The 57,671-nt window shown below is 42.0% G+C and carries 48 protein-coding genes, 1 pseudogene and 1 riboswitch (2 of these 50 only partly in view); of the genes and pseudogenes, 34 read left to right on the plus strand and 15 right to left on the minus strand.

From position 1 onward, the window contains the following. The 5 genes from miaB to VHE99_05095 form a co-directional block, all read left to right on the plus strand. A protein-coding gene (gene miaB, locus VHE99_05075) for a tRNA (N6-isopentenyl adenosine(37)-C2)-methylthiotransferase MiaB (GenBank protein ID HVV68390.1) crosses the window boundary here: on the plus strand, positions 1 to 884 show its 3' portion. It extends 454 nt beyond the left edge of the window; 884 of the gene's 1,338 nt are visible here — the last part of the coding sequence; the start codon falls outside the window, past its left edge; it ends in the stop codon at positions 882 to 884. Then, on the plus strand, positions 881 to 1,849 hold the full coding sequence (locus VHE99_05080; GenBank protein ID HVV68391.1) for a PhoH family protein: 969 nt from the start codon (positions 881 to 883) through the stop codon (positions 1,847 to 1,849). The genes miaB and VHE99_05080 overlap by 4 nt, the downstream gene beginning before the upstream one ends. Then, on the plus strand, positions 1,846 to 2,313 hold the full coding sequence (gene ybeY, locus VHE99_05085; GenBank protein ID HVV68392.1) for an rRNA maturation RNase YbeY: 468 nt from the start codon (positions 1,846 to 1,848) through the stop codon (positions 2,311 to 2,313). Before VHE99_05080 ends, ybeY begins: the two co-directional genes overlap by 4 nt. A gap of 98 nt (positions 2,314 to 2,411) precedes the next feature. After that, positions 2,412 to 3,980, plus strand: coding sequence for a class I SAM-dependent methyltransferase (locus VHE99_05090; protein ID HVV68393.1), 1,569 nt, complete (start codon positions 2,412 to 2,414; stop codon positions 3,978 to 3,980). A 176-nt stretch (positions 3,981 to 4,156) separates the two neighbouring features. Next, positions 4,157 to 6,556, plus strand: a complete 2,400-nt coding sequence (locus VHE99_05095; protein ID HVV68394.1) for a DNA translocase FtsK 4TM domain-containing protein — start codon at positions 4,157 to 4,159, stop codon at positions 6,554 to 6,556. A 239-nt stretch (positions 6,557 to 6,795) separates the two neighbouring features. Here the strand turns inward: VHE99_05095 and VHE99_05100 are convergent, their stop codons facing one another. Then, positions 6,796 to 7,722, minus strand: coding sequence for a recombination-associated protein RdgC (locus tag VHE99_05100; GenBank protein ID HVV68395.1), 927 nt, complete (start codon positions 7,720 to 7,722; stop codon positions 6,796 to 6,798). Between the two features lie 217 nt (positions 7,723 to 7,939). Between VHE99_05100 and VHE99_05105 the strand changes: the two genes are divergently transcribed. Then, positions 7,940 to 9,508 carry a hypothetical protein gene (locus VHE99_05105; protein HVV68396.1) on the plus strand — a complete coding sequence of 523 codons (1,569 nt, stop codon included), beginning with the start codon at positions 7,940 to 7,942 and terminating at the stop codon, positions 9,506 to 9,508. A gap of 46 nt (positions 9,509 to 9,554) precedes the next feature. Here the strand turns inward: VHE99_05105 and VHE99_05110 are convergent, their stop codons facing one another. Further along, the gene (locus VHE99_05110) at positions 9,555 to 12,062 is read right to left on the minus strand and encodes an Rne/Rng family ribonuclease (GenBank protein HVV68397.1); all 2,508 of its coding nucleotides are present in this window, start codon (positions 12,060 to 12,062) and stop codon (positions 9,555 to 9,557) included. Positions 12,063 to 12,403: 341 nt separating this feature from the next. Between VHE99_05110 and VHE99_05115 the strand changes: the two genes are divergently transcribed. The 7 genes and pseudogenes from VHE99_05115 to VHE99_05145 all read left to right on the plus strand — a co-directional run bounded on the left by VHE99_05115 (position 12,404) and on the right by VHE99_05145 (position 19,503). Further along, positions 12,404 to 13,351, plus strand: coding sequence for an RluA family pseudouridine synthase (locus tag VHE99_05115; protein ID HVV68398.1), 948 nt, complete (start codon positions 12,404 to 12,406; stop codon positions 13,349 to 13,351). 158 nt (positions 13,352 to 13,509) lie between these two features. After that, positions 13,510 to 13,616, plus strand: a riboswitch (TPP riboswitch). An 81-nt stretch (positions 13,617 to 13,697) separates the two neighbouring features. Then, positions 13,698 to 15,431 (plus strand): annotated as a pseudogene (gene thiC / locus VHE99_05120) (phosphomethylpyrimidine synthase ThiC). 19 nt (positions 15,432 to 15,450) lie between these two features. After that, on the plus strand, positions 15,451 to 16,530 hold the full coding sequence (locus VHE99_05125; protein HVV68399.1) for an FAD-dependent oxidoreductase: 1,080 nt from the start codon (positions 15,451 to 15,453) through the stop codon (positions 16,528 to 16,530). Then, the gene (gene thiS / locus VHE99_05130; protein ID HVV68400.1) at positions 16,511 to 16,714 is read left to right on the plus strand and encodes a sulfur carrier protein ThiS; all 204 of its coding nucleotides are present in this window, start codon (positions 16,511 to 16,513) and stop codon (positions 16,712 to 16,714) included. The genes VHE99_05125 and thiS overlap by 20 nt, the downstream gene beginning before the upstream one ends. A 5-nt stretch (positions 16,715 to 16,719) precedes the next feature. Then, positions 16,720 to 17,511 carry a thiazole synthase gene (locus tag VHE99_05135; protein ID HVV68401.1) on the plus strand — a complete coding sequence of 264 codons (792 nt, stop codon included), beginning with the start codon at positions 16,720 to 16,722 and terminating at the stop codon, positions 17,509 to 17,511. Between the two features lie 28 nt (positions 17,512 to 17,539). After that, the gene (gene thiE / locus VHE99_05140; protein ID HVV68402.1) at positions 17,540 to 19,078 is read left to right on the plus strand and encodes a thiamine phosphate synthase; all 1,539 of its coding nucleotides are present in this window, start codon (positions 17,540 to 17,542) and stop codon (positions 19,076 to 19,078) included. Continuing rightward, on the plus strand, positions 19,075 to 19,503 hold the full coding sequence (locus VHE99_05145; protein HVV68403.1) for a hypothetical protein: 429 nt from the start codon (positions 19,075 to 19,077) through the stop codon (positions 19,501 to 19,503). Before thiE ends, VHE99_05145 begins: the two co-directional genes overlap by 4 nt. Positions 19,504 to 19,508: 5 nt before the next feature. Here VHE99_05145 and nudC read toward each other — a convergent pair whose 3' ends face one another. The 3 genes from nudC to trpS are packed head-to-tail and all read right to left on the minus strand — an operon-like array spanning position 19,509 to position 22,882. Next, positions 19,509 to 20,336, minus strand: coding sequence for an NAD(+) diphosphatase (gene nudC / locus VHE99_05150; GenBank protein HVV68404.1), 828 nt, complete (start codon positions 20,334 to 20,336; stop codon positions 19,509 to 19,511). Positions 20,337 to 20,387: 51 nt separating this feature from the next. Beyond that, positions 20,388 to 21,842 carry an exonuclease domain-containing protein gene (locus VHE99_05155; GenBank protein HVV68405.1) on the minus strand — a complete coding sequence of 485 codons (1,455 nt, stop codon included), beginning with the start codon at positions 21,840 to 21,842 and terminating at the stop codon, positions 20,388 to 20,390. Between the two features lie 32 nt (positions 21,843 to 21,874). Then, complete coding sequence (gene trpS, locus VHE99_05160) at positions 21,875 to 22,882, minus strand: tryptophan--tRNA ligase (GenBank protein ID HVV68406.1); 1,008 nt, start codon at positions 22,880 to 22,882, stop codon at positions 21,875 to 21,877. Positions 22,883 to 23,347: 465 nt separating this feature from the next. Between trpS and VHE99_05165 the strand changes: the two genes are divergently transcribed. From VHE99_05165 to VHE99_05180, 4 genes are all read left to right on the plus strand, one after another. Further along, on the plus strand, positions 23,348 to 24,784 hold the full coding sequence (locus tag VHE99_05165) for a hypothetical protein (protein ID HVV68407.1): 1,437 nt from the start codon (positions 23,348 to 23,350) through the stop codon (positions 24,782 to 24,784). A gap of 236 nt (positions 24,785 to 25,020) precedes the next feature. Further along, a complete protein-coding gene (gene msbA, locus VHE99_05170; GenBank protein ID HVV68408.1) occupies positions 25,021 to 26,820 on the plus strand; it encodes a lipid A export permease/ATP-binding protein MsbA in 1,800 nt (599 codons plus the stop codon). After that, positions 26,817 to 27,800 (plus strand): tetraacyldisaccharide 4'-kinase, encoded by a 984-nt coding sequence (gene lpxK, locus VHE99_05175; protein ID HVV68409.1) that lies wholly within the window; start codon positions 26,817 to 26,819, stop codon positions 27,798 to 27,800. Before msbA ends, lpxK begins: the two co-directional genes overlap by 4 nt. Positions 27,801 to 27,822: 22 nt before the next feature. Continuing rightward, complete coding sequence (locus VHE99_05180; protein ID HVV68410.1) at positions 27,823 to 29,034, plus strand: multidrug effflux MFS transporter; 1,212 nt, start codon at positions 27,823 to 27,825, stop codon at positions 29,032 to 29,034. 40 nt (positions 29,035 to 29,074) lie between these two features. Here the strand turns inward: VHE99_05180 and VHE99_05185 are convergent, their stop codons facing one another. Further along, the gene (locus VHE99_05185) at positions 29,075 to 29,830 is read right to left on the minus strand and encodes a 4'-phosphopantetheinyl transferase superfamily protein (GenBank protein HVV68411.1); all 756 of its coding nucleotides are present in this window, start codon (positions 29,828 to 29,830) and stop codon (positions 29,075 to 29,077) included. Positions 29,831 to 29,963: 133 nt separating this feature from the next. Between VHE99_05185 and VHE99_05190 the strand changes: the two genes are divergently transcribed. Beyond that, complete coding sequence (locus VHE99_05190) at positions 29,964 to 30,299, plus strand: helix-hairpin-helix domain-containing protein (GenBank protein ID HVV68412.1); 336 nt, start codon at positions 29,964 to 29,966, stop codon at positions 30,297 to 30,299. A gap of 237 nt (positions 30,300 to 30,536) precedes the next feature. Here the strand turns inward: VHE99_05190 and lnt are convergent, their stop codons facing one another. The 7 genes from lnt to VHE99_05225 form a co-directional block, all read right to left on the minus strand. Continuing rightward, the gene (gene lnt / locus VHE99_05195) at positions 30,537 to 32,099 is read right to left on the minus strand and encodes an apolipoprotein N-acyltransferase (GenBank protein HVV68413.1); all 1,563 of its coding nucleotides are present in this window, start codon (positions 32,097 to 32,099) and stop codon (positions 30,537 to 30,539) included. A gap of 12 nt (positions 32,100 to 32,111) precedes the next feature. Continuing rightward, complete coding sequence (locus tag VHE99_05200; GenBank protein HVV68414.1) at positions 32,112 to 32,978, minus strand: transporter associated domain-containing protein; 867 nt, start codon at positions 32,976 to 32,978, stop codon at positions 32,112 to 32,114. Positions 32,979 to 33,018: 40 nt separating this feature from the next. Beyond that, entirely contained in the window at positions 33,019 to 33,534 is a 516-nt protein-coding gene (locus tag VHE99_05205) for an N-acetyltransferase (GenBank protein HVV68415.1), read from the minus strand. Between the two features lie 269 nt (positions 33,535 to 33,803). Next, positions 33,804 to 34,112: a LapA family protein gene (locus VHE99_05210; GenBank protein ID HVV68416.1), complete on the minus strand. Its 309-nt coding sequence runs from the start codon at positions 34,110 to 34,112 to the stop codon at positions 33,804 to 33,806. A gap of 207 nt (positions 34,113 to 34,319) precedes the next feature. Continuing rightward, positions 34,320 to 35,996, minus strand: coding sequence for a 30S ribosomal protein S1 (gene rpsA, locus VHE99_05215; GenBank protein ID HVV68417.1), 1,677 nt, complete (start codon positions 35,994 to 35,996; stop codon positions 34,320 to 34,322). Between the two features lie 235 nt (positions 35,997 to 36,231). Further along, positions 36,232 to 36,936: a (d)CMP kinase gene (cmk, locus tag VHE99_05220; protein ID HVV68418.1), complete on the minus strand. Its 705-nt coding sequence runs from the start codon at positions 36,934 to 36,936 to the stop codon at positions 36,232 to 36,234. 49 nt (positions 36,937 to 36,985) lie between these two features. Beyond that, positions 36,986 to 37,468: a nicotinamide-nucleotide amidohydrolase family protein gene (locus tag VHE99_05225; GenBank protein HVV68419.1), complete on the minus strand. Its 483-nt coding sequence runs from the start codon at positions 37,466 to 37,468 to the stop codon at positions 36,986 to 36,988. Positions 37,469 to 37,700: 232 nt separating this feature from the next. On the opposite strand from VHE99_05225, the gene mutS reads away from it, so the two are divergent. The 13 genes from mutS (at position 37,701) to VHE99_05290 (ending at position 51,203) form a co-directional block, all read left to right on the plus strand. After that, on the plus strand, positions 37,701 to 40,295 hold the full coding sequence (gene mutS / locus VHE99_05230) for a DNA mismatch repair protein MutS (protein HVV68420.1): 2,595 nt from the start codon (positions 37,701 to 37,703) through the stop codon (positions 40,293 to 40,295). 34 nt (positions 40,296 to 40,329) lie between these two features. After that, positions 40,330 to 42,288, plus strand: a complete 1,959-nt coding sequence (locus VHE99_05235) for an APC family permease (protein HVV68421.1) — start codon at positions 40,330 to 40,332, stop codon at positions 42,286 to 42,288. 31 nt (positions 42,289 to 42,319) lie between these two features. Next, positions 42,320 to 42,802: a YajQ family cyclic di-GMP-binding protein gene (locus tag VHE99_05240; protein ID HVV68422.1), complete on the plus strand. Its 483-nt coding sequence runs from the start codon at positions 42,320 to 42,322 to the stop codon at positions 42,800 to 42,802. 23 nt (positions 42,803 to 42,825) lie between these two features. Beyond that, entirely contained in the window at positions 42,826 to 43,302 is a 477-nt protein-coding gene (gene msrA, locus VHE99_05245) for a peptide-methionine (S)-S-oxide reductase MsrA (GenBank protein ID HVV68423.1), read from the plus strand. 138 nt (positions 43,303 to 43,440) lie between these two features. After that, a complete protein-coding gene (gene hisG / locus VHE99_05250; GenBank protein HVV68424.1) occupies positions 43,441 to 44,337 on the plus strand; it encodes an ATP phosphoribosyltransferase in 897 nt (298 codons plus the stop codon). Positions 44,338 to 44,345: 8 nt separating this feature from the next. Continuing rightward, on the plus strand, positions 44,346 to 45,656 hold the full coding sequence (hisD, locus tag VHE99_05255) for a histidinol dehydrogenase (protein ID HVV68425.1): 1,311 nt from the start codon (positions 44,346 to 44,348) through the stop codon (positions 45,654 to 45,656). Positions 45,657 to 45,797: 141 nt separating this feature from the next. After that, entirely contained in the window at positions 45,798 to 46,856 is a 1,059-nt protein-coding gene (hisC, locus tag VHE99_05260) for a histidinol-phosphate transaminase (GenBank protein ID HVV68426.1), read from the plus strand. A gap of 15 nt (positions 46,857 to 46,871) precedes the next feature. Beyond that, on the plus strand, positions 46,872 to 47,942 hold the full coding sequence (gene hisB, locus VHE99_05265; protein ID HVV68427.1) for a bifunctional histidinol-phosphatase/imidazoleglycerol-phosphate dehydratase HisB: 1,071 nt from the start codon (positions 46,872 to 46,874) through the stop codon (positions 47,940 to 47,942). After that, positions 47,939 to 48,550: an imidazole glycerol phosphate synthase subunit HisH gene (gene hisH / locus VHE99_05270; protein ID HVV68428.1), complete on the plus strand. Its 612-nt coding sequence runs from the start codon at positions 47,939 to 47,941 to the stop codon at positions 48,548 to 48,550. The genes hisB and hisH overlap by 4 nt, the downstream gene beginning before the upstream one ends. Positions 48,551 to 48,632: 82 nt before the next feature. Further along, on the plus strand, positions 48,633 to 49,376 hold the full coding sequence (gene hisA, locus VHE99_05275) for a 1-(5-phosphoribosyl)-5-[(5-phosphoribosylamino)methylideneamino]imidazole-4-carboxamide isomerase (protein ID HVV68429.1): 744 nt from the start codon (positions 48,633 to 48,635) through the stop codon (positions 49,374 to 49,376). Beyond that, positions 49,366 to 50,133, plus strand: coding sequence for an imidazole glycerol phosphate synthase subunit HisF (gene hisF, locus VHE99_05280; protein ID HVV68430.1), 768 nt, complete (start codon positions 49,366 to 49,368; stop codon positions 50,131 to 50,133). The genes hisA and hisF overlap by 11 nt, the downstream gene beginning before the upstream one ends. Further along, positions 50,130 to 50,732, plus strand: coding sequence for a bifunctional phosphoribosyl-AMP cyclohydrolase/phosphoribosyl-ATP diphosphatase HisIE (gene hisIE, locus VHE99_05285; protein HVV68431.1), 603 nt, complete (start codon positions 50,130 to 50,132; stop codon positions 50,730 to 50,732). The genes hisF and hisIE overlap by 4 nt, the downstream gene beginning before the upstream one ends. 99 nt (positions 50,733 to 50,831) lie before the next feature. Continuing rightward, positions 50,832 to 51,203 (plus strand): rhodanese-like domain-containing protein, encoded by a 372-nt coding sequence (locus tag VHE99_05290; protein ID HVV68432.1) that lies wholly within the window; start codon positions 50,832 to 50,834, stop codon positions 51,201 to 51,203. A 17-nt stretch (positions 51,204 to 51,220) separates the two neighbouring features. Here the strand turns inward: VHE99_05290 and VHE99_05295 are convergent, their stop codons facing one another. After that, positions 51,221 to 51,565 carry a helix-turn-helix transcriptional regulator gene (locus VHE99_05295; GenBank protein HVV68433.1) on the minus strand — a complete coding sequence of 115 codons (345 nt, stop codon included), beginning with the start codon at positions 51,563 to 51,565 and terminating at the stop codon, positions 51,221 to 51,223. Positions 51,566 to 51,778: 213 nt separating this feature from the next. On the opposite strand from VHE99_05295, the gene VHE99_05300 reads away from it, so the two are divergent. Together VHE99_05300 and VHE99_05305 are read left to right on the plus strand one after the other, a co-directional pair. Then, the gene (locus VHE99_05300; protein ID HVV68434.1) at positions 51,779 to 52,951 is read left to right on the plus strand and encodes a DUF1343 domain-containing protein; all 1,173 of its coding nucleotides are present in this window, start codon (positions 51,779 to 51,781) and stop codon (positions 52,949 to 52,951) included. Positions 52,952 to 52,965: 14 nt separating this feature from the next. Then, the gene (locus VHE99_05305) at positions 52,966 to 53,901 is read left to right on the plus strand and encodes a sugar phosphate nucleotidyltransferase (protein ID HVV68435.1); all 936 of its coding nucleotides are present in this window, start codon (positions 52,966 to 52,968) and stop codon (positions 53,899 to 53,901) included. Here VHE99_05305 and VHE99_05310 read toward each other — a convergent pair. Then, positions 53,898 to 55,475, minus strand: coding sequence for a methyltransferase domain-containing protein (locus VHE99_05310; protein HVV68436.1), 1,578 nt, complete (start codon positions 55,473 to 55,475; stop codon positions 53,898 to 53,900). The two genes, VHE99_05305 and VHE99_05310, sit on opposite strands and share 4 nt — an antisense overlap. 509 nt (positions 55,476 to 55,984) lie before the next feature. On the opposite strand from VHE99_05310, the gene VHE99_05315 reads away from it, so the two are divergent. Then, positions 55,985 to 57,671: the 5' portion of an ABC transporter ATP-binding protein gene (locus VHE99_05315; GenBank protein ID HVV68437.1), read on the plus strand. The gene runs 77 nt beyond the window's last position; the window shows 1,687 of its 1,764 coding nt (coding positions 1-1,687); the start codon lies at positions 55,985 to 55,987; its stop codon lies beyond the right edge, outside the window.

Here is a 57,671-nt window from a genome sequence, read left to right on the forward strand (position 1 = left end):
CCATTATGGAAGGCTGCAGCAAATATTGCAGCTTTTGTGTAGTGCCTTACACCCGGGGCGAAGAAATCAGTCGCCCATTTGATGATGTGATCTATGAAATTGTCAAATTGGCAGAACAAGGGGTACGAGAAGTTACGTTGCTGGGACAGAATGTCAATGATTACCGCGGCCTCATGCATACTGACGGTAAAGCGTCTTTAGCATTACTCATTCATTATGTGGCTGCTATTCCTAGCATAGAGCGCATCCGCTTTACTACTTCGCATCCATTGGCTTTTTCAGATGACTTGATTGAAGCCTATGCGACAGAACCGAAATTAGCTAATCACCTGCACTTACCGGTACAAAGTGGCTCAGACCGCATATTAGCTGCTATGAAACGTGGTTACACCACTTTAGAATACAAAGCCAAAATTCGAAAACTACGCAAAGTCAGGCCGGATATCAGCATCACCTCAGACTTCATTGTCGGCTTTCCAGGCGAGACCGAAGCCGATTTTATGGCCACTATGAATTTGATTGCTGAAGTCGGGTTTGATGATTCCTTCAGCTTTGTCTATAGCAAACGCCCAGGTACTCCAGCGGCACAACTATCGGATGATGTGTCACTTGCGTTGAAGAAACAGCGTTTAAAACTATTACAAGAACGACTACGCCTACAGGGTAGTCACATCAGTGATGCCATGGTTGGCACCGAACAAAAAGTGTTAGTCGATATTCCGGCTGAACCCGATAAAGTGCTGCAGTTATCCGGCCGCACTGAAAACAATCGCACAGTTAAGTTTGCGGCCAATTCTGAACAAATCAAGACGTTACCCGGTCAAATCATTGATATCAGAATCACTGCAGCTTCAAGACATATTCTAAATGGAACAATAGAATGAAAAAACCCAGGCACACCCTAGAAATGACTTTAACACCTTTTGATAACAAAAGACTCGCTGATCTTTGCGGACAATTTGATGAACACTTGCATCAAATTGAGCGTTACTGGGGTGTAGAAATCAATAATCGCGGCAATGTGTTTCAAATTATTGGCACTAAACGCTCTGTTAACAAAACCGAAGCCATATTGACGCGACTATTTGAGGAAACCGCTCATCCAAATCAGGTCAATCTCGCCAAAATCCACGTATTACTACAAGCCATAGACCAGCAAAGCGAACATAAAAAACCCCCACCAGATTACAATGAATTTGTCATTAAAACGCGTTTGGTTAAAATTCGTCCGCGCAATCCTAATCAATTTCATTATATTAAAAATATTCAGAGCCATGATATCAGTTTTGGGGTGGGGCCTTCAGGCACAGGTAAAACTTATTTGGCTGTCGCTGAAGCGGTAACTTCTCTAGAAAATGATAAGGTCCAGCGCATTATTTTGGTGCGTCCGGCTGTAGAAGCTGGAGAGCGTTTAGGATTTTTACCAGGAGATATGGCGCAAAAAGTCGATCCCTATCTTCGTCCTTTATACGATGCTTTATATGAAATGCTAGGTATAGAGCAGGTGGATAAGCTGATAGAGCGGAATATTATCGAGGTTGCACCGCTGGCCTATATGCGGGGTAGAACCTTGAATGAAGCATTTATTATTCTGGATGAGGCGCAAAATACCACACGTGAACAAATGAAAATGTTCTTAACCCGTATTGGTTTTGGTTCTAAAGCCGTCATTACCGGCGATATTACGCAGATTGATTTGCCTAAAAATGAATTTTCCGGTCTGCGCCATGCCATTGCTGTATTAAATGAGATCAAAGATATACACTTTACGTTTTTTCAGGCGCGCGATGTAGTGCGCCATCCTATTGTTCAATTAATTATTCAAGCTTACGAAAAAGCCGAGAAATGACGTTACGCCTACACTTGCAACATGCTACCTCGTTAAAACCACTGCCTAGCAGGCCGCAATTCCGACGTTGGATATTGGCAGCTTTGGCTGGGGCTAAAAAATTTCCTCTTGAATCACCGAGAGAACTCACGATTCGCTTGGTAGATGAAGCGGAAAGCGCTGAATTGAATAGTACTTACCGACACAAAAAAGGACCTACAAATGTGCTTTCTTTTGTGTTTGATTCTCCGTCTGAAGTAAATATCCCAATATATTTGGGAGACCTAGTCATCTGCGCACCTTTGGTGTTAACAGAGGCAGAACAACAGCAAAAGCCTATACTTGCCCACTTTGCTCACCTGACTATTCATGGAGTCTTGCATTTATTGGGTTATGACCATGAAACGGAACAAGATGCTAATGTAATGGAAAATCTGGAGACGACTATTTTAGGGCAATTGAAGATTGCAGATCCATATGCCTAACCTAGCTGTCATCCTCTGAATATAAAAAAGATGCAGAACATCGCACTCACTGCTACAATCCGTAAAAAATAGAATCAATCTACAGGGAGTATCGCGGTATGGAAACGGAAGCCTCATCTTCATCCTTTAAATCATCTTTACAGCTTGTCCAACCTCAAGATACCATTGCAGCCGAATCGACTACAGCGGCTCAACACCAACTACTTGAAATCACTACCCACGTTGCGGCTCAGCTTCGCCAATTGCTAGGTCGACCTTTACGCGTAGTGGATTTAGGATGTGATGATGGTTTATTCAGCCTGCAACTTGCCTGCGAGGGCGATGAAGTCATAGGTGCTGACTCAAATCAAGCACACATCTTAACCTGCCAAGCACGGGCCAAAGAACTTGGCCTCACCACAACTTTTGTGACAGCCGACATCAGTAATTGGCAGAATTGTGGGAAATCATTTGACCTGGCGCTGGCATTTAATTTGACGCAGTTATCTGATTTGACGAAGATAGAGAAAACTGTACAAGCTTTATCACAGCGGGCAACCATCGCACTGATTACATCGTCTTGGCAGAATACACAAGAGAATACTTCTAATCCATTACCAGCTAACCCCTTTCAATTACTTCGACCCTATGCCTATCTTGAAAAATTAACAGAATACCCATCTAGCGTCACTGACATTAAAAACCCTGTTTTTTTCTGCAGCAATGCCTATTGGTACGCCAAGGGGGCTATGCAACGTTTTGATTATTGGACAGAACAATCACGCCAACGCTTTGAAAAAGAAGTGCATAATAATATTTATCCGCATCGGCAGACACGTCGTTACTATTTTAATGATACCCGGATGTTGAAGCATTATCGCTTAACTGGGGATAAAATTAAAAGCAACCGCAATGAAATTCAAGCTGAAATTAATTTTATTAACAATAATATGGATAAAATTAACACACTACCACGTATGCAAGCTTACAATATAAGCGAAGATGATGCCTGGATGTTGCGAGAAAAATTTTCTGGTATTAGATTAAGTTGTGCCATTTCTGACGGCATGGATTATGACCCTAAAAAAATTCTGGTCAGCATTTTACAGCAGTTGGCCTTATTTGAGCGTCATGGTTTTTATCAGAATGATCTTAGGCCGTGGAATTTTATTTTATCTGAGAATGATACGATATTTTTAATCGATTATGGCACTGTCAGCCAAACACCCCGCGATTCATTATCCAGAAAAAAAAGTGTATTCATGAGCTTTTTAGTGTTGGCTCATGAAATTATTTATAGAAAAGTGCTACTTGTCAGGCAATTCAGCCCAGTTTTTATAAGCCCAAGATATTTTCCTGACAATTATGCCACGTGGTTATACCATCTACTTAGTACTGATTTTAGTCAGTGGAGTTTTGCATTATTTTTAGAATTGCTTGACCGCAAAGAATTACCCGATAGACATTCTAGAACAGCAGCTAATAATATGCTGTTGTGGCTTGACGAAATAGATCAGCACTTGGGCAATCCTAAATTTAAAATGCAGCATTTTCAAAAGTATTTTATTAAAAAATTACATCTGGAAGTTACTAAAGCTGGTTGGAAAAGCAAGCTTACTACCTTTGTAAATAAGTTTTTACTATTATTGCCGCGCTTTAACCAAAAACCTAATCCTGAGCTTGAGTAGAAGGTTTCTCTTCGCAAAACACTTAACCTCTCCCATCCCACAAGGGGATTCCCTTCGGTCATAGACGGGAGAGGTTAAAGTTCTTAAGAAGGAAATACAATTACAATCTTCATATTAACCATCCGACATGGTAAGCTGCGCGCAATTCCTAAGTCACCAAGAAAACGGGCTAAACTTTGAAATCCAAATTAAAAGCCACAATCCCATCAAAATTTGCCGACCATTTTAAACGTCGTCTCAGTGAAGGCGTGCTGCTTGTCGTTGGCATGGTTGCTTTATATTTATTATTAGCGCTATTTACGCATATCCCATCCGACCCCACCTGGTCACATATCACTAAACCCATGAGTGTGGTCAATGGCGGCGGCCGAGTTGGCGCATTCCTATCGGATTTTCTACTGTATCTGTTTGGTCGTTTTGCCTATCTATTCCCACTGATGTTGTTTTACAGCGCATGGTTATATTTCCGCCATCGTGATGAATTAGACACAGATTTCCTCTCTTATTTTCTAATGCTACGTGGTGCAGGATTTCTCTTTATTTTAGTGCCTGGATGCGCCTTAGCCAGCATTCACTGGGGAATAGCTTCTTTGGCTGATGGAGGAGGTCTGCTTGGCAAGTGGATTTCCTTCAGCATGATCCGGTTTTTTAACTATTCTGGGGCAAGTTTGATTCTATTAGGGTTGTTTTTAACTGGCCTCACCCTGTTCACCGGATTATCTTGGTTAAAATTAGCTGATTATCTCGGTGAGCGCGCCTTTCGCGTAAGTGGCTATTTTCAAGCAATGGCGCATCGTATCGATCAATGGGCTACCAATTCCAGTATAGAACCAGAACCGGAGTCAGAAGAAGAAACTCCAGCAACACCCTCGCAATCGCTGCCGAAATCCAAACCACAGATTATGCGAGTCGAGCCCAAAGTTGCGGCACTCAAAGAAATTGAAATTGCCGATCCTGATGAGCCCTATATTTCTTCATTGCAATCAGTTGCTCCTCCGGTGATATCTCCCAAAAGAGTTGCCACGCCTAAACCATCACCCCGAGCCACGCCGGAACCTTCAGGCTTATTTGAACCGCCGCTGGCAGGTACTTTACCTCCCTTAACCTTACTTGATCCGCCAGATCACAGCAACGTCAAGGGTTACACTAATCAACAACTGGAAGCCATATCACGAGACGTTGAGTTACGGTTGGAGGATTTTGGCATCCAGGTCAAAGTCGTCGCCGTGCACCCAGGACCCGTAGTCACTCGTTTTGAGTTGCAATTGGCAGCAGGCACTAAAGTCAGTCGTATTACCGCACTCGCTAAAGATTTGGCACGCTCCCTATCAGTTCTGAGTGTGCGCGTGGTAGAAATCATCCCTGGCAAATCCGTCATCGGTCTGGAATTACCCAATATCGATCGCGAAATAGTACGCCTGCGTGAAATCCTCTCTTCGGAACTGTATCAAAATGCGCATTCACCACTAGCTTTAGCGATGGGTAAAGATATTGCCGGCAGCCCAGTGATTGTCGACCTTGCGAAAATGCCGCATCTACTCGTCGCTGGAACCACAGGTTCAGGTAAATCGGTTGGCTTGAATGCGATGTTGCTGAGTATGCTATTTAAAGCGACACCTGCCCAATTGCGTATGATTTTGATTGATCCCAAGATGTTGGAGTTATCTATTTATGAAGGCATTCCGCATTTATTAACTCCTGTAGTGACAGATATGAAAGATGCAGCCAATGCCTTACGTTGGGCTGTGGCTGAGATGGACAGACGTTATCGTCTCATGGCAGCGCTTGGCGTGCGTAATTTGGCAGGTTATAACGCCAAAATTAAAGCGGCTAGTACTGCAGGTGCTCCAATCCTCGATCCCTTATGGCCAGCTGATTTTGCTGAGGAAGCTCCGCCATTGGAGGAATTAGCTTATATCGTGATATTGGTGGATGAATTTGCCGATATGATGATGTTGGTAGGCAAAAAAGTAGAAGAATTAATTGCGCGCATCGCCCAAAAAGCCCGCGCTGCAGGCATCCATCTGATTCTTGCCACCCAAAGACCGTCGGTCGATGTCATCACAGGGCTGATTAAGGCGAATATTCCGACGCGCATTGCATTTCAAGTATCTTCTAAAATTGACTCTCGCACCATTTTAGATCAGCAGGGCGCTGAACAGTTGTTGGGTCATGGCGATATGCTGTATCTCGCGCCCGGCACGGGCGTGCCCATACGTATTCATGGTGCATTTGTGGCTGATGAAGAAGTGCACCGTGCCGTTCAAGATCTTAAGCGTCGAGGCGAGCCACAATATCTCAATGAAATTTTATCAGGAGATAATGAATCCGCAGAGGGCGCTGCTGGCGGAGAAGGTGGTGATTTTGCGGGCGAACAGGATCCCTTATACGATCAAGCGGTGCAAATTGTCATCGAAACACGCCGCGCTTCAATTTCTAATATCCAGCGCCGTTTGAAGATTGGTTATAACCGCGCTGCGAATATTGTCGAATCCATGGAGGCAGCAGGCGTAGTAAGCCGAATGGATCATACAGGGAGCAGGGAAGTGTTGGTGCAGAATGCGATGGCGGATTGAGAAAGCACAACTCCCTTTCCCCATAAGCACTGTAATCCCCTCTCTCCTCGTGGGAGAGGGTGAGATTAGGCCATTGCATTAAAAAATGAAAAAACTATATTCTTTATGATAAATTTATCTTTTTTTTGAGCGAAACGGCCTTAGTTACCCCTCCGTAACCCTCTCCCACAAGGGGATAGGGGATTACAGTGCTTAACCTAACTCCTATACCCATAAGAGGAGAGGGAATAAAGTAGTGTTCATGCTACTGCTGTAGCCACCTCTTTTTCCGTGATCTGAATAAACGATTCCGCCAAATCCTTAAGCAACGCCGATAATACTTCAGTCATAATAAAAAAATCCGCCGCAAACTGCTGCTGCTTAGTTTCCGGTTCTAACTCTTTGGCTTGCGCAATGACCTCATCCTGAAACTTAATAGAACGTAAGGAAAAATCATCTGCCAGCACAAATTGCACATGTTCTCGCCAGGAAAGCGCTAATTGTGTCACTTCACAGCCATCTTTTAAAATCCATTGTATACCATTAGCTGATAAATCCTGCTGCTGACAACGAATCACACGACTTTGCTTACGTGGATCACTTAAGACACAGGATTTTTCTATAGTAAAGGTCTCTGGGTAATTTTCATGTGATAACCAGCGGGTCAGCGCGGTAGTTAGCTTGGTTGCTATCAGCGGCTGCATACTGGTTGCTGGTAAGGACTTTTTGAGTAGCTCCAGAAATTTCTCAGCTCTGGGCTTGGACACAGTATCCAACACTAACCAATTGTTCTTAGTATCCACATAAGCATAAATTCGCGACATCTTACTAAAAGCTCGCGGCAGCAAGGTCTGAATAATTTCATCTTTTAAAGCATATTTCTCTTTTTGCGAAACTTTGCGATCTCGAAGAGCAGAAATTTCTTTGGCTTTTTCTTCTACCGCCTGACGCACCACCGTCGCCGGCAATATTTTTTCCTCTAGTTGTAAACACAGCAACATATAACCATTCACGCCATGTGCTAGCGGTGCATCCTCTTGTTCCAACGGTGGCACAAAGCCGCAGCTAAAGGGCAAGCTGGGCAAGCAAGGTGTAAACGTCAACGGCTGCAAATGATCGCATAAAGCCTCTGTATCGAAGCGCAGAGCCGGAGAGAGTTGAAGAATTTGGGTTTGTTTGAACCACATAGAATTTCACCATATTTAATTTTCAAATGTGCTTCGAGTATATCAAGTCTATAAACCTATCTGAAACCCTTATGCCTAGTTAATTTAAATTTTTATGCGCTAATTAATAACACTCTAGGTAAACACAAATTTAATAATCTATTAAGAAACACTTGTTAGTATTGAAAAAATATTAATTATATATAAACCAATTTAAAATAAATTAGGTACAAAAGCTATGTCAGAACTTAAAAGATCATTCAGCGCCAAGACTATGATTCAAAAACACAAAGTAGAAATTTATCAGCAATTGGTGGAAGCTTTAAAGGTTGTTTCTAAAGAACAGAGTGAAATAAATTATGAAGAGATATTCTCAATATTAGAACAACGATTATCTAAGCCCTTTATGGAAAATCCTTCAAGCGCAGGACAAGATATTGATGGGCTAACGCTGTTTCAGGCTGGGCTAGAAGTTGCGGATGAAGAATATAAAAACCTACTAGAAAGATTCCAGCAACTGAATCCTCATTCTGAAACAATCAATCTTATTAATAAAAGATTAGAAACTATTGACATTTTAAAACAAGAAATAATTCAGAAAATTCAAGATCTAACCGATGGCTTAGAGCTTAAACATTCATCGTTAACCCAACCTGCATTATTTACACGAACTCCGAACTTCTCCCCCATAACGAGTAGTACTCACTCATCACAATCAAGTTCATCCTCTAGCTTGATATCCTCTTCATCCTCTTCGAGTTCATCTTTCTCAACTTCGAGTACTTCAACAACCAGCTCGGACATATTCGAATCTAAATTTTCCTATAAACAAGTCGCTGCTTTTAGGGCGCTTTTGGGTACTGAAACAGACCAAGGCATCGCATCGCAAGAAAAATTATTTGCTATTTTTCCCACAACTAAAAAAAGCAAAGGCGGCGAAACAACACGAGTTTTGCCCCATCATCCCTACGCGCTAGAAATGTATAAAATCGCTTTAGATAAAGGTTACATAAAAACTATCCAACAATTACTCGAAGCCTATGTCAATTATTTGGCAATTAAGGCAAATAGCATGGGTATGCCTTTCTCAAAAGAAATACTCGAAGAATACTTGGAGCCATTTTTTTCCTTAAAAAACGTAGAAGGTCGGACTTTAAGTGAAATTAATTCTAAAGAAAAAGTAAAAATCCAGAACTATTTAAACTCAGTAGTTGAATGTGAGTATGGAAGCAAAGTTGCAGATGATCCTGATAAAGAAGGCTACGCTAGTTTAAAAAGTCATGCAGCAACTATGGCGGTATTACCAAGTACACTAGCTAAAAATGCACAAATAATTTATTCGATAATTAGTCAGCTTGAAATACTGATGAAAGAAAAATCGATTAGTCAGAAATCTTATGAAAGATATGAAGCTTTACTTCAAGGTTGGCAGGAAACATTTTTCGCTAAGTTAGTAGCATATGCGGGGAATAAAAAGAATAAATATCCCGACATACCCTATGCTTATGTCAAACAGATCTATGCGGATATTATCCAAGATATTATTAAATGGAAAGAATTGCTTGGAAATATGCCTCGGCAGCAACAACCGGATAAAAAAACCAGTTTCAAAAAATCTCACCTTAGAGCATTGACTAACCTCACTTTAAGATTTACTCCTAAAAATGTGGTAGTGGATCATGAGTTAACACCGCTTCAAACCACTCGAGAACGTAGACTGGCCATCGTGAACAGCAACCCAGAAAGAACTGCCGCTGCAAGCTTACCAAATTATAGGCCGGGTGGTAGGAGACCAGGTGAAGATTAATGGTCTTCTAGTCCTTGTCCTTCTTCCCTTGTGTGCATATGAGCCACTATTTTTTCTCATCAGAATCTTCAGGCCATTTAACTTTTACAGAATCAGATTCTTGTGGCTTTGGTTCAGTCGGTTCGTGCTTTTCCTTTTCTGCAACCAAAGGCTCTTTAGCCGCTTGAGGCCGAATAATGACTGGCTCACTACTTTGTTCCGCTGAAGTCACAGGCAGCGACGGCGATGTGGTTTCAGGCAATACTGGCACGGGTGGTTTTTCAACAGGAGCTTCAGTCGCAACTGGGGGTGCTGCGACGGGCTGGTCTGATTTTTGTGGTGGCTTTACCGGTGGCTGAGCTTGAGAGGATTTACCGCCTTTGAAGCGCTGGCTGTCACGATAATAGTCTTCAAGATCACTAGGGAAAGGTGGCAAATAATCAGGTAACTGCTCATCAGCCAACAATTTATGAGGGGTCGTTGTTGGCACTGCAGGCACATTTTCGGTAACAGGTGGGACGCCACTGGTTGTAACACTAGGTGTAGTATCTAGGTGAGTAGAGCCAGAAGTTGAACTAGATGCCGGTGATCCACTAGAGCGGCGGCGTCCGCCTCTTGTACCACGGCGGGAACGACCTTTAAATTCACCTTGGGGCGCTCCTGTTGGTGTTGTTGCTGTCGTTTCTTCTTTAGGTGTGGCAGGTATAGGCCTAGCTGTTTTTTTAGGTTCTCTACTACCAGCAGGTGGTCTATTCCCAGATGAAAATTTCTCATCACGCCTATGGGGTTTCCCTTGAGGAGGTCTAGCAGCTGGTCGTGGTTCTGGAGCAGAAGGAGTCGCAGGGATATTTGGTTTACCCACTTCTTCACCCTCTGCGCCAAATAAACTAGATATTAAACGCTTAATAATACCTGAAGGCGGTTTTTTGCTGGAAGGAGCAGGCTCTTCGGGTAAAATATGTTTTACTGCAGGTTTTTCCTCTATTTTGCCTGCCCCCGCTTGTGCTTGCGCTTTTTTCCCAGGATGTTGTTCTATTTCTGGTGTTTCCAGCAAATGGTAACTGGGTTTGAATTTACCGCTGCCAGAAGTTTCCTCTTCCGTCACGCGTTTAATGCGGTATTTGGGTGACTCTAATTGCGGATTGGGAATAATGGTAATATTGATATTGCGTTGTCTTTCAATTGAAGTAAGGCTTTCGCGCTTTTCATTAATAAGATAAGTGGCCACATCAATAGGCAGCTGTACTTGTAACTGTGCCGTATGGGGTTTCACTGCATCTTCTTCTATCATACGCAGTATAGACAGTCCCAATGATTCTATGCCGCGGATAGTGCCCCAGCCGCTGCAGCGTGGGCATATCACTTGGGTTGCTTCACCGAGTGAATGGCGTAAACGTTGTCTTGACATCTCCAATAAACCGAAACGCTGCGAAATGCTGCCGATCTGGGTGCGTGCTTTATCCAGTTTCAGTGCATTGCGCAAACAATTTTCCACTTCCCGTCGATGACGCACTGAGGCCATATCGATAAAATCAATGACCACTAAACCGCCAATATCACGCAGCCGTAGCTGACATGCAATCTTTTCAGCTGCTTCCATATTGGTTCTAAGCGCAGTTTCTTCAATATCACCCCCTTTAGTGGAGCGTGCCGAATTGACATCAATTGCGACTAAAGCTTCAGTATGGTCGATGACAACAGAGCCACCCGATGGCAAACGGAGTTCACGTTGATGCGCTAATTCAATTTGATGCTCAATCTGATAGCGATTAAATAGAGGTACGTCGTGGGTATATAATTTAAGACAATGTAAGAAATCAGGACGAATTTGCTGTAGATAGTTTTTAATCTTTTCATGTAAGGTTGGATCATCAACGATGATGTCGAGTATATCCTGGCGCAGATAATCACGCATCGTGCGGGGTACAATATCGCTTTCCTGATGAATCAAAAATGGTGGCGAACCTTCGGCGGCTGCTTTAGTAATCGCTTCCCATTGTTTCAGTAAGGTATTGAGATCCCATTGCAGCTCAAGAGAAGTTTTACCAACTCCGGCAGTGCGGATAATGACACCCATGTCTTCAGGTAAGGGTAGGGCGCTTAATATTTCGCGTAACTCATCACGCTCCTCACCTTCTACCCGCCGGGAAATACCGCCCGCGCGTGGATTGTTGGGCATTAGTACTAAGTAGGAGCCGGCTAAGCTGATAAAAGTCGTTAAAGCAGCACCTTTATTGCCGCGCTCTTCTTTTTCTACTTGCACCATAATGGTGCTGCCTTCTTTGATAAGCTCCTTTATATTGAGCCGTTCGAGCTTTTTCGTATCAGTGGTGGTGAAATTTTCGCGGGCAATTTCTTTTAAGGGTAAAAAACCGTGGCGTTCGCTGCCAAAGTTGACAAATGCGGCGTCAAGACTAGGCTCTACGCTACTAATCTTGCCAAGGTATATATTTCCGGTTTTGGTTTTGTAACTTTGACGCTCTACAATGAGGTCTATGAGGTTTTGAGTATCTACATCTACGATAGCAACGCGCAATTCTTCTGATTGCGTTGCGTTAATCAGCATTCTTTTCATGTTAATCCATATTGTTGGTTTAGCGCGCTCAACCTTAAATATCCAGTAACCATTCATGGATATTTGATAAGGGATCGCCCTATGGTTTTAATTTCTTAACCTCCAAACCAGAAAAAAAGCGTGCTATATTTTTTAAATTATGCTGCTCTTTAACAGGGTTGGAGCCTAAAGTATTCTTTGGGTAACTGCTAAAACGCAGATTTACCTTGTTGGCTAAATGGTTTTGACCATATTCCCTTTCTTTACTGGCAAACCATGCACTAACGGTTTACTATAACAAGCTTCTGTATAAATATCAAACTACCTGATTTATATCTAAAAAATATGTGTCAATACATCCTATGACAGACATCACACCCAATGTTCACTGGTTAATTGTTGAAAGCCACTCTGAAGGCCAGCGTATCGATAATTTTTTGTTTTCTCGGCTAAAGGGAGTCCCTAAGAGTCGTATTTATCGGGCGCTGCGTAATGGTGAATTCCGTGCCAATAAAAAAAGAATTACTGCGGATTACCGCCTGCATGCAGGCGACTCTATCCGTATACCACCCTTACGCGTCGCTACCCGTGAAACACCAGCCAAACCAGCGGCAAACTTGATTAAATTACTGGCAGAAGCAGTCATTTATGAAGATAAAGACATCATTATAGTGAATAAACCCTCCGGTATTGCTGCGCATGGCGGCAGTGGCATTCATTTTGGTGTCATTGAATTGTTGCGACACCTACACCCCAAGTTAAAATTTTTGGAATTGGTGCATCGCTTAGACCGTGACACCACCGGCTGTTTGATGTTGGCGAAAAAACCTTCTATATTGAAAGAGTTGCATCAATTATTGGCTCATGGTCAAGTTGAAAAAACCTATTTGGCGTTAGTTGCGCACCCTTTTAACGGTAAAGAGCGCAGAATTAAGGCGGCTTTACAGAAAAATTTATTGCGCTCGGGTGAGCGGGTGGTTACGGTGAATGCTGAAGGCAAGCCAGCTGAAACCATTATTACGCCTCTTGAGGTTTTCACACATACGTCCCTGATTGCAGCGAAGCCTCTGACTGGACGCACTCACCAGATTCGCGTACATGCTGCGCATATTGGTCATAGTATTTTAGGCGATGAGAAGTACGGTGATCGCAAAATGGATAAGGCTTTGGGGGTTAAACATTTATTGTTGCATGCAGCAGCATTGAAATTTGTGATGCCTACCTCTGGTAAAGCAATTGCTGTGTGTGCTTGTTTGGATCAGCATTTTCAGGAGGTTCTAAAAAAAATGCGCGGCTTCTTACAGCCTTGACTTTTTTCCTTCTCCCCTTGTGGGAGAAGGAAAAAAGCTAGGGCTGTAAGAGGAAAAAGTTAAGGCTGTAAGAGGCTATAAGAGATTGATGCCTACCCTAAAACATGGTTTAATGCCCTCCCTCAGCCTGGCTTTTGCCAGCATAATATTATTTTAATTTTACTCACTAGGGGTGCCGCCTATAAAGCGGCTGAGAGAGCCAAAGCTCAACCCTTTGAACCTGAACAGGTCAGTACCTGCGTAGGGAATGTGACAAATTCTGCTTGCAACTTCTTGGTATATTTTTCCCGAGATAATTCAGAGTCTCTGTTACGCTCCTGTCCCGCCTGTTTTAAAAGGAGCGTTTATGAACATTGACTCAAAGCTGTTGCAATCCTTTTCGGGGTCCCAAAAAACTTATCTTAGCGGAAAGCTATATCCTGAAATCCGCGTTCCTATTCGGGAAATTCTGCTATCTGATGGCGGTATCGTTCCTGTTTATGATACCTCTGGTACTTACACCGACCCAGAAGCAAACATTGATATCAGCCGAGGTTTATTTCCCATTCGCTCACAATGGCTAATCGAAAGAAACGATACGCAAAGCTATCCCGGGCGGATTGCAACACCAAGAGATAATGGCTATCAAGATTTAGATAAAACCGCCCATGCTGCAGCAAAAAATTTACAACGCCAACCACGGCGCGCGATAAATAGTCAAGCAGTCACACAGTTACACTATGCCCGTCGGGGAATGATTACCCCAGAAATGGAATTTGTCGCGATAAGAGAAAATCTTAAACGCCAAGCAGCCCAAGGCCAGATTAACTATATTGCCCGTGATAATCGCTTGCAAGGTCATGCGTTAGGCGCGCAAATACCCTATGAAATCACTCCTGAATTCGTCCGTAGTGAAATCGCAGCCGGACGCGCCATCATTCCTGCTAACATTAATCATCCTGAGTTGGAGCCAATGATTATTGGTCGTAACTTTCTAGTGAAAATAAACGCTAACATTGGCACCTCTGCAGTTACATCCTCAATCCCAGAAGAAGTTGAGAAATTAATTTATGCCATTCGTTGGGGTGCAGATAATGTGATGGATTTGTCAACCGGCAAAAATATTCATACCACGCGTGATTTCGTGTTGCGCAATTCTCCAGTACCAATTGGCACAGTACCGATTTATCAAGCATTGGAAAAAGTAGGCGGGGTGGTTGAAGATTTAAACTGGGAGATTTATCGCGACACTTTAATAGAACAAGCAGAGCAGGGCGTGGATTACTTTACTATTCATGCAGGTGTTTTGTTGGGCTATATTCCTCATGCGCTCTCGCGCTTAACTGGCATTGTATCCAGAGGTGGGTCAATTATGGCCAAATGGTGTCTTGCCCACCAAAAGGAAAATTTTCTTTATACGAATTTTGAAGAAATCTGCGCCATTATGCGCGCCTTTGATGTCAGTTTTTCTTTAGGAGATGGATTAAGACCCGGCTCAATTGCTGATGCAAATGATGAGGCGCAATTTTCCGAGCTTAAGACGCTGGGTGAATTAACGCAAAAGGCATGGCAACACGATGTGCAGGTCATGATAGAAGGGCCAGGCCATATACCCATGCATTTAATTAAAGCCAATATGGACAAGCAATTGGTTGATTGTTTTGAGGCTCCATTTTATACCTTGGGACCTCTGACCACTGATATTGCACCGGGTTACGATCACATTACCAGCGCCATTGGTGCAGCGATAATAGGCTGGTATGGCTGCGCCATGTTGTGTTATGTCACACCCAAAGAGCATTTAGGGCTTCCAGATAAAGAGGATGTCAAGCAAGGAATTATTGCCTATAAAATCGCTGCGCATGCTGCTGATGTTGCTAAAGGCCACCCAGGTGCGCGTTATCGTGATGATGCTTTATCCAGCGCGCGTTTTGATTTTCGTTGGCAGGATCAGTTTAATTTATCGCTAGATCCTGATACGGCTCGCGCCTTTCATGATGAAGCATTACCACAGGAATCTGCGAAAACTGCGCATTTTTGCGCTATGTGTGGACCAAAATTCTGCTCAATGCAAATTACGCAAGAATTGCGGCAGTATAGTGATACGAGATAAAACTACAATGAAAGCAGGCATCATCGGCGCGGGTATCATGGGGCAGCTACTGGCACTAAACCTTTTAAACGCCGGTTGGGAAGTCACAGTATTCGATCGTAATGATGATATTAACTGTAGCATGGCCGCTGCTGGATTACTCACACCCGTTAGCGAATTAGTAAAAAATGATTTAATTATCTTTGAGTTAGGAATAGAGGCCATTTCTCAGCATTGGCCATGGATTATTAATCAATTACAGCAGCCTATCTATTTTCAAAATCAAGGCAGCTTGTTGCTAGCGCATCCGCGGGATCAGGCTGAATTATCCTCTTTTATAAATATTATAAAAGATAAATTGCAGAATGTTCCTGATGCGCTGCAGCAACATATTAAAACGATCAAGCCATCAGAACTAGAACCTGATTTAACCAAAATTAATCATGGGTATTATTTTGCTACAGAAGGTTGTATAGATAATCAGGTTTTCTTAAAAACATTGCAGCAGTATTTACTTAATCAGGTGATATGGCATAAAAATATCGAAGTAGAGAAAATAATTGCCGGAAGCATTATCGCAAAAAATATCAGCCAGTCTTTTGACATGGTATTCGATTGTCGCGGTCTTGCCGCCAAAAATCGTTTTGAGAATTTGCGTGGCGTAAGAGGTGAGTTGGCCTGGCTATGGGCGCCGGAAGTCAATATTCAACGTCCTATACGTTTATTACATCCACGCTATAGCTTATATATTGTACCGCGAGCCGATGCGACTTATATTTTAGGGGCAAGTGAGATTGAAGCAGAAGATCACAGCGCCATTTCAGTCAAAACGCTATTAGAATTATTAACTTCTGCTTACTGGTTACATTCGGGATTTTCCGAAGCGCGTTTAATTAAAACCGTAACCCATTGTCGTCCGACCTTGCCTGACCAATTGCCCAAAATAAAATACGGCAAGCAAATGATTGCAATCAATGGTCTTTACCGACATGGATTTTTAATAGCGCCAACATTAGCTGCTGACATCCTGTTATTTTTAAAATCAGGTTTATCTAAAGTCAATTATCCAAACTTATGGGAGCAGGCACATGATACAAGTGCTGTTTAATAACACACCACTACAAATCGAGGAAAATATTACATTAAGCACGATTCTAAAACAGCATGATTATCCAACTAACGGTATTGCCGTTATTCGCAATCAAAATTTAATTCCTTATTCACAATATGCGCAAACTGTGTTGCATGCGGATGATGTCATTGAAATTATATTACCGATGCAGGGGGGATAAATTTGATGTGGAAGCTTGGCGGAAAAGAATTTAACAGTCGATTGATCTTAGGCACGGCCCAATATCCATCCCTGTCGATTATGCAACAGGCTATAACCTATGCGCAGACGCAAATTATCACCGTCTCTTTACGCAGACAAGTCGCTAATGGTAGACCGAGTGATAATACTTTTTGGGAGCATATCAAAGATTTAAACTGCGAAATTTTACCCAATACCGCGGGTTGTCGCACTGTGAAAGAAGCGGTGATGATGGCAGAAATCTCCCGTGAATTATTTAATACACGTTGGATCAAACTAGAAGTGATTGGTGATGATTTTAGTTTACAACCCGACCCATTTGCATTGTTGGAAGCTGCTAAAGTTTTATTGAAAAATAATTTTGAGGTATTTCCTTATTGCACTGAAGATTTGGTGCTGTGCCAACGCTTGTTTGATGCGGGCTGCCAGGTTTTAATGCCGTGGGCTGCCCCTATAGGTTCTGCTAAGGGTTTATTAAATCCTTTTGCCTTGGAGGTATTACGCACCCGTATGCCTGATGCGACTTTGATTATTGATGCCGGAATCGGTAAACCTTCTCATGCTGTGCAGGCGATGGAGTTAGGATTTGATGGCGTATTGCTGGATACAGCGGTTGCTCATGCTAAAAATCCAGTGCAAATGGCGACAGCGTTTAAAGATGCAATCATCGCCGGCCGAACTGCTTATGAAGCAGGAATGGTCGTCGAAAGAAATTGTGCTCACCCCAGCACGCCGTTACTGGATACGCCATTTTGGCATAGTGCCGTGGCTGGATAGAGGGCTGTAAGAAAAATGGAGAAACCCTATGCAAAAACCCATCGCATGGACAATCGCCGGCTCCGATTCCGGTGGCGGTGCCGGCATTCAAGCTGACTTACATACCTTCCAAGCACTTGGTACTTATGGTTGTTCAGTGATTACTGCTGTGACAGCGCAAAATACCTTCTCTGTAACTGCTATTCATAATGTGCCTGCTGAAAATGTTGCAGCGCAAATTGCCGCTTTAGCAGAGGATTTAAAGCCTAAAACGATCAAATTAGGCATGTTGGGTGAGTCTGCAGAACCTATTGTGCACTTTTTAAAAGAATATTCTGGATCAGTCGTTTTAGACCCGGTGTTGATTTCCACTTCGGCGCACAACTTATTTAGCGATGACATTAACCAGCGCATTGGCATGATATTGCAAATGCTGCCCTTGGTGACTCTAGTTACTCCTAATATACCTGAAGCTGAAACAATATTAGGCCTGACAATTAATACCCATGCCGATATCATTAAAGCGGCACAAAAATTTTTATCGCTAGGTGTTCAAAGCGTCATTATCAAAGGCGGTCATATTAAACAAGATCTGTTTGCTCAGGATTATTTTACCGATGGTAAAGAAGCTTTCTGGCTAGCTTGTTACCGAGACTTGAATGGAAATTATCATGGTACCGGTTGTACTTTTGCATCAGCCATTACCGCAGCACTTGCGACAGATTATAATTTATATGATGCTTTAGTCATTGCCAAAATGTATGTGACAGAAGGTATTTATAGTGCAAAAAAATATGGCGCAGGCGCTGAGCCCGTAATGCATAGTGCATGGTCTAATGAACAGCAGCAATTACCTTTTTTATCTCAAAAACCCCTAACAGAGACAGTTAAGCCATTTCCCGATTGTGGCGTTAATAAATTGGGACTCTATCCTATTGTTGATGCAGCTTCTTGGCTGACAAAACTTTTACCTTGTGGGGTAACAACCATTCAGCTGCGTGTCAAAAATAAAACGGGTACTGAATTAGAAAATGAAATTAAAGCTGCAATTGAAATCGCTAAGAAATACAGCGCCCGTTTGTTTATTAATGATTATTGGGAATTGGCAATCGCTCATGGCGCTTATGGCGTACACTTGGGTCAGGAAGATCTAAGAACTGCGGATATTCCGCGAATTAAAAACGCAGGTTTACGTTTAGGTATCAGCACACATAATTATTATGAACTGGCTATAGCGCATGCGCTTAGACCTTCTTACATTGCTCTAGGACCTATATATCCCACGACCTCCAAAGTGATGCCACACGCACCTCAAGGAATTGCACGGCTTAAGCATTGGCGCAATATGCTAAACTATCCACTGGTAGCCATTGGCGGTATTGGTTTGCCACAATTTTCGGAAGTGTCAGCAGCCGGCGTTGATGGGATTGCTATGATATCAGCCATTACTCAAGCCGAAGAGCCTATAAAAACTACTCAACAAATGTTAGACTTGATTGCAGACCAACAGCGCTTTTTTCTTCTCCCTCAATGGGATAATGAAAAATATGCCATTAATTCCAATCATAACATGGAATCTAACCCATGAAACAACTCCTATTTAAATCATTATTTTTATTATGCCTAATATTTTCACTGACATCATATGCCTATATCAGATTAGAAAATATCAGCCATACAGAGTTTGAACCTTATACCCATGCAGAGGATTTTCGTTGGATCACTGGGAAACTAAAATACCTTGGCGTAGAAGGTCCAACCTGGAGCATCATCTACGATCCTGAGCACAATAATAAATTTTTATTGCTGCGTGGAGAATATATTTTTCAGCCGCCGGAGAATTTTAAAGACGATGAAATGGTCGTTCTTCAGGGAAGAGTCAAGCATATGGAAATGAGTTCATTTATGAGTGGCGATTATTATGAGGTACTTAATATAGAATCACTGGATGAACATAACGCCAAAGCAAAACAAGAACTTGAAGAAATAAATAAAGGAAAAAAGAAGAAATAGAAGTTTTATCTTAACGAAAATATAAAGTCATCGATTAACTTGCGGGACAAACTGAGTTTTTTGGGCAATTCCGGTAGTTGGTCAACGGAAAACCAGCCGGCATCTTCTATTTCAATATTATCAATAACAATTTCCCCACTTTCATATTCCGCAGTAAACGCCAGCATCAGATTGCTGGGAAATGGCCAGGGCTGTGAACCAAAGTACTGAATATTTTTAATTTTTATGCCTACTTCCTCAAATACTTCTCTGACGACAGTCTGTTCGGCACTTTCACCAGGCTCCACAAAACCCGCAAGCACACTGTATATTCCTTTGGTAAAATGCGGAGAACGCGCCAAAAGTAATTGCTTTTGTCTATGGATACGTACCAAGATGACAGGGGCAACATGCGGATAAAACACTGCATTGCAGTGTGAGCAAGTTTTAGCGCGTTCGGTAGTGCTCAATGTGGTTTCTTGACCACAATAACCGCAAAAGCGCGTACTTTTATCCCATAATAGAATTTGTTTGGCACGAGAAGCTAATAAAAACAAATCCTCATTATCACTCAGCGCCTCATAAGATTGGCGAAGATGTTGGAATGCCATACTTTCTGGGGAAATACTATTTTCTGCAACTTCTGCCACAAAACAGTGGGTATTATCATAAACTCCTAGATAATGTTGGTGTAATATCTGTAAATCAAAAGCCGTGATATCTATCAATTCGGGAATGGACATTTGGTTTTGTATTTTCTGGATGAGTATCTCTTCACCCTTAAACACAAACCATAAGGCAGGTGCTGCCAGCGTGGCGGGAGAATGTATGTGTGAGGTAAAAGGTTTTTTCATAGGTTAAACTCGGTGTCTCACCCCCTTTGAAAAAGAAGGTGAAAACAGTATTTATTCAACAACATTGCTTAAAAAAGCATCTTTCATTGTGATAGCTAAATTTCGAATATAAGCTTCTAAGCCAGATAACAACTTTTGCTGGCAATTATTCAGCTCTCTTTCTTGGTATAAATTATGGATAATCTCTAATGCCCCATGAGGTGTCAAACACTTTTCCCCGCGATAATCAACTCGCGCTGCTGCATTAGACGAATAATTCGATATTAGATACGCTTTAAATTGTTGCGCTAACTCCGGTGTCAAAAGTTCTGAATAATGCCGGCCTAATATACGCAACATGAGTTGAGATAGGGTAGGGTTAGAAAATTGCGCAGCAAACTGTATCTTCTTTTCCGGGATAGCATGGTGAAAAAACTGGCATAATTGCTCTTCTTGCTGAGTCAAAAAGCCATTATCATAGAGTGCTGCATTGGCATCAATACTAGGGATTTTAGGATAAGTATATTCTTTATGATAGTGCATGATATCTTGCAACGCTTGTGGGTTGTTATGCAACCACTGCAAATTATCCTGCATAGTTTTCAGGCGTTCAGCTGTGAGGTGTTGGGTAAAACGTGAAGATAGTGGCAATAACAAACCCGGTTCAGCGATTTTTTTGCGCGCAACCCAACTGTTTTGGGCAACGGTATCGGAAGTGACATTAATTAATTCTGATTTATCTAGTCGCAACCATAAGCTCTGATTTTTATAATGATTATGCTGACCCAATGATAACACCGGAAATTGATACAAATCTTTAGCGCCGCATTCACCAACCATTAAACCCAGATAATGTTGTTGACCATTACCACTAGTCCAAGCAGGTAATTGCTTAACGCGATGACTATCAATTTTTTTATCATAATAACCCATTGCGTAATGCCACATTTCTGCATCGCGAGCAAATAGGCGTGCAAGTCCCAAAGTAGCTTCTACATCCACCATGGCATTATGTGCTGCACCTTTTGCCAGTTGATTGGCTGAATTGAGATACTCCAATTTCAGCGTGGGTTTATCATCCAGCATTGGCCAATTTAATGCGGTGTTTTTAAATAAATAATAAAGTGTAGCTAAGGGGTAGAGATCAAAGCGACCACATTCATTAGCCCATTGATGGGTATAAGCAGGTAATAAATTACGATAAAAGGAAAAGCGCAGAAATTCATCATCAAATCCTAAGGTGTTGTATCCGCCGCTTTGAGTTCCTGGCGTATTGAATAGGGTATAGATTTTTTCCATTGCAGCAATTTCGGAGCTGCCCTGTAACATAGTTTCGATGGGAATATTATGGATGAGTATCGCTTCTGGGTCAGGAATGACATCGCAATTGAGTTTTACTGGTATTTCATAGCGTTCCAATTCGTTTAAATCTAAATCTGTGCGAATGGCTGCAAATTGTAGGACTTGGTCAAAACATTTATTTCGACCTGTGGTTTCTAGGTCGTAAAATAGATAGGTTTTGGGCATGTGTAGGGAATCCTTTGGTATGCTATGTGTTTTCAAAAAGGAGCAGGTATCAGCCCCACTGCATCATGCACGCGCTGTAGAATTCTTTGCGCACGTGCTTGCGCTGTTTCTGCGCCACTTCGCAATATATCCTGTAATTTATCAATATCTGCGCGTAATTCGTAATAACGTTCGCGCATTGGTCGCAAGTGTTCAATAATTGCCTCAGCCAGATCATTTTTAAATTTACCATAACCGCTGCCCTGATAAGCTTGTTCTAATTGCGCAATGCTTTGGTGAGTGGTCAATGCAAACAAAGTCAATAAATTGGCAACGCCCGGTTTAGCATCTACATCGTAACGTATCTCATTGCCGGAATCGGTTACCGCGCGTTTTAATTTAGTCCGAATCATATCTTCTGAATCTAATAGCGCAATATAATTATGCTGATTGGCATCTGATTTAGACATTTTTTTGGTCGGTTCTTGCAAACTCATAATGCGTGCACCCTGAGGTGGAATATAGGGTTCAGGAATAGTAAAAATTTCACCATAAAGACTATTGAAACGTAAAGCTACATCTCGAGTTAATTCCAAATGCTGCTTCTGATCTTCTCCAACGGGAACTCGATGCGCACCATATACTAAAATATCAGCCGCCATTAACACTGGATAATCAAATAGCCCGACATTAATATTGCTTTCATGCTGCTTAGATTTATCTTTAAACTGCGTCATACGGTTGAGTTCACCCAGATAAGTAAAGCAGTTTAAGATCCAAGCTAGGCGGGTATGTGCCGGCACATGCGATTGTGCAAACAACACATTCTTTTCAGGATCTATGCCACAGGCAATATATAAAGCCAACACATCATAGCAACGCTCCAATAATTGTTCAGGATCTTGGCGGACGGTTAAGGTGTGCAGGTCAGCCAGCATAAACAGGCAATCATATTCCTCCTGCATCTTGACCCAATTAGAGATGGCGCCTGTGTAATGGCCGATAGTGAGCTGACCTGAAGGTTGAATTCCACTTAGCAAAACTGGCTTTGATAGAGTCATAAAGTTATCCATATAGATTGATTGTTAGTAATTTACATATAATTTTGAATAAATTTAAATATTTGCAGAATTTTATTTAATGTATGAGCTTCAAGGTACTGAAATCTGTACTATATTTTAACGAAGACTAATGGATATTTCCTATAAGTGAGGATAGAAAAAATGACCAGGATATTCTGCATCTTATGTATAACAGGGTTGCTCTATGGATGCACCTACTCACCACCACCACCTTATCTCATGGATTATAATAACTATTATTATACGAGCTCTTATGGGGCCTATGAATACACCTATCCTATAGGTTATGATGATAGTTATTACGTTAAAAATAGTGGAGTAATTCCTTATTAAAAAGGGTAGGGTAAGCGAAAAACATAATTTTTTCTGAACCGAAAATTTTTAACTAATTTTAAACAATAATATAATCTCGGTCTTCAATAAACTTTGGTGAAGAAAAAATATATGCTTATTACCCCCTCTCGAAAAAATTGGTATCGACTTTTATTAATCATGGTATTTTTTGCGTTTCTTAGCGCATTCTTCATGATTTTCCTTCCGCATATTAAAGAGGAAGGTCGGTATACCATTGCCTCCATGGAAATGTTTTACAATCATTACTATTGGCAACCGACCACGTATGGCGCACATTATCGAAGACCGCCCTTTTTCAATTGGCTAACACTGCCTATTATGCACTGGATAGGTGCCCAAAATGTACTGGTTGCTTCGCGTATTGTGGCGGCTAGCGGCACTGTGCTTTTAGCCTTGATGTTGTGGTTCTTCAGTCTCCACTTATTTAAAAACAAAGTCTTCGCGATTTTTAGTGTTGCCGTATTATTTTCTGGAGATTTTCTATTAGGCAAGGCCTGGGTGGCTTACCCTGATACTTGGTTTGCGTTTTTCACGTTTACTGCCATTAGCTGCATGTGGATAAGCATTAAAGAACAACGTCCTTTATTTTGGATTCCTATCCCTTTTGTATTATTCGCAGCGCTACTCACCAAAGCGTTCACCTGTTATATATTTTATGCTACCGCATTATTGGTAGTAACCATAGGGTTAGGATGGTCTAAAAACTGGCGTTATCTACTTAAACCGGCCAGCATTTTAGCCCATGCATTAGTGATTATATTACCCCTCACATGGTTTTTGCTGCCTGAATCGACTGGTTTAGCCGGTATGTTAGGAGATGTTTCGGGTTCAATGGCACAACCTGAGCAATTCACCTGGTTAGGTTATTTTCTAAAAATTCTGTCAACGCCGTTTAGTTTCATTTATTTGCTGCTCCCCATTGATATACTGGTGCTTTATTGTTTATATCGCTATAAAAAATATCCTACTATCCAGCCGGTCACCCGTTTGGATGGACAATCCATTAAATTATTAATCTGGATTATAGTCTTAAGCATATTACCTTATTGGTTTTCGACAGCGCATCTGTTAAATCCACGTTATTTATTTCCCTTATTACCCATGATAGCGATAGTGCTAGCCTATTGTGTTTGGCGGGCTGGGGAAAAAATGGTGGGTTTTGCCATTTTAATATTAATATTTGAGTTGTTCTTGAAGTGTATTTTGGTCATTTTAATTAGCCACCCTGGGAAGTTTACCTCTGTAGATTTTTCGCTTGACCAAATTGCAAATGATGCCCTCAAGCAAAGTCAGTCATATGCTAATTTAATCTATGTTAGCGATTTCGATGATGGGGGATATGGGGTGAATATTGCCTCTAAAATTAATATAATCCGTTGGCCTCAACCACCTTTAACGACTGCGCCTGAGCCACTGACCAAAGGTTGTGTGCTTAGCCAGGTGAATAGTACTAAGTGGGGGGTAGTGCCCAAGGTATATCATGTAAATAACGGGCGGGGTAAGCCTATTTATGTTTATTGCAAATAGAGGGGGTATGTGAATACCCTATCATTAAGCAGGCACTTCCCTTCTCCCATCCCGCAAGGGGATTCCCTTCGGTCACAGACGGGAGAAGGGAAGTGCCTGCTTATGGAATGATATGATGAATACTTGACCCCTCAGCCCACCTAGACTTGAAAGTGCTCCTTATGCTAAACTCCCGTTTTTATATGATCTGCTTTTCTTTACCCAGTATGCGGCAATTGCGGCGAGCTTAATCACTTATGTCGATTCCCTTTTTTGCACTGTTTTCGTCTAATCCCTCAAGCCTACTCAACCTATACAAAAGACTATTAACTTCAGTCAAACCCTACCGCTTGATCTTTTTACTGGGCATTCTAGGTACGGCTGCATCTTCTGGCATTGACGCTGGTCTGGCTTGGTTGATTAAGCCCATCATTAATCACGGCCTAGTGGATAAAAACTTCCATTTTATCCGCATACTGCCGTTTGTGGTTATCCTGATCTTCATTCTGCGTGGTTTTGCCGTATTTATGTCCACTTATTACATCGCCAAGGTCGGTAAAAGTGTCGTTATGGACTTCCGCCAGCAAATGTTTGCCCATATGCTCAGGTTACCAGCCAGTTTTTATGATACCCAATCCTCGGGGCAATTGCTTTCTCGCTTAATCTTTAATGTAGAACAGGTCACGGAAGCGACCACCAATGCCTTGATGATTATGGTGCAAGATGGGGTATTAGCGATAGGTCTCATTGTCGTCATGATTTCCTTAAGTTGGCAGATGACCTTGATGTTTATGGTGATTCTACCGATGTTGAGTATCATGATTCGCTATACCAGCAAAAGAATGCGTCGGCTGAGTTTTAGCGTGCAAAAAGCGATGGGGGAAATTAGCCATATTGCCGAAGAGAGCTTTGAAGGTTACCGCGTGATTCGTACCTTTGGCGGTGAGGATTATGAAAATAACAAATTTGTCAAAGCTACTAAAGATAATCGTAGACGTGAAATGAAGATTGTCGCCACTAATGCCATCGGCACGGCTACCACCCAAATTATTGTCTCGTTTGCAATTGCGCTCATTTTATTTCTAGCTACTTTGCCTCAAGTAGACATTTCACCTGGCACCTTTGCGGCATTAATAGCCTCCATGTTCGCATTATTACGACCCATACGGCGCATCACGCAAATCAATAACTCCATACAAAAGGGTGTTGCCGGCGCACAAAGTATTTTTGAAATACTCGATATTGAACCCGAAAAAGATACAGGGACTTTGACCGTACAGCGGGTTAAAGGAGCGATTGAATACCGCGACTTGCGCTTTACTTATCCTCATACTAAAAAGCAGGTACTGTCAGAAATAAATTTTCATATTAAACCTGGGGAAACTGTGGCCCTGGTCGGCCGTTCTGGCAGCGGCAAAACAACTTTAGTGAGTCTATTGCCGCGGTTTTATGAGTTAGAAAAAGGCAGTATTTTAATTGATGGTGTAGACATCCGTGAGTTTCGTCTAGCTGATTTACGCAACCAGTTTGCATTAGTATCGCAGCATGTCACTTTATTTAATGACACGATAGCGCGCAATATTGGCTATGGGCGACTCAGCGAGGTCAGTGAAGAGGATATTATACGTGCCGCTGAAGCAGCCCATGCCATGGATTTTATCCGTGAATTTCCTCAAGGCTTAAATACCCTGATTGGTGAAAATGGCGTGCTGTTATCGGGTGGTCAGCGGCAACGTATCGCCATTGCTAGAGCGTTATTAAAAAATTCACCTATTTTAATTCTCGATGAAGCAACCTCATCCTTGGATACAGAATCCGAGCGACGGATTCAAGCAGCACTCGATGACCTCATGCGTCATCGCACCACACTGGTGATAGCGCATCGTTTGTCGACTATAGAAAAAGCTGATCGCATTTTAGTGGTGGAGAAAGGCCGGATTGTTGAAACCGGCACGCACGCTGAATTAGTGCGCAACAATGGCCATTATGCCTATTTACATGCACTGCAGTTCAAAGACGAGCCTGCCACCAGTGATGCTGAAGTTGTGGTCATATGAATACCTGGGTGAAGGCCTGGTATGACCGTCACCCTTGGCTCTATGCATTAACACCATTTGCCGCTATTTACTGCAGTGCAGCACAAATCAAACGTTACAGTTATCGAATTGGCCTAAAAAAAACCACGCAATTTGCAGTGCCTGTGATTGTAATCGGCAATGTTACCGTAGGTGGAACCGGTAAAACCCCATTAGTGATTGCTTTAGCGAAAATCCTCCTTGAACACGGATATAAACCTGGGATAGTCAGTCGTGGTTACGGTGGTCAAGCCGCAACGACACCACAATGGGTAACAGGAAATAGCAACCCTCTGGAAACTGGGGATGAGCCATTATTAATCGCACGGCATACCCTTTGCCCTTTAGTCATTGCCAAACAACGTGTCTCGGCAATCACTACTTTACTCAATCATTACCCTTGCGATGTCATACTCAGCGATGATGGTCTGCAGCATTATGCTATGGGAAGGAGCATAGAAATTGCTGTCATAGATGGGGTGCGGCGTTTTGGTAATGGTCTTTGCCTGCCAGCCGGTCCGTTACGTGAGCCCTTATCGCGCCTAAAACAAGTGGATTTTAAGGTGACTCAAGGCAACCCAGAACTGGGTGAATGGGCGATGCAATTGCTGCCGGGAACCATTTATAATCTCGCAAATCCAGAACAAAAATTGCATCCTCATGAACATCTACCTCCTGTACACGCCGTAGCCGGCATAGGCAATCCGCAACGCTTTTTTACTCAGCTTGAACAACTGGGATTTACTGTTATTGCGCATCCATTTCCCGATCATTATCATTTCCAGCCAGGTGATATTGATTTTGGTAAAAATGCCATCACCATTATGACTGAAAAAGATGCGGTGAAATGTGAAAAATTTGCGGATGAGCGGCATTGGTGTTTGCCAGTGACTGCACAATGTGATGCGGGTTTTATTAATTTACTGTTGGAAAAATTAGGCTGTCATCCTGGGCGTAAGTGAAGGATCTCCTGAAGGTAAAATAATGACTGCTATAAAATTTCAAAATACTAAATCACTTTCTACTCAGCGCATTAATCTCATTCTATGGACTATACTTTTACTCTATCCCTTACTTGGCATGGGCATTGATTTAATTGCCCCCTCTTTACCTGCAATTAGTCATGATTTGGGAATATCAAACGCTATCTCAAAAAACTTAATTGCACTTTACCTGATTGGATATGCGGCAGGAAATTTTTTAATTGGATTTTTATCTGATGCACTAGGACGGCGTAAATTGCTAATGGTTAGTTTATTTGTATTTACCTTAACCAGTCTTCTACCCATTTTTTTACCTACGACTATGACCTTATTGATTTCGCGGTTGTTACAAGGTTTTTCGTTAGCAGGTTTTGGAGTCATAGCGCGTGCTAGTGTCGCAGATTTACTGACTGCAGATAAACTCAAACAAGTCGCTGTATTGACAGCTACTATGTGGGGAATAGGACCGATTGTTGGCCCTTTTATTGGCGGGTATTTACAATATTATTTTGGTTGGCAAGCTTGTTTCTATTTCTTTTCGCTCTACAGTTTCTTGGGGTTGGCGGCTTGCATTTTTATCGTGCCAGAAACACATCACAACCGCCAACCATTTAACTTGCAACAAATTAAACTAAATTTTATTACTATTACCTCTCATCCGCTATTTATGGGGATGGTCATTATTATGGGTACTAATTATTCATTATTAATTGTGTTTAACGCACTCGGTCCGTTTTTAATTCAAAATAGTCTTGGATTTTCGCCACTGTATTTTGGTCATATCGCGTTATATATGGGACTAGCTTTTTTAATTGGCACTTATGTGTGTCGTCGTTTGATTAAAGTTTTCCAACCAGAAAAAATAATATTTTCAGGGATTGGTATCTTTCTTTTGGTTGCCGCAATGGGTGTGATTTTGGCTTATGTTGCTGGAAAAAATATGACGGTGGTTGTTATTCCAAGTCTGTTGCTTTATTTTGCTTGCGGCATTCTTTATCCGGCTAGCATGGCCAGGGGGTTGGCGATATTTCAGCATTTAGCGGGTAGCAGTGCAGCGGTCATGAATCTATTAAATCTATTAATCACTAGTCTCACTGCGTTCGCTATGAGCTTGATTAATCCGACTACAGCGCTGCCTATGGCCTGTATTTATCTAGTGCTTTTATTATTTTGCGCTTTGGCTTATTGGCTACTAGTTCATAAAAATGCTTAGAAGCGATTTTCACATTTCTGCGAAAGAAGAGGGAGGGTAGCTATTCTTTAAATTCCCATAGTTTCAATATCTTATTATGTCCTTTAATCGCTGCCGCACCTGCATAATCCAGCCCGGGTTTTAAGTTAAATAATGACCACTCTTCTGCGATATATCCACCATTGCGTACTGCCAATAAGGCTGCTAACTCGCCCGAACTTACGTCGAAATCTTTCAGTGGAAACGATAATCCCAAACCTAACGCTTTGATAAAAGCTTCTTTCCGCGTCCAGATATTAAAAAAAGCACTGGTTTTTTGTGGCGGAGATAAAGCGCTTAATTCTTTAATTTCATGATCGGAAAAAAAGCGTTCAGCTATTGCCTCAGCTTCGATATGTTTTTGTATACTTTCAATATCCACCCCGACTGGTTCAGCCAAACTGATTGCATATAAAGCCATTTCATTAGAGTCTGAAGAATTAAACTGTAATGCGTATCCTTTAGGATTACTCAATTCAGGTTTACCGTGAGCGCTGAGTGCAAAACTAATTTTGTCAGGAGTTTCTCCGATATAACGCGCTAATATTAATCGCAGCACACCTTTGGCAACTATAAAGCGCCGCCGGTGATGTTCAAATTTAAAACGTAAAGCTCTGGCGTGTTCCTCTGTTGATAATAATGCCAAGAGCTGTTCCTCGCGCGCAGGTGATACTTTAAGCGAAGTACGCCATACATGTATTTCATGTGCTGATATAGTGGAAATTTGCGTAGAGGAAATGTGCCATTGATTTAAAAAGTTCGAATTTGATTCATTCATAATCCCATCCCTAAGATCAGCACGCTTCAAATGTAGCCGTCAATACCGCAATTTTTACGGTATTGTTTGATTTAACTGATCTGGTACGCTGAACACGGTTAAATTATTTCTAAACAATATGGAGAATTCTTTTATGTTTTTAACTCGTTTATTTACTGTTATTTTCAGTATTTTAGCCTTGGCAATTTCACTGCAAGCCTATGCTGCTAAGTCAGATACGTCTGACTCACCAACTAGTATAACGACAGCTGTTTCCACCAGCGACAAAGTAAATATCAATACTGCCAGTGCTGAAGAACTTAAAACGCTCAAAGGCATTGGTGATACTAAAGCGCAAGCTATCATGGACTATCGCACACAACACGGTTTATTTAAGTCAGCTGAAGAGTTAGGTAATGTTAAGGGATTTAGCAATAAGGTACTGGAAAAGCTGCTTAAAAACAATGCAGGTCGCATAGTGATAGAGTAAATTGCATCTAGCTGTCATCCTGAGAATTGGCTGTCATCCAAGATGGATGGCTTTAAGGTAAGGCGAAAGTAGTGGGGCAGGGGCTTATCAGACCGTCGGGTTCATGGATGAATCCGTCGAGCGTACACGGACGTATTCACAGCGTGTCTGATAAGCCCCTGCCCACTACTTTCGCCGAGGCGTGGCAATGACCTTCATTCGAATGTAGCAAGGTGCAGTGCGCCATTTTTAAAAAAATCAACGATGACGCATCTTCCTCTGATTGAAATAGGCATATAATAAAAAAATCCCCATCAATACTAAAATAGGATAAATACCTATCTGCATCCAAGGCGTGCTTCCTGACATTGGTTGAACTTTACCTGTTAGTATAAACTCCCTAAACGGAGGGGCTGCTGCTATGATCTTCCCTTTGGGAGTGACAATTGCTGTGATGCCATCATTCGTACTCATCAAGGCAAAACGACCCGTTTCCAAAGCTCGCATTTGTAAGATTTCCAGATGCTGTGCTGGAGCTAGCGATTTGCCAAACCAACTGTCATCACTCAGAGTAATCAATAACTGTCCCTTAGGTAACTGATTTAACACAAGAGTTGGGTAGGCTATTTCATAACAAATAAAAGTTGCTATAGGAATACCATTGGCAGTTAGCAGTGCTTGATGCTTTGGACCACTATCAAAATCAGACATGGGAATTATCACATAATTTTTTAACCACCTCAGGATTGAGCGAAATGGCATATACTCTCCAAATGGCACCAAATGACGCTTAAGATAAACTCCAGATCCCTGTCCTAGCGCAAGCATTCCATTGTAATACCGATCATCTAGCGCAATAGGTATTCCAGAAATCAGAGTACTCTGTTGAGATTTAGCCAATTGATCCATCTCTGCTAAAAAATCAGATACCTGTGTTTGGTAAAAAGTAATAGCCGCTTCTGGCCAAATAACAATTCGCTGCTCCAGATTAGAGAGAGTCAGTTTTTTGTATAAAAGTAAGGATTGTATGGCTTGTTCAGGTCGCCATTTAAGCTGCTGAGCGACATTTCCCTGTACCAAAGTCACTTTAACTGGATTACCACTAGGATGTGTCCAGCGAATAGAATCTAATACTTCTCCACCTATCCATAATGCTAGCAGTAAAACGATAACTGATAACGCTAGACGGAAGTGTTTCCTGGCCATGATGGCCACTACAATAACCCCACTGCTGACTGCAACTGCAAAGGATACACCAAATACTCCAACCAAAGGCGCAAAGCCGCTTAAAGGAGAAGCTATCTGCGAGTATCCCAAAAATAACCATGGAAAACCGCTAAAGAACCAAGTGCGCACCCATTCTAGTAATACCCACAAGGCTGGGAAAGCTAATAAATATTTGCTGACAGTATTGGCTGGGAAAAACCGCGTTAAAACATAACCTAACACAGCAGGAAATAGCGCCAACACCATGATTAATAAGGCTGTAATAATTGCGGCAAGCACCGCATTTGCCTGCCCATATTCACTCAAACTGATATAAATCCAAGAGATACCAATACCGAAAAAACCTAATCCAAATAACCAACCACGCCAAAAGCCATATTGCGGTGAAGCATCAGATAATAAAATAAGCCAGAATGCTGGAGCCAAAACTGATAACAAATAAATGTGGAACGGTGCAAATGCCAGAGGCAGCAATAAGCCTGCAATCAACGCACCCAGATTACTCGGCCATGCAGGTCGTAGATTGACTCTACGGTTAAATGGGTTTTGAGGGTATTGTGCGGTTACATAATTAAAAGGACTGTATTTATTCACAATATAAGATCACTATCGGTCATTTTTGTAACTGTTACTCTCTTCTGGTAATTGAGAGGAAGGCAGAGTTACTTGCAGTAATTTAATTCTACGTTTATCTGCATATAATACTTTAAACTCTAGATCGTCAATGCTAACTGTTTCAGAGCGCTTAGGCATATATCCAAAACTTTGAGCGACTAGACCACCTACGGTATCAAATTCATCATCACTTAACGTTGTGTGAAAAAAATCATTAAATTCCTCGATGCGTGTCAAGGCTTTTACAGAATACTGTGAGCCACTGATTTGTTGAATATTGGTCTGATCTTCATCTACATCATACTCATCCTCAATTTCACCCACGATCTCTTCTAATACATCTTCAATAGTCAACATACCTGAAACACTACCGTATTCATCGACAACAATCGCCATATGGTTACGGTTTTGGCGAAATTCTTCTAATAATATATTAAGCCTTTTACTTTCAGGGATGAAGGTGGCCGGTCGTAATATGTTGCTCATTTTAAATTCGGTTTCTTTATTAAAAGTAAATGGCAATAAATCTTTAGCCAGCAAAATACCCACTACTTCATCACGATTTTCTTTAATCACTGGGAAGCGTGAATGTGCGGACGAAATCACGGTAGGTAAAATCTCTTCCAGAGTTGAATCCAGTTCAATGACTACCATCTGTGATCGCGGAATCATCACATCCCGCACCTGCATCCCATGAACCTGAACGACTCCTTCAATCATGCGTATCGCTTCAGAATCTATTAAATGCTCATTAGCAGCATCCCGCAACCATTCCAGCAATTCTTCAGGAGTTTTAGGACGCGAAAGCGCATGGCCTATTCGTTCTAGCCAAGATTTACTCGACGATTCACCACTCATAAAATTTATGTTCTCCTGGGCGCTTAGTTTAGTTCAGTTGTCATGCTTCTCTATGCTTAGGTGTCAGGTTATACTCCATTTTTAGTGCATCCGCACCATCAGCATAAAACCCAACACACCTAACAATAGGTTTAAAACCAAGTTTGCTATAAAAATTTAAAGCAGCATAGTTATCTACTCGTACTTCCAAACGTATTTTCTGTAACTTCTGGTTTTGAATTTCTAAAATGGCTATTTCCATTAAATGCTTCCCTAAACCCATACCATGATAATCAGGATGTAATGCTAAGGAATGCAGGTGAGCGGCAGTTGAGTTTTTACGAAGCAGGAATAGGGCATAACCAATGATTAATTCTTGAATCTTTATAGTTAAAAACAATACATGCCCATGATGGATAAAATGACTAAACTGGCGTCTTGACAACGGATAATCACTGGCCTGAAAGGATAATTGCTCCAGTGCGACTAGCGCATTTAGATCTGTGGGTACAGCTTTAACTATTTTTACTTTCTCGGCGTTAGTAGCCAATGGAGAAATTTTAGATTTTTCAGCCATAAATTAAGAACTTAAAAATCTTACTTCACAGTTAAGCTAGGGGCTGTCGTCAATTAACCCTCCCCCCCTGCGTCGTCCCGCACTTGTCAGCGGGATCCAGGGAGTCTGGCAGATTTTTTTGGCTTCTTAGCAAGTTTTATCCTCTTCTAGATCTCGCGGAAGCCGCGGGACGACATAGTAGGGCGCGTGTGACGACAGACCCCAGATTTTATTTTCCTTTTCCCATAAGAGGAAAAGAAAAAGTGCAATTCAAAAAACCTGACCATTATTCAAGTCTTGTCTGTGGGCTCCAGAGATGAAGTTTCCGCTACAACAGCTTGATTTTTCTCCAATTGTTTTATGTGGTTTTTAAGCGAGCGGTTGCGATTTTTTAATTTAAACCAAGGATAAATGGTTGTCAAAAAACCAAGTATAATTCCTATACCCAGGCAATAAACCATTAACAAAGACAATGCAATCTTAGTATTTCCAAGATAATAATCTAAAGTGACAGGCGTATCATTACGAACTGCGAAAGTAATGCCTAGCAGTATAATCAGTAGTATTAGTACATAAGAGATGATACGCATGACTTTCATAGAACCTCCTTTTCGCCTTCTCCCAAGGGTCGTTGTTGAATAAATCGAATAAATTGAGTGTCAATCTATGTTGGGTGCCATCCGGCTGAGATTCCGCGACTTGATCGCGGGATCTCAGCCGGATGGCACTAAGCAGAGTAAACCCTTCTTATTTATTCAACAATCCCCAAGGGAAAAAGGAAATGTGACCAGTTAAAATAGGCTCCTTTACTCTTTGTTATTTTTATCACCTTTAACCTGCTCTCTGAACAAATCTCCTAAAGTAGTGCCAACTATCGGTTCTTTTTTGGAAGAAGCTTTAGGTTCTTTAGTTTCTTCATCCAAAGCTTTTAAAGACAGATTGAAAATGTTCAGTTTACGATCCACACCGATTAATTTTGCAGTAACTTCATCTCCGACCTTGAAAAATTCCTGAGCATCTTTCAATTGCTCATGGCTGATTTCAGATACACGCAGATGTCCTTGCAACCCATTGCCCAAATCAATCACGGCACGTTTTGCATCTACAGAGGTTACTTGACCATTGACGATAGTACCTTTAGGGTGATCTTCCAAGAATTTTCCGATAGGATCACTTTCTAATTGTTTAACGCCAAGAGATATACGCTCACGTTCAGGATCAATGGCTAAAATAACTGCTTCCAGTTGATCGCCTTTCTTGTATTTACGGATAGCTGCTTCACCGGTATCTTTCCAGGAAATATCTGATAAATGCACTAAGCCATCAATACCCCCTTCCAAACCAATGAAGATACCAAAATCAGTGATGGATTTAACGCTGCCGGAAACTTTTTCTCCCTTATTATGATTGTTAGCGAACTCTGCCCAGGGGTTAGGTTGGCACTGTTTCATGCCTAAAGAAATTCGACGTCGCTCTTCATCAATCTCCAATACCATGACTTCAACTTCCTGACCCGGTTGTACAAGCTTGGCAGGATGGACATTTTTATTAGTCCAATCCATTTCAGACATATGCACCAGACCTTCGATACCGTCTTCAATTTGCACAAAACAGCCGTAATCAGTGATGTTGGTGATATTTCCAAATAAATGGGTATTAACTGGATAACGGCGTGCAATATCTAACCACGGATCTTCGCCTAATTGTTTCAAGCCCAATGAAACACGTTTTTTATCTCTGTCATATTTGAGCACTTTAACTTTAATTTCATCACCCACTTTCAAGATTTCGCTAGGATGTTTTACGCGTCTCCAAGCCATATCCGTAATATGCAGCAACCCATCAATGCCGCCTAAATCAATGAAGGCGCCATAATCAGTAATATTTTTGACCACACCGGTGAATTCCTGACCCTCTTTCAGGCTTTCCAGTAAGGCTTGTCGCTCGCCGCCTGACTCTTCTTCAACCACAGCACGGCGGGAAACTACAATATTATTACGCTTCTGATCCATCTTGATGACTTTAAATTCCAGCTCTTTACCTTCCAAAGCTGCTGCTTCACGTGTAGAACGCAGGTCTACTAAGGAGCCTGGTAAAAATGCACGCACTGAGTTCAAATCTACCGTAAATCCGCCTTTGACGCGTTCTGTCACTAAACCCATTACCGTCTGCCCTGAAGTGAAGGCTTTTTCAAGCTGTTCCCAAGCTTCAGTTCTGCGAGCTTTTTCGCGAGATACGCGGGTATTGCCAAAACCATCTTCCAGTGTTTCAACAATGACATTAATTTCATCCCCAAGCTGTACCGTTTCTCCACGAAATTCTTCTGCTGGAACAACGGCGTCTGATTTCAGGCCTGTGTTTACTGTAATATTTTCAGGGGTAATGCGAATGATCTTAGCCCGCACTGTGGCGCCGGGTCTAATATCGGCTTGTTTTAAGGTTTCTTGAAACAGGTCAGCGAAACTTTCGTTGGTATTACTCATTATTTAAATTCCAGATTCAAATTATCAGCCTCAAGCAATCAGAGGTGAGTTGTAACTGTCATAAATGACAGGGTTAATAATTGCCTTCAGACGATACTTATTCTAAAGACCCGCATTTTTTAAAACTGAGATAACTGAAAATTATTTAGTCGTTGGCGCGAAATTCAAAAAATGCGCATCGTTCCAGCAGGAAGGCCGGATCCAGTCGCAGGAAAGCGAAACTTTAACTTCCCTGTCAACTGGATCCCGACTCCCTGCCGGGACGGCGCTTAATTGACGACCAAACTTGCAGTATACGCTCAAAAACTTGTTCAACCGTCAATTCAGTGGTATCAATTAAAATGGCATCCAGTGCCGGTATTAGAGGAGCTACGCCGCGCTGTTTATCACGTGTATCACGCTGTACTAAATCCTGCAAAATGGCGTCAAGGCTAACATGTACTTCCTGGCTTTTCAACTGTGCAAAGCGTCTTTTTGCGCGTTCTTCTAAACTGGCTTGCAGAAAAATTTTCAGCTGTGCATCAGGGAATACCACAGTCCCCATGTCACGTCCATCCGTCACTAACCCAGGCCACCTGCGAAACATGCGTTGCCTGTCCAGTAGCGCAGTGCGCACAGCCGACAAGGCAGCAATCCGAGAAGCGGCATTGCCACAACTTTCACTGCGTATAGCAAAAGTGACATCTTGCCCTGACAAAAGGATTTTTATGGCGCCATTGGTTTCAATAAATTCAATGCTTAGATGATGCGCCAAATCCTGCAATTGCTGCTCACTACTTAAATCAATCCTACGTTCTAGTGCTGCATAAGCTAACAAACGATAAAGCGCGCCACTATCTAAGTAATGCCACCCCAACTTTTTAGCAATTAATTCGCCCACGGTTCCCTTGCCAGTACCACCTGGGCCATCAATAGCGATAACGGGTGGCAATTCACTCACTATATTACTTTTTTTCATTAAACTGGTGCTCACTATCTCAGTATTTATATTATTTAAAGCATTCACCAAGCGCGCATATCACTGCCTGCCTACGGATCATTTCCCGATCACCTTCAAAATGGTAGCAGACCAGTTGTGTTAATTTACCAATAGCGGCTGCAGCAATCCATACCGTACCTACTGGTTTTTCAATGCTACCTCCTTCTGGTCCTGCGATTCCGGTAATGGCGATAGTGCAGTGTGCCCGACTATGCGTTAAGGCACCTTCAGCCATTTCCTGCACCGTCTGTGCACTCACTGCACCAAATTGGGTTAAAGTGCTGTGTTTTACTCCCAGCATATCCTGTTTGGCCTGATTGCTGTAAGTGATAAAACCCCGATCGAACCAGGTCGAACTGCCTGCAATAGAAGTAATCGTTTCTGACAGCCATCCCCCAGTGCAAGATTCAGCCACTGCTAAAAGATGACCCCGTTGCTTAAGCAATTCTCCAAGCCGAGTAGCTAAAGTTTGTAATTCGATATCAATAGTCATGAGTTAATTTAAGAATGAGTGCTCTGTTTCCATTGACTTTTAATCTCGTCAACAGGAAAACCCAGGAAGTTGTTGATCTGAAAGAAGTAGGCAGTATAAAGCGCATATATACACTGTGCAATAAAATATATGATGGCTAACTATCATCCTTTGCCCAATGACAGATAGTTCCAGGATGAGCGCTGTACTATTACTCTGGAGTCCTGTCTTATCCTCAGCTATCATACCGTCCATGAAAATGGATATAACAAAAACCACTGAAGAATTATCCGCGCATACGCCAGCGATGCAGCAATATCTGCGTATTAAAGCCCAGCATCCTGATATGTTGCTGTTTTACCGCATGGGCGACTTCTACGAATTATTTTTTTCCGATGCAGAAAAAGCTGCACGACTGCTCAATATCACCCTCACCGCACGTGGCCAATCCGCAGGTCGAGCCATACCTATGGCGGGCGTGCCTTACCATGCCTTAGAAAATTATCTTGCCAAACTAGTACAGCTAGGAGAATCAGCAGTATTGTGTGAACAAGTGGGAGATCCAGCAACCAGCAAAGGCCCAGTTGAACGCCAAGTCACACGCATCATCACCCCTGGTACTGTCAGCGACGATGCGCTATTAGATGAGTCTAACGATAATCTATTGGTAGCCATCCACACCGTAGGCAATCAATTTGGCATCGCCAGCCTCGATATCACCAGCGGTCGCTTTCAGATTCTAGAAGTGCAGGGTATAGAAGCACTGCAAGCAGAACTTGCTCGCTTAAAACCAGCAGAAACGCTTTTGAGTGAAGACTTTGCTCATGTGCAGCATTTAACGTCATTCGCAATGCGCCGTCGTCCGCCTTGGGAATTTGAAATAGACAGCGCCCTGCATGTGTTAAATCAACAATTTAAAACCCAAAATTTGCAAGGTTTTGGTTGCGATCATCTGAGTATCGCCATCTGCGCTGCCGGGGCGCTACTACACTATGTTAAATATACACAACGCTCAGCGCTACCCCATATCCGTGCCCTGATAGCTGAACCGCACGATGCCAGCGTCATACTGGATTCTGCGACCTTGCGCAATCTGGAACTGATAACTAACTTAAATGGTGGTAAACAACACACACTAGCGGAAATCCTCGATCAGACGGCAACACCGATGGGCAGTCGAGCATTGCGCCGCTGGCTGACCCGCCCCACTCGCGATATATCCCTATTAATCACCCGCCAACAAAATATCGCCACATTACAAGCCACAGCGCTTAACCAACCTTTACATAGCCTATTGCGGGGCATTGGTGACATGGAACGTATTCTTGCGCGTATCGCATTAAAATCAGCGCGCCCACGTGATTTAGCACAACTACGCCAAGCATTAACTCTTCTTCCCCAAATTCAAACTTTACTCATGAAGCACTTAACGCCCAGTTTGCAACAGCTAAGTATTGATCTTAAAGATTTCAACCACTTAACACAGCTATTGCAACAGGCTATTGTGGAAAATCCTCCCGCATTGCTGCGGGAAGGTGGTGTGATAGCCACTGGATATGATAAGGAGCTGGATGAATGGCGCCAATTAAGCGAGCACGCAGATCAGTTCCTGATCGACTTAGAGCAACGCGAAAAAGCCCGCACCGGTATAGCTACATTAAAAGTGGGCTATAACCGCATCCATGGCTATTACATTGAGATTAGCCGTGGTCAATCGGCAGCAGCACCGGTTGATTACATCCGCCGTCAGACTTTAAAAAATGCTGAGCGCTATATCACCCCTGAACTCAAGCAATTTGAAGATAAAGTATTAAGTAGCAAAAGTCGTGCCTTATCACGCGAAAAATTACTGTATGAAGAATTACTCGATCGTCTGATACAAGACATCGCGTCACTGCAAACGACAGCCAGCGCTTTAGCAGAATTAGATGTACTCAATAATCTCGCAGAACGCGCTACGACTTTGAACTTGGTCGCACCTGAATTTCAGCAGCAACCTGGCATTTTTATCGAAGCCGGCCGGCATCTGGTTATTGAACAAGTCAGTCAAGCCCCTTTTGTGCCTAACGATATTCAATGCCATGCTGAGCGACGCATGTTGCTTATCACAGGTCCAAATATGGGCGGAAAATCAACCTATATGCGTCAGACGGCTTTAATCGCGCTATTGGCTTATACCGGCAGCTTTGTTCCTGCTTCACGCGCTATACTGGGCCCTATAGATAGAATCTTTACCCGCATCGGCGCCAGCGATGATTTAGCCAGCGGTCGTTCTACTTTTATGGTAGAAATGACAGAAACGGCGACTATTTTACATAACGCGACAGAAAACTCTCTGGTACTTATGGATGAGATCGGCAGAGGCACTAGCACCTTTGATGGTTTATCCTTGGCCTGGGCATGTGCCGCACACCTGGCTCGTGAAATCCGTGCTTTAACATTATTTTCAACACATTATTTTGAGTTAACGCATTTACCGGAGTACATTCCCTGTGTAGCTAATGTCCATCTGCACGCAGTGGAACATAATGATAAAATTGTATTTTTACATACGGTCAATGAAGGACCGGCAAGCCAAAGCTATGGTTTACAGGTGGCGCAATTGGCGGGAGTGCCACACGCAGTTATCCAGCAAGCGCGCGATAAATTGCAAGAATTGGAGCGGCAAAATTTTCAGGCAATGCCCCAGCAACATCTGTCACAACCGGTACAAAAAGATTTTTTACTGGAGACTTTTTTGCATCCAGCACTGGAAAAACTGAAAAGTATAGCACCGGATTCACTGACACCAATGGCTGCCTTAGAAGAGATTTATAAGTTAAAAAAAATGCTGGAGCTCACATTGTGACAATCCTAATCAATTTACCCAACCCAGGTTAAACATGTTTTTAAAAAAATGCCGAGAAATTTTTATAGGCGTGCCTCGCAACCCATTTGATACCGGCACACGCAAAAATATAGCCTTAATCGCTTTCCTCGCCTGGATAGGCTTAGGCGCGGATGGTCTGTCATCCTCCTGTTATGGCCCCGAAGAAGCCTTTTTAGCGCTGGGTATACATTATCACCTCGCACTCTATCTAGCGATTTTGACCGCCCTGACTGTCTTTATCATTTCTCTTGCTTATAACCAGGTCATCGAATTATTCCCTAGCGGTGGCGGAGGATATAAAGTTGCCAGCAAACTGATTTCACCCCATGCTGGCGTTATTTCTGGTTCTGCTTTGATCGTAGACTATGTATTGACCATCGCCATCTCAGTTGCTAGCGGCGTTGATTCCTTATTTAGTTTTTTACCATTAGCAGCACAACACTACAAACTGCATTTTGAAATTATCATCTTGTTGCTACTGTTAGTGCTTAACTTACGCGGTATGAAAGAATCTATCAAAATACTACTGCCGATTTTCTTAGGCTTTGTCATCACCCATTTTTTCCTAATTTTTTATGGCGTCTTGTTGCATGGCTATCATCTACCTGAATTGATGAGCGGCTCAGTAGCAGATACGCAGAAATTTGTACAAGAAAGCGGCTGGTTTGTCGCATTGGCGATATTTTTACGCGCCTATTCCTTAGGAGGCGGTACTTATACTGGGTTAGAAGCCGTATCCAATAACGTAAACCATTTAGTTGAACCGCGTGTGCGTACCGGTAAATGGACTATGTTCTACATGGCCGTTTCGCTCAGTCTCACGGCAGGGGGGATTATTCTTCTGTATTTGCTCTGGGATGTAAAACCTACCGAAGGACAAACTTTAAACGCAGTGACCTTTGGCAGTATTTTAGCTGGGTTCCCCATGCACCACGCCTTATTAATCTTGGTTTTATTATTAGAAGCTGGATTATTGTTTGTGGCTGCCAACACTGGATTTTTAGGCGGCCCTGCGGTGTTGGCGAATATGTCAATCGATGGCTGGTTGCCTAAACGTTTTCGTAACTTATCCAATCGTTTGGTCACTCAGACGGGTATTGTCTGGTATGGCGTCGCTGCTATTTTCATTCTATTCTGGACGCATGGGGAAGTCTCTATGCTGGTGGTGCTCTACAGCATGAATGTGTTTCTTACTTTTTCACTCTCTTTACTCGGACTATCCAATTATTGGTGGAAAAATAGGAAATTAAGCTTTAGTTGGTATTATCGTATGACATTATCAGTCGTAGGCTTCGTGGTTTGTGCGGCTATTTTAATCATCACCTTGCTGGAAAAATTTACCGCTGGTGGCTGGTTAACTGTATTAATTACTAGCAGTGTCGTCACTTTATGTCTAGTCGTTAAAAAGCATTATGTTTCCATAGAAAAACAAATCAAGTATTTAGATGAAATTTTAACGATCCCGCTGTCACCGACACCGCCTGATAAAAAAATACCTGAGCTGGATGTCACCAAACCTACTGCGGTATTGTTAATTAGTGAAAGCACAGGGCAGGGTATGCATACCTTGTTGTGGATACAACGTATGTTCCCCAACCATTTCAAAAACTACGTCTTTATCAGCGTGGGAGTGGTCGATGTCGGTAGTTACGGCAGCGATTCTGCGCTAAAAGATATGCAGGAAAAAATCCAGGCGCGTCTACAATATTTTATTGATTTTTGTCATCAGCATAATTTTGCTGCAACTTCTTTTGTCACTTATAACAGCGACCCAATAGAAGCCCTGGTGCATTTGGCAGACCAGGTCTCGCAACAATTTCCGAACTGTGTATTTTTTGCAGCCTCGCTGATCTCCAAACAGGACAGCTGGTTTCACCGCCGTCTACACGGTGATATCCCCATCATCATGCAGCGCCAGCTGAATTTAAAAGGTTTACAAATGGTTATTCTGCCCGTTAAACTGGAGCGATAAACTAAAATATTCTATCTTTCGGAGAATTGATATGCCTTCTTTTGACATCGTTTCAAAAGTAGATGCCCACGAAATCCGCAATGCCGTAGACCAGGCAAATCGTGAAGTTGGTACGCGTTTCGATTTTAAAGGCACTGATGCACGATATGAATTGGTTGAAGAAAAAATTACCCTGTTCGCGGAAACTGATTTTCAACTTAAACAAATGTATGAAATCCTCATCGGTAAGTTAGCTAAGCGCCAAGTGGATATCTTGGTTCTTGATCCCAAAGACCCTGAAATCCGTCTACATGAAGCCAGGCAGCAAATTGATATTCGCCAAGGTATCGCAGCAGAAACTGCTAAAGTTATTGTTAAATGTATTAAAGATAAAAAACTCAAAGTTCAAGCTGCCATACAAGGCGATCAAGTACGAGTGACGGGTAAAAAACGCGATGATTTACAAGAAGTGATTGCGGTATTGAAACAGGAAAAATTTGGTTTGCCACTACAATTTGAAAACTTCCGCGATTAATAATCCTATTCACGAGACTTTCTATGACTACAGAAATTGCAACTTTCGCTGCTGGCTGCTTCTGGGGGGTTGAAGCTGCTTTTCAGAAATTACCTGGTGTTATTAAAACCGAAGTGGGTTATTGCGATGGCACTAAGGAGAATCCTAGCTACGAAGATGTTTGTTCTCACACCACAGGCCATGCCGAAGCAGTGCGTATAGAATACGACTCGAATCAAATTTCATATGAGCAGTTATTAGATGCATTTTGGGAAACCCATGACCCTACGCAATTAAACCGTCAAGGACCTGATGTGGGCGATCAATACCGCTCAGCAATTTTCTTTCATACACCTCTGCAAGAAGCATTAGCTATAGCTTCTAAAGCCGCACTACAGAAATCTCAAAAATTTAATCGCCCGATTGTCACTGTTATTAAACCAGCTCCAACTTTTTTTCGCGCGGAAGAGTACCACCAACATTATCTGGAAAAACGTGGTCAGGGGGCATGCCATTATTAAATGAACGATGAAGCATTGTCATTCCCACCTAGGTGGGAATCTATCCTAATTTTGGCTAGATGCCAGAGAAGAATAGATTCCCGCCTACGCAGGAATGACATGTTTTTTATATACTTAAATTCACACTAGATAAAGCTGATGAAATCCATTTCAAGATTAAGAATCGCCATACAAAAAAGTGGACGTCTCAATCACGATTCGCTAGACCTTTTATATCGTTGTGGCCTTAAAATGCATACACGCGCAAATACCTTATTTTGTCATAGCGAAAATCTACCGATTGACATATTGTTTGTCCGAGATGATGACATTCCCACGTTGGTGATGGACGATATCTGCGACCTTGGCATTGTCGGTGAAAATGTCCTGTTTGAAAAAATACCGGCTTCAAGATGTGCCATCGACAATCCAAAGTTTACTATAGTGCAAAAATTAGGTTTTAGCCGCTGTCGTCTTTCCATTGCCTTGCCGGAAGAAATCCCATTTAGCCCTAAAACACTGCAAGGACTGAAAATCGCTACCAGTTACCCCAATTTGCTGCAGCAATATCTCGATCAACACCAGATCAAGGCTGAGATCACAGTGATCTCAGGTTCCGTGGAAATTACACCTCGGTTGGGTATGGCCGATGCCATTTGTGATTTAGTTGCCACCGGTCAAACTTTAGAAGAACATAACTTAAAAGAGGTGGCAGAGATTATTCAAAGTCAAGCTGTATTAATTAAAACGCAAAAAGACCTTAATCCACAAAAACTCGATACCTTTGAATTATTATTGCGCAGGATTAATGGTGTATTAAAAGCCCAGGAAAGCAAATATATTATGTTTCATGCGCCCTTAGCGCAGCTGGACAAAATTAAAAATATTCTGCCTGGCGCGGAAATGCCGACGATTATTCCTTTAGCCGGCACTACAGAAAAAGTGGCCGTACATGCCGTATCGACCGAAGGGGTGTTTTGGAGCACTTTGGAGAAGTTGCAAGAGGCAGGAGCCAGTTCAATTTTAGTATTACCCATTGAAAAAATGTTGAACTAGGTGGCACAGTGCATATTCATTTTTGGAATCAGTTATCCGCAATAGAACAGCAAAATCTGCTGGAAAGACCTAAAGCCAGTCAACCTGACTCAATTCGGGAAAAAACCCAAGCAATTATCGATCAAGTAAGGGAAGAGGGCGATGCAGCGTTAATTGACCTCACCGTCCTACACGACAAAGTAAAACTAACCCAATTAACCACTACTTTAGCGGAATTTTCAGCAGCAAAAAATCAAATCCGCAAAGAAGCGTTAGCCGCTATAGAGCGTGCACAACAGCAGATCACCACTTATCATCAAGCACAACAGCCTGAAATCCGCAAAATTGAAACTGCCCCAGGTATTTACTGTGAGCGTCAGCCACGTGCCATTGACAGAGTAGGGCTTTATGTTCCAGGTGGCTCTGCCCCTTTGATTTCTACTTTGCTGATGCTGGCAATTCCAGCACAGTTAGCCGGTTGCTCACTCAAAGTCCTCTGCACACCACCGAATAAAAATGGCACTATTGATCCACATTTGTTATATGCTGCAGAGCTGTGTGGTATTCAGCAAATTTTTAAAATCGGCGGAGCGCAAGCGGTCGCTGCGATGGCCTATGGCACTGAATCTGTACCGAAAGTTGATAAAATCTTTGGGCCAGGAAATGCTTTTGTCCTTGCTGCGAAAATGTTGGTTTCACAGGATGCCAAAGGTGCCAGTATTGATATGCCTGCTGGTCCATCAGAGCTCCTGGTGATTGCCGATGACAATGCCAATGCAGATTTTGTTGCTGCAGATTTGTTATCTCAAGCTGAACATGGGATTGATTCGCAAGTGATATTGCTGACCATGTCAGTAGATTTTGCTAACCAAGTTCATGGTGCGCTTAACCAGCAATTATCCCAGCTATCACGTCGCACAATTGCTGAGCAATCTTTAGCCCATGGCCGTATTATTGTCGTTACCTCTTTGGAACAAGCATTTTCTATTAGCAATCGTTATGCCCCTGAGCATTTAAGCTTACAAATAACCCACCCAGAGAACTTTCTCACAGAGATTCATAATGCAGGAGCCGTATTTTTAGGTGACTGGTCAGCTGAAACTATGGGAGACTATATCACCGGTTCTAACCATGTTTTGCCTACTTCAGGTTTTGCGCGCGCCTATAGTGGGTTATCTTTAGTGGATTTTATGAAGTTTATTAGTTTTCAAAAAGTCAGCCGCCCTGGGTTGCAAGCCCTTGGGCCATTTGCCGAACAATTGGCCGAGCTGGAAGGATTGGATGCTCACAGAAATGCGGTGTCTATTCGTTTGGGAGTTGACTTTCATCCTGAGCATTAGTGAAGGATCTCCTTATGGTGGCACTAGCCACATGAAGTACCACCATAAGGAGATCCTTCGTTTACGCTCAGGATGACAAAAAAATACAGCAACAGCCATATTAACAATTTAATACTTAAGAGCATCTTGAGTACACATATTATGCCCAACCTAGCACATTTAATCAGACCTGACCTGCGCGAATTCACTGCCTACAGCTCGGCTCGTGATGAAGCTAAAAAGGGAGAGATTTGGCTCAACGCCAACGAATCACCTTGGGAAAATGAGCATTTTGCCGAACAAAAAATTAACCGTTATCCTGAAAAACAACCACAAAAATTGATTAATGCGCTAGCTGAAATTTACGGTGTTAAAAATAATCAGCTATCTGTATTGCGCGGTAGCGATGAAGCTATTGATCTATTGATGCGCTTATTTTGTGAAGCGGGAAAAGATGCCATTATCACTTGTCCTCCGACTTTCGGCATGTATGCTGTCTATGCCAAATTACAAGGTGCAAAAATAATCGATATTCCTTTAGTGCCTGAAGCAGGTTTTCAATTGGATATGAAAAATCTAGTAAACCAACAACACCTCGAAGTTAAATTGATTTTTCTATGTTCTCCAAATAACCCAACAGGTAATTTATTGTGCGAGGCAGATATACTACAATTATGCGAGCATTATGCCGGAAAAGCCGTGATTGTAGTTGATGAAGCTTACATAGAATTTTCCTCGGCAAACAGCCTGTCTCACTATATAGACCAGTATGAAAATTTAGTGATCCTACGTACCTTGTCCAAGGCTTACGGATTGGCCGGTGCACGCTGTGGTTTATTATTAGGTCACAGCTTTATTATCAACTGGATAAAAGCGATTATGGCGCCTTATCCATTGCCGGCATTTACGATTCATGCCGTGACGCAAACACTCATGAAATTACAACGCCTTAAGCAACAGATTGAGACCATTAAAACGGAGCGCGAGCGTTTGGCTACTGAATTACAGCGACTGCCATTTGTTAAAAAAATCTGGCCAAGCGCGGCAAATTTTTTGTTGCTAGAAACAGAAAATTCACAAAAAATTATGCAAGCGTGTATAGATTCCGGTATTGTACTACGCGATATGCACGGGAAATTATTTTTGCAAAACTGTATCCGAATTACGGTTGGTACGCCTTTAGAAAATGCTCGCTTAATTGAATTTTTACAAACGTTATAAATGAGTTTCTCAAACATGCCACAAGAAAAACTGCTTTTTATCGACCGTGACGGGACTTTAATCGAGGAACCAGAAGATCAGCAGATCGATAGCATAGAAAAATTACATTTCCTGCCAGATGTCATTTCTAGTCTATTAAAATTAAAAACTGCCGGTTACAAATTTATTATGGTCAGCAATCAAGATGGCTTAGGAACTGATAGCTTGCCGCACGGAGATTTTCAGCCACCCCATGAATTAATGCTGCGTATTCTATCCTCTCAAGGCATTCATTTTGATGCCATACATATCTGCCCACATAAGCCGGACGCCAACTGTGACTGTCGCAAACCCAAAATCGGTTTATTAGCGAATTATCTAATCGAACAAAAGATCAACCGTGAGCATTCTTATGTCATCGGTGATCGGCAGACTGATCTAGAATTAGCGCAAAATTTGGGAATAAAAGGCATCCGCATTCGCACCCCAACCACTCCAGGCTGGGCTGAAGTCGCTCACCAGATTCTATCTCAACCGCGGCAGGTGCAACTCATACGCAAAACTAAAGAAACTGCAATAGAAGTACAAATTGATCTTGATAAACCTAGTCCCATTCATATCCACACCGGTATCGGTTTTTTCGATCATATGCTGGAACAGTTAGCTAAACATGGTGGCTTCAGTCTAAAAATAACTGTTGCAGGGGATTTACATATTGACGACCATCATACCGTAGAAGATACGGCCATTACGCTGGGTGAAGCCATGCGTGAAGCTTTAGGAGATAAAATAGGTATTGGGCGCTATGGTTTTTTATTGCCTATGGACGAAGCCTTAGCCAGGGTAGCCATTGATTTAAGTGGGCGCGCGCATTTAACTTTTAAAGCAGCATTTAACCGCGAGCGCGTGGGGGATTTATCCACGGAATTGGTAGAACATTTTTTCCGTTCTTTTGCCGAAGGATTAAAAGCGACATTGAATATTAAAGTAACAGGGGACAACACCCACCATATGATCGAATCAGTTTTTAAAGGCGTAGGGCGCGCCTTACGCCAGGCTATTGCTAAAACCGGGGATGATCTACCTAGCACTAAGGGTTTACTATGATTGCGATTATTGATGCCTGTGGGGCTAATTTCGCTTCGGTGGAATTTGCACTTAAACGCTTGGGGCGAGCAGTGACGCTCACGCGAGATAAAGACATCATTCGCTCAGCATCACATGTAATTCTACCTGGCGTAGGCACTGCCAGCCAGGCTATGCAGCAATTGGAAAATTTACAATTAATTTCAGTGATTCAGCAATTAACGCAACCGGTATTAGGTATCTGTCTTGGCATGCAGATTTTACATGCCCATTCTGCTGAAGGCGATGTGGATTGTCTAGGCCTTTTGCCAGGGGATATTAAGCCATTGCCAGAAGATCAGGGTTTACCTATTCCACATATGGGTTGGAATCAGCTATGCATCTCCCATGCGACCAGTTCTTTACTGCAGGATATCCCGAATAATAGCTACGTCTATTACGTGCATAGCTATGCAGCGCCAGTGACTGAGCATACCCTGGCTACCACCCAATACGGTGCAATATTTACGGCAGCAGTACATTATAAAAATTTTTATGGGGTACAATTTCATCCTGAGCGTTCGGGAGCGGTTGGCGCTAAGATATTACAGAATTTTCTTGTCCTGAGCGAAAGCGAAGGATCTCCATAATGTGGCGCCTCATCATAAAAGTGCCATCATACGGAGATCCTTCGCTATCGCTCAGGATGACAGTCAAGGGAAATAAACCTCAATGAAACTATACCCAGCAATCGATTTAAAATCAGGAACCTGTGTCCGCCTTTACAAAGGCTCTTTTGACCATGTCACTGCTTATCAAGCATCCCCCTTATCTGTCGCTGAAAATTTTGCCAGTGAAGGCGCAGATTTTCTTCACATCATTGATCTAGATGGCGCTCAAGAAGGCACCTCCAAACATACATCGTTAGTCTTAGATATTATTGAGAAAACTAGATTGAGCATACAATTAGGTGGCGGCATTCGCAGCTATGCACAATTATCCCAATGGTTACACAATGGCGTCACTCGCGTTATTTTAGGTAGCATCGCTCTGTCCGAACCCGAGAAAGTGAACATGTGGCTGCGTGAATTTGGCGCTGAACGCATTGTATTAGCGCTAGATATTAGAATGAATAGCGCCAATGAACCCATATTGGCATCACACGGTTGGCAACAAAATAGCGGCATGAGTTTATGGCATTTACTTGACCTATATCAGGACAGCCCATTAAAACATGTACTTTGCACGGATATTGATTGCGATGGCACGTTGGCCGGGCCCAATATTTCCCTCTATCAACAATGTAGCCAACGCTACCCAAACCTTGATTTTCAAGCCTCAGGTGGGGTCAGCTCCTTAGCCGATCTACGCACATTAGCACAAATGCAAGTTTCCGGTGTCATTGTCGGCAAAGCACTTTACGAGCGGAAATTTTCTTTAAGTGAAGCATTAATTGAGCTCAGCCATGTTAGCTAAACGTATTATTCCGTGCCTTGATGTAAAAAATGGCAAAGTTGTTAAAGGTATCCAGTTTCGTAATCATCAAATCATGGGTGATATTGTGGAATTGGCACAATATTATTGTCAGTCTGGCGCCGATGAATTGGTGTTCTATGATATTACTGCCAGTGCCGATCAACGTGCTGTTGGGCGTGACTGGATTCGTGAGATTGCCCAACATTTAGATATTCCTTTTTGTGTTGCCGGCGGTATCCGCAGTCTTGAAGAAGCTGAAGCGGTACTAAATGCCGGTGCGGATAAAATCTCTGTTAATAGTCCGGCATTGGAAAACCCTGATTTGATAAACCAATTAGTCAAGGTATTTGGGCAGCAATGTATTGTGATTGGCATCGACAGTCTAAAAATCGACGACCGCTATAAAGTCTGCCAATACACCGGTAGTGAGTCTAAAACGCTGACCACAGTGCGTTATACGGAAGATTGGATCTGTGAGGTGCAAGAGCGCGGTGCCGGCGAAATCGTGCTGAACTGCATGAATCAAGATGGTATGCGTCAAGGTTATGATATAGAACAATTAACCCAGATGCGTGCTATTACTAAAACTCCCTTAATCGCATCCGGCGGGGCAGGCAATATGCAGCATTTTTTAAGCGTATTTCAAGAAGCACAGGTTGATGGCGCATTGGCGGCCAGTGTCTTTCACACCAAAGCCATAGCAATTCCTGAGTTAAAACAGTTTCTTTTAAACCATCATGTTGAGATCAGGCTATGATAAATTTTGCCCCAGATGATTTGGCTTGGGATAAAATGCAAGGTTTACTGCCAGCTATTGTGCAAGATGTGCATTCAGGTTCAGTACTGATGTTAGGTTATATGAACCGTGCGGCTTTACAACGTACTTTGGATACAAAATGGGTGACATTTTTCAGTCGCTCTAAAAATGCCTTGTGGCTAAAAGGTGAAACCTCGGGCAACAAGTTGCAATTAGTCAGCATAACCACCGATTGCGATCAAGATACATTGCTGATACTGGCTAACCCCACTGGGCCAGTTTGTCATACTGGATCATTAAGCTGTTTTGGCGAACAGCAAACAGATTGGGAATTTCTTAAACAGCTAGAAGCAACTATTGCTGCGCGTCAGCAGCAACGCCCAGAAAACAGTTATACCGCTCAATTATTTGCCGCAGGTATAAAAAGAATGGCACAGAAAGTCGGGGAGGAGGGCGTAGAAGTGGCTATTGCTGCATTGGCTGAAGAGGATAGCAAGTTCTGCGAAGAAGGCGCTGATTTATTATTCCATCTATTGGTTTTATTACGTGCGAGAAATTTAAATTTGGCTGCCGTTATTGCTGCTCTGCGGACTAGATAATTCTAGATCGGCATCTCTTGCTGACATAAATTGACTTTATCCCGCTTTGCCTGCAAAGTAAATGCCTAGTTTAGCTAACAAATTTCACAGGAGTTCTTTATGAAACATGGTATTAAATTCATCGCTTTGGCAGATGATGCTAGAACGCGTATCTCTGAAACCAATGTACAAGAAGTCAAAAAACTCCTAGATGAAAATGCCGCATTCTATCTAGTAGATGTGCGTGAAGAATCCGAATGGAATAATGGACATCTCCCCGGAGCTATTCATTTAAGCAAAGGCATTATTGAACGGGATATAGAGGCACGCATCCCTGATGTAGAGGCTAAGATTGTCCTTTATTGCGGCGGTGGTTACCGTTCTGCATTAGCGGCTGATAACTTACAAAAGATGGGTTATAAAAACGTAATTTCTATGGATGGTGGTTTTAGAGGCTGGAAAGAAGCAGGGCTAGAACTAGAGATGGACTAGAAGGTATACGAAAGAGCTCAATTTGCCTCACTCTCTTTTCTACACCCAACAGTCGCCAGTGCATTTTCAACTTTATTAAGCATACGAGCTGTTACTGAACTCTGACGTTCCAATTTGCTGATATAAGCCTGGGATACCCCTAAACAATTTGCTAAATGTTCCTGAGTAATCCCAGCTTTGATACGTGCTAGAGCTACTGGGTTATTGGAATAATCTTCCGATTCAAAACATACATATCCATTTTGATTCTTTAATTGTTGCAGTTGTGCATTAATTTCCGCTCGCAAAGTATAGTAAATACTCACAGGTAGTAGGGCATATTCATCTTTGCCAGACATTGATTTAATAATTTGTAAATCCATTTTATTTCCCCATAAATTTAATCTTTACTAAAGATACTCCATAACCGCTACAAGGCTACCATTGACCTACCCATAAACAATGGTAAGATTCTCTTAGTATACATGGATGATTATAGGTTATATTTAGTTATAATACCAATCGTCTGCATCTATTAGATGTATTTTTTAGGATATTTTGACGGGCAACTGCCCATCTCCATAAGGAATATAACCATGACCACCTTAACCGGATTAGATCTGTTTGAACGAGAATGGCCTTCGAGCTTTAACGCGGCAAGAGTAGGCCTATTGGTACATCCTTCTTCCGTAAATAAAAATCTTACCTATGCTGTAGACCTATTTTTGCAATCTAAAAAATTTAAAGTGACTGCATTATTTGGCCCCCAACATGGTATACGCGGTGAAACACAAGATAATATGATTGAATGGGAAGGCTTCCAAGATCAAAAAACTGCATTGCCGGTATTTAGCTTATACGGAAAAGCTCGCAAACCTACCCCGGAAATGTTAAAAAATGTCGATGTTTTGGTAATTGATCTTCAAGATGTAGGGGCTCGCTACTACACTTTTATCTGGACTATGGCGCTTTGTATGGAAGCCTGCGCTGAACTTAACAAGTCCATACTCATTTTAGACCGACCTAATCCCATCAATGGGCGTGATATTGAAGGGCAGATTTTAGATCCGCATTACAGCTCTTTCGTGGGGCTGCGTCCACTGCCGATACGCCATGGGATGACAGTAGGGGAAATAGCAAGCTACTTAAAAGAAACCTTTTATCCCAAACTAGATTTAAAGGTAATCCCTATGCAGGGTTGGAAGCGTGATATGGCATTTGATGAGACAAAATTGCCCTGGGTCATGCCATCACCTAATATGCCGACACTGGATACGGCTTTTGTTTATCCAGGTATGTGTCTATTTGAAGGCACACAGCTAAGTGAAGCGCGTGGCACCACGCGACCATTTGAGATTTTCGGTGCCCCCTTCATCGACCCGGATAAATTAGTAAAGCAGCTAGATGCCTTTAAATTACCCGGTGTGAAATTTAGACCAAGCTATTTTTTACCTACATTCCAAAAACATGCAAATACTGTGTGTGCCGGTGCACAAATTTATGTCACAGATAGAGCTCAGTATAAATCCGTACAAACAGCGATAGTGATATTAAAAGTGATTCACGACTTGTATCCTTCCCAGTTTGCTTGGAAAAATCCACCTTATGAATATGAGGAGGAAAAAATGCCCATTGATATACTCGCCGGGAATGATGAATTAAGAACGACTATAGAACAAGGAAAGGACATTTCACAGCTGGAAACCAGCTGGCAAAATGAATGCGAGAATTTTAATAACCAGGTCAGGAAGAAATTTTTAATCTATTAAGATGTGTTGTATCTATGAATATATTTATACCTGCTGCGGGATTTGGTTCGCGCTTATCCCCCATTACCTCCCGTATACCTAAACCTTTACTGCCTATTGTTGGCAAACCCTTGCTAGGATTATCGCTGGAAAAACTCAACCGCCTTAAACCTAATCAAATAGGTATAAATCTTCACTATCTGCGCGAAGCCTTAACCCAATGGGTTGCGCATTCGCCGTTGCGCAATAAAATACAGCTATTTCCAGAAGAAACGATTTTAGGTTCTGGTGGCGCACTGAACAATGCCTATTCTTTATTGTGCCAAGATCACTTTCTGGTTTATAACAGTGATGTGCTATGTGATCTAGATTTAGAATGGTTAATGCAACAACATTTGAATTCTGAAAACCTAGTCACACTCACCACCTGTCAGCACCCTAAATTTCCTCATGTTAAAGCGAATGTTGCTATTAATTCTGAAGGTTTTTTTCAAGGCGTTGACAAAAAGCTTATTCCTTACGCTAAAGTAGCACAATACGTGGCTTATACCAGTATCGCGATGTATTCCCCTGAGTTTTTACAATTTTTACCTGCAGGAAAATCCAGTGTGCTAGATGCCTGGTTGACAGTAGCCGCCAAAGGTTATCGCATCGGCACCGTAGATATCAGCGCTTATGACTGGAATGATATAGGCACTCCTGCCGCCTATTTCTCAGCTGCTATGACTAATTTAAAAAGTACTGGTAAATCGGTTTATATCCATCCTTCTGCCAATGTCAATCGCACTGCGGTCATAGAAGGAGAGGTGATTATTGAAAGATATGCGGTAGTCGAGTCGGGGGTCAGTATTAAAAACTGCTTACTGCTACCTGGTGCTGAGTTAATAAAAAACCGGCGCTATGAAAATAGTATCATAGGGCCCGGTTATGAGCTGCCAATGCTGTCATCCTTCGCTTGCGCTCAGGACTAAGAAACCAACGGTCGATTAAGATAGCGCGAAAATTTAGAGAAGCGCACTAAAAATTTATTATACAGAAAAATATTTATTAATTTTTGCTGCAAAGTATTTTTTCTTGATTCTTGACTTAGCTTCTTAATAACTACTTTTTCAAAATATTTAAGCTTCATTTCCCTTTTTGCTATCAATCCTTCAATTTCATTTAACCAAGGTCTTAAAGAATTATTCAGTTCAGCTGAAATGATTTTCTGCTCACCCTCGTGAAATAGCTTTAAAAACAGGCTAAAACTCCATTGTTGCGGGTGTGTTGATAATATTCCCTGAATTAAATTTAAATAAATATCAGGATAATTTTCTGCCTTTAAGAACATAGGGCTCAAATTCCTGATCGTGACTATTTTTCTGTGAGTTACTTCATAGATAAATACTAAAAATGCTAGAAAAATATTTTTAGGCACCATCACATTACGTGCTGCATCTTCAATAGCGCCAAAATCAATGAGCCGTACCGAACCCTGGGTAGAAATCAGCACATTCCAAACGCGTAAATCATTATGATAAAGACCATGCGCTTCCAAGGCGGCCAATTGTTCCAGAATGTCACCAATAATCACATTAGGGTCATAATCCAGTCCCTTGATTATCATGGTGCTTAATAAAATCCCAGGTATTTTTTCACGCAACACCCAACCGCTGTCTTCATGCATTTCAAAACCCAACAAGCGCGGCAATACATGAGTCACCGAAAATCCACTTTGCAAAAATTTTATTTCACCTACAAGTTCTTCACGGTTGCTCTCTGCTTCATCACCTGAGAGTTGAAAATTTTTAAGCATCGTATTAGTGGTAAAATAATAACGTCGTGAGTCTTTATGTGCATCATTCGTAAATTCATGTGAAGTATTAGTCCATGAATCAAAATGCGTTAGCTCTTCATTAATATACCAATAATGATTGCTGCAAAAATAGATAGGACGCTGAATTTTTGACAGGTGGGTATGATGGTGTGATATTTGCTGAAAATAAGCAAATTGATCCAATAATTCATAGGGCTGGTCCGGTAGGGAAGTAGCCCATTTTTCAGGCTCTTCTCTAAGAGCGGTTTCGATAAGACAGGCTGCCGTTCTTTGTGCTAAAAGGCCAATGAAATTTCGAGTAGTCTCAAATCCGATGTGATGACACAGATGATGAAAAACGCTAAGTCCTATGATTAAATCAAACTCTTTAATGGGCAAAGCGTCAATTCCGGCTACACAGTCAGCAACTACAAAAGTCGCAGGCAAGGACAAGACTTTAGATAACTCTGTGCAAAGCTCCACATTTTGCGGAACTATATCAATACCATATACCTCATCACCAACAGCTGCCAGGTTAAAACAGAAGAAACCCTGAGCGCATCCTATATCTAAAATCCGCAATGGACGCTGCAACTCAGAACGCAATTTATCAGCAACACTCTGTACGATCCACCATCTATCATAACAGCTGCGCGATGAATTCCCATCAAATTCATTAAAACCATAAATTGGTTGATAGATTTCTGGCAAATTACCAATTAGATATTTTATCTGTGAGTTCGATTCCATGGATTTTGCTCCTAAAATGTAACAGTCATATGAAAGAGGAAAGCAAGTTTCCCCTGAAACAGTGAGGAAGTTTTTACAAATCTTCTTGGATTGCCATGCTCTTAAAAAGAAGATGAACCATCCCTTTAGATTACAATGGTTTATTGTATGATATAAGTTTTCTTTAAGGAAATTAAAATTACAGTTTTTAGCTATCTTTAAATTTTTAATCGGTATGTAATCCTATGACTTATTAAAATGTCACAATATTTTCAAATTTAATGTAACTTTAATTAGGAGTTGCAATGCTTTCTTTTCGTGTTCATCCTAGTAAAAGCAAAGGATAACCCTATGAAAGTGCCATTGAGCATTGCTAAAATCCACATACCGCTGTATAATAAAAACTCATTTTTAACCCTCTCTAGGACGATTCAAATGATATTGCTTGGTTAAATCGCTCTCAGTAAGACCGGTCAATTCATTGCTATTTGGCTGGAATTTTATACATCGATTTTTTACCAGGTCATATTATGAATCTGCCTACATCAAATTTTGCCTTTATTTTTTACTTCGTCCGTCAACAATGGTTGCGGTTTCTAGCCTTATTCGCCATATCAATGGTTTGGGCGGTTAACGATGCGATGTTGCCTTATTTCTTGAAACGGATAGTCAATACTCTGCACGACTACACCGGCCCTCCACAAGGTGTCTATTTGGCAGTCAAGGGCATATTAATTATCTTACTGATATTCTGGATCGTGACAGAAATATTAAATCGCATTCAAGGTATTAACCAAATTTATACTTTCCCACGTTTTCGCGCTAACATTCGCGCCTCGGTATTTAATTACGTAAAATCACATTCTCATGAATATTTTTCCAACCAATTTGCCGGAAATCTCGCCAAAAAGCTGGCTGACTTACCGCACAGCTGTCAAAACATTATGGAGATTATTTCCTTTCAATTTATTACAGCAACTGTAGGCATCAGCATGGTGTTGACCATGATGTGGCTTACCAAACCACTGTTTGCTGTGATTCTATTAATTTGGCTCAGTTTTCATTTGGGATTAACCATCCTTATTTTACGTCGCGCTAACGTACTATATGAAACCCATGCTGAATCCGTTTCCGTATTAAGCGGAAAAATTGTCGACATATTTACGAATATTTTAAATGTGCGTCTATTCGCGCGTAGTCGATATGAATCCGAATATTTGCAACAATTCCAACAAGATGAAATCACTAAAGCCAGAAAAGCCATGTGGCTAATTGAGTTAATGCGTATGGGTCTTGGAATAAATGGATTATTCCTCATATTCGGTATGATTTTTACTTTACTCTACGGCTGGGCGCACGGTTGGGTAACGCTGGGCGATTTTACTCAAGTGAGTATGCAGTCATTCTGGTTATTAGGTTTGATTTGGTTCGTCAGTTTTCAAATGACTGTGTTTGTGCGGGAGACCGGCACCATTAGCGATGCATTGAGTTTAATTAAAAAAAGCCACGATCTATCGGACACTGAAAATGCCCATCCTATTGCCATTCCTTGCGGTCAAATCATTTTTAATCAGGTCACTTTTGGTTACAAAAGAAATCGTCCGATATTTCAAAATTTGAATCTTGTCATTCAACCTGGAGAGAAAATTGGTTTAGTTGGATTTTCCGGCTCAGGAAAGTCTACTCTGGTGAATCTCATCTTGCGTTTCTACGACTTACAATCTGGTCAGATTTTAATTGATGGTCAAGATATCGCTAAAGTCAGTCAAGAATCTTTACGCGCTCAAATCGCCATGATTCCACAAGATCCCGCATTGTTTCATCGCAGCTTAATGGAAAATATCCGCTACGGCCGTTTGGATGCAACAGACGAAGAAGTCTTTAAAGCCTCAGAGCTGGCACACTGCCATGAGTTCATTGAAAAATTGGATTGTGACTATGAGTCTCTAGTCGGAGAACGCGGCATTAAATTATCCGGTGGTCAACGACAACGCATTGCCATCGCTCGCGCCATCTTAAAAAATGCGCCGATTCTAATTTTAGACGAGGCAACTTCTTCACTGGATTCAGTTACAGAAAAGCTGATTCAAGAAAGCCTGGAGCATTTAATGCAGGGTAGAACTACGATTGTAATTGCACACCGTTTATCTACATTAGCTGATATGGATAGAATTTTAGTCTTTCATAAAGGAGAAATCGTCGAACAGGGTACAATTG

The organism is Gammaproteobacteria bacterium (assembly GCA_035546635.1).
Lineage (GTDB): Bacteria > Pseudomonadota > Gammaproteobacteria > JAURND01 > JAURND01 > DASZWJ01.

Excerpts from the sequence above, each read along its gene's own strand:
- VHE99_05080 (HVV68391.1), top strand. The coding sequence starts at position 881 with ATGAAAAAACCCAGGCACACCCTAGAAATGACTTTAACACCTTTTGAT.
- ybeY (HVV68392.1), top strand. The coding sequence starts at position 1,846 with ATGACGTTACGCCTACACTTGCAACATGCTACCTCGTTAAAACCACTG.
- VHE99_05090 (HVV68393.1), top strand. The coding sequence starts at position 2,412 with ATGGAAACGGAAGCCTCATCTTCATCCTTTAAATCATCTTTACAGCTT.
- VHE99_05100 (HVV68395.1), bottom strand. The coding sequence starts at position 7,722 with ATGTGGTTCAAACAAACCCAAATTCTTCAACTCTCTCCGGCTCTGCGC.
- VHE99_05105 (HVV68396.1), top strand. The coding sequence starts at position 7,940 with ATGTCAGAACTTAAAAGATCATTCAGCGCCAAGACTATGATTCAAAAA.
- VHE99_05110 (HVV68397.1), bottom strand. The coding sequence starts at position 12,062 with ATGAAAAGAATGCTGATTAACGCAACGCAATCAGAAGAATTGCGCGTT.
- VHE99_05115 (HVV68398.1), top strand. The coding sequence starts at position 12,404 with ATGACAGACATCACACCCAATGTTCACTGGTTAATTGTTGAAAGCCAC.
- VHE99_05125 (HVV68399.1), top strand. The coding sequence starts at position 15,451 with ATGAAAGCAGGCATCATCGGCGCGGGTATCATGGGGCAGCTACTGGCA.
- thiS (HVV68400.1), top strand. The coding sequence starts at position 16,511 with ATGATACAAGTGCTGTTTAATAACACACCACTACAAATCGAGGAAAAT.
- VHE99_05135 (HVV68401.1), top strand. The coding sequence starts at position 16,720 with ATGTGGAAGCTTGGCGGAAAAGAATTTAACAGTCGATTGATCTTAGGC.
- thiE (HVV68402.1), top strand. The coding sequence starts at position 17,540 with ATGCAAAAACCCATCGCATGGACAATCGCCGGCTCCGATTCCGGTGGC.
- VHE99_05145 (HVV68403.1), top strand. The coding sequence starts at position 19,075 with ATGAAACAACTCCTATTTAAATCATTATTTTTATTATGCCTAATATTT.
- nudC (HVV68404.1), bottom strand. The coding sequence starts at position 20,336 with ATGAAAAAACCTTTTACCTCACACATACATTCTCCCGCCACGCTGGCA.
- VHE99_05155 (HVV68405.1), bottom strand. The coding sequence starts at position 21,842 with ATGCCCAAAACCTATCTATTTTACGACCTAGAAACCACAGGTCGAAAT.
- trpS (HVV68406.1), bottom strand. The coding sequence starts at position 22,882 with ATGACTCTATCAAAGCCAGTTTTGCTAAGTGGAATTCAACCTTCAGGT.
- VHE99_05165 (HVV68407.1), top strand. The coding sequence starts at position 23,348 with ATGCTTATTACCCCCTCTCGAAAAAATTGGTATCGACTTTTATTAATC.
- msbA (HVV68408.1), top strand. The coding sequence starts at position 25,021 with ATGTCGATTCCCTTTTTTGCACTGTTTTCGTCTAATCCCTCAAGCCTA.
- lpxK (HVV68409.1), top strand. The coding sequence starts at position 26,817 with ATGAATACCTGGGTGAAGGCCTGGTATGACCGTCACCCTTGGCTCTAT.
- VHE99_05180 (HVV68410.1), top strand. The coding sequence starts at position 27,823 with ATGACTGCTATAAAATTTCAAAATACTAAATCACTTTCTACTCAGCGC.
- VHE99_05185 (HVV68411.1), bottom strand. The coding sequence starts at position 29,830 with ATGAATGAATCAAATTCGAACTTTTTAAATCAATGGCACATTTCCTCT.
- VHE99_05190 (HVV68412.1), top strand. The coding sequence starts at position 29,964 with ATGTTTTTAACTCGTTTATTTACTGTTATTTTCAGTATTTTAGCCTTG.
- VHE99_05200 (HVV68414.1), bottom strand. The coding sequence starts at position 32,978 with ATGAGTGGTGAATCGTCGAGTAAATCTTGGCTAGAACGAATAGGCCAT.
- VHE99_05205 (HVV68415.1), bottom strand. The coding sequence starts at position 33,534 with ATGGCTGAAAAATCTAAAATTTCTCCATTGGCTACTAACGCCGAGAAA.
- VHE99_05210 (HVV68416.1), bottom strand. The coding sequence starts at position 34,112 with ATGAAAGTCATGCGTATCATCTCTTATGTACTAATACTACTGATTATA.
- rpsA (HVV68417.1), bottom strand. The coding sequence starts at position 35,996 with ATGAGTAATACCAACGAAAGTTTCGCTGACCTGTTTCAAGAAACCTTA.
- VHE99_05225 (HVV68419.1), bottom strand. The coding sequence starts at position 37,468 with ATGACTATTGATATCGAATTACAAACTTTAGCTACTCGGCTTGGAGAA.
- mutS (HVV68420.1), top strand. The coding sequence starts at position 37,701 with ATGAAAATGGATATAACAAAAACCACTGAAGAATTATCCGCGCATACG.
- VHE99_05235 (HVV68421.1), top strand. The coding sequence starts at position 40,330 with ATGTTTTTAAAAAAATGCCGAGAAATTTTTATAGGCGTGCCTCGCAAC.
- VHE99_05240 (HVV68422.1), top strand. The coding sequence starts at position 42,320 with ATGCCTTCTTTTGACATCGTTTCAAAAGTAGATGCCCACGAAATCCGC.
- msrA (HVV68423.1), top strand. The coding sequence starts at position 42,826 with ATGACTACAGAAATTGCAACTTTCGCTGCTGGCTGCTTCTGGGGGGTT.
- hisG (HVV68424.1), top strand. The coding sequence starts at position 43,441 with ATGAAATCCATTTCAAGATTAAGAATCGCCATACAAAAAAGTGGACGT.
- hisC (HVV68426.1), top strand. The coding sequence starts at position 45,798 with ATGCCCAACCTAGCACATTTAATCAGACCTGACCTGCGCGAATTCACT.
- hisB (HVV68427.1), top strand. The coding sequence starts at position 46,872 with ATGCCACAAGAAAAACTGCTTTTTATCGACCGTGACGGGACTTTAATC.
- hisH (HVV68428.1), top strand. The coding sequence starts at position 47,939 with ATGATTGCGATTATTGATGCCTGTGGGGCTAATTTCGCTTCGGTGGAA.
- hisA (HVV68429.1), top strand. The coding sequence starts at position 48,633 with ATGAAACTATACCCAGCAATCGATTTAAAATCAGGAACCTGTGTCCGC.
- hisF (HVV68430.1), top strand. The coding sequence starts at position 49,366 with ATGTTAGCTAAACGTATTATTCCGTGCCTTGATGTAAAAAATGGCAAA.
- hisIE (HVV68431.1), top strand. The coding sequence starts at position 50,130 with ATGATAAATTTTGCCCCAGATGATTTGGCTTGGGATAAAATGCAAGGT.
- VHE99_05290 (HVV68432.1), top strand. The coding sequence starts at position 50,832 with ATGAAACATGGTATTAAATTCATCGCTTTGGCAGATGATGCTAGAACG.
- VHE99_05295 (HVV68433.1), bottom strand. The coding sequence starts at position 51,565 with ATGGATTTACAAATTATTAAATCAATGTCTGGCAAAGATGAATATGCC.
- VHE99_05300 (HVV68434.1), top strand. The coding sequence starts at position 51,779 with ATGACCACCTTAACCGGATTAGATCTGTTTGAACGAGAATGGCCTTCG.
- VHE99_05305 (HVV68435.1), top strand. The coding sequence starts at position 52,966 with ATGAATATATTTATACCTGCTGCGGGATTTGGTTCGCGCTTATCCCCC.
- VHE99_05310 (HVV68436.1), bottom strand. The coding sequence starts at position 55,475 with ATGGAATCGAACTCACAGATAAAATATCTAATTGGTAATTTGCCAGAA.